The sequence below is a fragment of the Fervidicoccaceae archaeon genome (assembly GCA_038734945.1).
GTDB lineage: Archaea > Thermoproteota > Thermoprotei_A > Sulfolobales > Fervidicoccaceae > ARK-14.
Genome location: JAVYOA010000001.1, coordinates 57,672 through 115,342, shown reverse-complemented (window position 1 = coordinate 115,342; position 57,671 = coordinate 57,672). Strand labels below are relative to the sequence as shown.

General features: G+C 44.2%; 63 protein-coding genes and 2 tRNA genes (2 of these 65 cut by a window edge). 30 read left to right on the top strand and 35 right to left on the bottom strand.

Going from position 1 to position 57,671, the window contains the following annotated elements; all coding sequences use genetic code 11:
- Both QXR92_00605 and QXR92_00600 read right to left on the bottom strand, forming a co-directional pair.
- A protein-coding gene (locus tag QXR92_00605; protein ID MEM0318512.1) for a four-carbon acid sugar kinase family protein crosses the window boundary here: on the bottom strand, nt 1-685 show its 5' portion. It extends 575 nt beyond the left edge of the window; only the first 685 of its 1,260 coding nucleotides appear in the window; it begins with the start codon at nt 683-685; the stop codon falls past the left edge of the window.
- Entirely contained in the window at nt 685-1,647 is a 963-nt protein-coding gene (locus QXR92_00600; GenBank protein ID MEM0318511.1) for a 2-keto-3-deoxygluconate permease, read from the bottom strand. The genes QXR92_00605 and QXR92_00600 overlap by 1 nt, the downstream gene beginning before the upstream one ends.
- Nucleotides 1,648-1,909: 262 nt before the next feature.
- Here QXR92_00600 and QXR92_00595 point away from each other — a divergent pair, with 262 nt between their 5' ends.
- The 3 genes from QXR92_00595 to QXR92_00585 are packed head-to-tail and all read left to right on the top strand — an operon-like array spanning nt 1,910 to nt 6,588.
- On the top strand, nt 1,910-2,614 hold the full coding sequence (locus QXR92_00595) for an ABC transporter ATP-binding protein (protein MEM0318510.1): 705 nt from the start codon (nt 1,910-1,912) through the stop codon (nt 2,612-2,614).
- Nucleotides 2,611-5,340: a CARDB domain-containing protein gene (locus tag QXR92_00590; protein ID MEM0318509.1), complete on the top strand. Its 2,730-nt coding sequence runs from the start codon at nt 2,611-2,613 to the stop codon at nt 5,338-5,340. The genes QXR92_00595 and QXR92_00590 overlap by 4 nt, the downstream gene beginning before the upstream one ends.
- On the top strand, nt 5,341-6,588 hold the full coding sequence (locus tag QXR92_00585; GenBank protein MEM0318508.1) for an FtsX-like permease family protein: 1,248 nt from the start codon (nt 5,341-5,343) through the stop codon (nt 6,586-6,588).
- Between the two features lie 10 nt (nt 6,589-6,598).
- Here the strand turns inward: QXR92_00585 and QXR92_00580 are convergent, their stop codons facing one another.
- Genes QXR92_00580 through QXR92_00565 form a run of 4 tightly spaced genes read right to left on the bottom strand, consistent with a single transcriptional unit; the run spans nt 6,599 to nt 10,524 of the window.
- Entirely contained in the window at nt 6,599-7,867 is a 1,269-nt protein-coding gene (locus QXR92_00580; GenBank protein ID MEM0318507.1) for a nickel-dependent hydrogenase large subunit, read from the bottom strand.
- Nucleotides 7,864-8,655, bottom strand: coding sequence for a hypothetical protein (locus QXR92_00575; GenBank protein ID MEM0318506.1), 792 nt, complete (start codon nt 8,653-8,655; stop codon nt 7,864-7,866). The genes QXR92_00580 and QXR92_00575 overlap by 4 nt, the downstream gene beginning before the upstream one ends.
- Entirely contained in the window at nt 8,652-9,491 is an 840-nt protein-coding gene (locus QXR92_00570) for an FAD/NAD(P)-binding protein (GenBank protein ID MEM0318505.1), read from the bottom strand. Before QXR92_00570 ends, QXR92_00575 begins: the two co-directional genes overlap by 4 nt.
- Nucleotides 9,478-10,524, bottom strand: a complete 1,047-nt coding sequence (locus QXR92_00565; GenBank protein ID MEM0318504.1) for a 4Fe-4S dicluster domain-containing protein — start codon at nt 10,522-10,524, stop codon at nt 9,478-9,480. The genes QXR92_00570 and QXR92_00565 overlap by 14 nt, the downstream gene beginning before the upstream one ends.
- A 162-nt stretch (nt 10,525-10,686) precedes the next feature.
- Here QXR92_00565 and QXR92_00560 point away from each other — a divergent pair, with 162 nt between their 5' ends.
- The 6 genes from QXR92_00560 to QXR92_00535 all read left to right on the top strand — a co-directional run bounded on the left by QXR92_00560 (nt 10,687) and on the right by QXR92_00535 (nt 15,987).
- On the top strand, nt 10,687-10,827 hold the full coding sequence (locus QXR92_00560; protein ID MEM0318503.1) for a hypothetical protein: 141 nt from the start codon (nt 10,687-10,689) through the stop codon (nt 10,825-10,827).
- 442 nt (nt 10,828-11,269) lie between these two features.
- Entirely contained in the window at nt 11,270-11,824 is a 555-nt protein-coding gene (locus QXR92_00555; protein ID MEM0318502.1) for a hypothetical protein, read from the top strand.
- Nucleotides 11,825-11,841: 17 nt separating this feature from the next.
- Entirely contained in the window at nt 11,842-13,335 is a 1,494-nt protein-coding gene (locus tag QXR92_00550; GenBank protein ID MEM0318501.1) for an SdrD B-like domain-containing protein, read from the top strand.
- A 40-nt stretch (nt 13,336-13,375) separates the two neighbouring features.
- Nucleotides 13,376-14,581, top strand: coding sequence for a signal peptidase I (locus QXR92_00545; protein MEM0318500.1), 1,206 nt, complete (start codon nt 13,376-13,378; stop codon nt 14,579-14,581).
- Entirely contained in the window at nt 14,578-15,561 is a 984-nt protein-coding gene (locus QXR92_00540) for a DUF5305 family protein (protein ID MEM0318499.1), read from the top strand. The genes QXR92_00545 and QXR92_00540 overlap by 4 nt, the downstream gene beginning before the upstream one ends.
- Nucleotides 15,562-15,672: 111 nt before the next feature.
- Nucleotides 15,673-15,987 (top strand): winged helix-turn-helix domain-containing protein, encoded by a 315-nt coding sequence (locus QXR92_00535; protein ID MEM0318498.1) that lies wholly within the window; start codon nt 15,673-15,675, stop codon nt 15,985-15,987.
- A gap of 100 nt (nt 15,988-16,087) precedes the next feature.
- Here QXR92_00535 and QXR92_00530 read toward each other — a convergent pair whose 3' ends face one another.
- Complete coding sequence (locus tag QXR92_00530; GenBank protein MEM0318497.1) at nt 16,088-17,038, bottom strand: electron transfer flavoprotein subunit alpha/FixB family protein; 951 nt, start codon at nt 17,036-17,038, stop codon at nt 16,088-16,090.
- Nucleotides 17,035-17,739 (bottom strand): hypothetical protein, encoded by a 705-nt coding sequence (locus tag QXR92_00525; GenBank protein MEM0318496.1) that lies wholly within the window; start codon nt 17,737-17,739, stop codon nt 17,035-17,037. The genes QXR92_00530 and QXR92_00525 overlap by 4 nt, the downstream gene beginning before the upstream one ends.
- A gap of 88 nt (nt 17,740-17,827) precedes the next feature.
- On the opposite strand from QXR92_00525, the gene preA reads away from it, so the two are divergent.
- A complete protein-coding gene (gene preA / locus QXR92_00520; protein MEM0318495.1) occupies nt 17,828-19,147 on the top strand; it encodes an NAD-dependent dihydropyrimidine dehydrogenase subunit PreA in 1,320 nt (439 codons plus the stop codon).
- Between the two features lie 11 nt (nt 19,148-19,158).
- Here preA and QXR92_00515 read toward each other — a convergent pair whose 3' ends face one another.
- Nucleotides 19,159-19,776: a nitroreductase family protein gene (locus QXR92_00515; protein ID MEM0318494.1), complete on the bottom strand. Its 618-nt coding sequence runs from the start codon at nt 19,774-19,776 to the stop codon at nt 19,159-19,161.
- Between the two features lie 106 nt (nt 19,777-19,882).
- Entirely contained in the window at nt 19,883-20,137 is a 255-nt protein-coding gene (locus QXR92_00510) for a hypothetical protein (GenBank protein MEM0318493.1), read from the bottom strand.
- A gap of 81 nt (nt 20,138-20,218) precedes the next feature.
- On the opposite strand from QXR92_00510, the gene QXR92_00505 reads away from it, so the two are divergent.
- The 9 genes from QXR92_00505 (at nt 20,219) to QXR92_00465 (ending at nt 30,095) form a co-directional block, all read left to right on the top strand.
- The gene (locus QXR92_00505; protein ID MEM0318492.1) at nt 20,219-20,401 is read left to right on the top strand and encodes a chromatin protein Cren7; all 183 of its coding nucleotides are present in this window, start codon (nt 20,219-20,221) and stop codon (nt 20,399-20,401) included.
- 113 nt (nt 20,402-20,514) lie between these two features.
- A complete protein-coding gene (locus QXR92_00500) occupies nt 20,515-21,786 on the top strand; it encodes a metallophosphoesterase (protein MEM0318491.1) in 1,272 nt (423 codons plus the stop codon).
- 5 nt (nt 21,787-21,791) lie between these two features.
- Nucleotides 21,792-24,590 carry an AAA family ATPase gene (locus QXR92_00495; GenBank protein ID MEM0318490.1) on the top strand — a complete coding sequence of 933 codons (2,799 nt, stop codon included), beginning with the start codon at nt 21,792-21,794 and terminating at the stop codon, nt 24,588-24,590.
- Entirely contained in the window at nt 24,577-25,731 is a 1,155-nt protein-coding gene (locus tag QXR92_00490; protein ID MEM0318489.1) for a DNA double-strand break repair nuclease NurA, read from the top strand. Before QXR92_00495 ends, QXR92_00490 begins: the two co-directional genes overlap by 14 nt.
- A 21-nt stretch (nt 25,732-25,752) precedes the next feature.
- A complete protein-coding gene (locus QXR92_00485; GenBank protein ID MEM0318488.1) occupies nt 25,753-27,519 on the top strand; it encodes an ATP-binding protein in 1,767 nt (588 codons plus the stop codon).
- Nucleotides 27,520-27,524: 5 nt separating this feature from the next.
- Nucleotides 27,525-27,959 (top strand): metal-dependent hydrolase, encoded by a 435-nt coding sequence (locus tag QXR92_00480; protein ID MEM0318487.1) that lies wholly within the window; start codon nt 27,525-27,527, stop codon nt 27,957-27,959.
- Nucleotides 27,960-28,252: 293 nt separating this feature from the next.
- A complete protein-coding gene (locus QXR92_00475; GenBank protein MEM0318486.1) occupies nt 28,253-29,053 on the top strand; it encodes an ABC transporter ATP-binding protein in 801 nt (266 codons plus the stop codon).
- Nucleotides 29,054-29,794 (top strand): ABC transporter ATP-binding protein, encoded by a 741-nt coding sequence (locus QXR92_00470; protein MEM0318485.1) that lies wholly within the window; start codon nt 29,054-29,056, stop codon nt 29,792-29,794. It abuts the gene before it with no gap.
- A gap of 61 nt (nt 29,795-29,855) precedes the next feature.
- A complete protein-coding gene (locus tag QXR92_00465) occupies nt 29,856-30,095 on the top strand; it encodes a ferredoxin (GenBank protein MEM0318484.1) in 240 nt (79 codons plus the stop codon).
- A 108-nt stretch (nt 30,096-30,203) separates the two neighbouring features.
- On the opposite strand, the gene QXR92_00460 is transcribed toward QXR92_00465, so the two are convergent.
- The 9 genes from QXR92_00460 to QXR92_00420 all read right to left on the bottom strand — a co-directional run bounded on the left by QXR92_00460 (nt 30,204) and on the right by QXR92_00420 (nt 36,684).
- Nucleotides 30,204-30,917 (bottom strand): hypothetical protein, encoded by a 714-nt coding sequence (locus QXR92_00460; GenBank protein ID MEM0318483.1) that lies wholly within the window; start codon nt 30,915-30,917, stop codon nt 30,204-30,206.
- Between the two features lie 205 nt (nt 30,918-31,122).
- Complete coding sequence (locus QXR92_00455; GenBank protein ID MEM0318482.1) at nt 31,123-31,863, bottom strand: HesA/MoeB/ThiF family protein; 741 nt, start codon at nt 31,861-31,863, stop codon at nt 31,123-31,125.
- Entirely contained in the window at nt 31,860-32,300 is a 441-nt protein-coding gene (locus tag QXR92_00450; GenBank protein MEM0318481.1) for a hypothetical protein, read from the bottom strand. The genes QXR92_00455 and QXR92_00450 overlap by 4 nt, the downstream gene beginning before the upstream one ends.
- 50 nt (nt 32,301-32,350) lie before the next feature.
- Complete coding sequence (gene endA / locus QXR92_00445) at nt 32,351-32,932, bottom strand: tRNA-intron lyase (GenBank protein MEM0318480.1); 582 nt, start codon at nt 32,930-32,932, stop codon at nt 32,351-32,353.
- Nucleotides 32,898-33,584, bottom strand: coding sequence for a DUF47 family protein (locus QXR92_00440; protein ID MEM0318479.1), 687 nt, complete (start codon nt 33,582-33,584; stop codon nt 32,898-32,900). Before QXR92_00440 ends, endA begins: the two co-directional genes overlap by 35 nt.
- Nucleotides 33,585-33,712: 128 nt before the next feature.
- Nucleotides 33,713-34,102 carry a hypothetical protein gene (locus QXR92_00435; protein MEM0318478.1) on the bottom strand — a complete coding sequence of 130 codons (390 nt, stop codon included), beginning with the start codon at nt 34,100-34,102 and terminating at the stop codon, nt 33,713-33,715.
- 22 nt (nt 34,103-34,124) lie between these two features.
- Nucleotides 34,125-34,466 (bottom strand): hypothetical protein, encoded by a 342-nt coding sequence (locus tag QXR92_00430; GenBank protein ID MEM0318477.1) that lies wholly within the window; start codon nt 34,464-34,466, stop codon nt 34,125-34,127.
- 81 nt (nt 34,467-34,547) lie between these two features.
- Nucleotides 34,548-36,260 carry a glycine--tRNA ligase gene (gene glyS, locus QXR92_00425; protein MEM0318476.1) on the bottom strand — a complete coding sequence of 571 codons (1,713 nt, stop codon included), beginning with the start codon at nt 36,258-36,260 and terminating at the stop codon, nt 34,548-34,550.
- A 49-nt stretch (nt 36,261-36,309) separates the two neighbouring features.
- The gene (locus QXR92_00420) at nt 36,310-36,684 is read right to left on the bottom strand and encodes a hypothetical protein (protein MEM0318475.1); all 375 of its coding nucleotides are present in this window, start codon (nt 36,682-36,684) and stop codon (nt 36,310-36,312) included.
- A gap of 155 nt (nt 36,685-36,839) precedes the next feature.
- Between QXR92_00420 and QXR92_00415 the strand changes: the two genes are divergently transcribed.
- From QXR92_00415 to QXR92_00390, 6 genes are all read left to right on the top strand, one after another.
- The gene (locus tag QXR92_00415; protein MEM0318474.1) at nt 36,840-37,091 is read left to right on the top strand and encodes a ubiquitin-like small modifier protein 1; all 252 of its coding nucleotides are present in this window, start codon (nt 36,840-36,842) and stop codon (nt 37,089-37,091) included.
- Nucleotides 37,092-37,243: 152 nt separating this feature from the next.
- Nucleotides 37,244-38,191 carry a GTP 3',8-cyclase MoaA gene (gene moaA, locus QXR92_00410; GenBank protein MEM0318473.1) on the top strand — a complete coding sequence of 316 codons (948 nt, stop codon included), beginning with the start codon at nt 37,244-37,246 and terminating at the stop codon, nt 38,189-38,191.
- On the top strand, nt 38,172-38,615 hold the full coding sequence (moaC, locus tag QXR92_00405; GenBank protein MEM0318472.1) for a cyclic pyranopterin monophosphate synthase MoaC: 444 nt from the start codon (nt 38,172-38,174) through the stop codon (nt 38,613-38,615). The genes moaA and moaC overlap by 20 nt, the downstream gene beginning before the upstream one ends.
- On the top strand, nt 38,612-38,845 hold the full coding sequence (locus QXR92_00400) for a MoaD/ThiS family protein (GenBank protein ID MEM0318471.1): 234 nt from the start codon (nt 38,612-38,614) through the stop codon (nt 38,843-38,845). The genes moaC and QXR92_00400 overlap by 4 nt, the downstream gene beginning before the upstream one ends.
- Before the next feature lie 4 nt (nt 38,846-38,849).
- Nucleotides 38,850-39,332 (top strand): molybdenum cofactor biosynthesis protein MoaE, encoded by a 483-nt coding sequence (locus QXR92_00395; GenBank protein ID MEM0318470.1) that lies wholly within the window; start codon nt 38,850-38,852, stop codon nt 39,330-39,332.
- Entirely contained in the window at nt 39,307-39,783 is a 477-nt protein-coding gene (locus tag QXR92_00390) for a molybdopterin-binding protein (GenBank protein ID MEM0318469.1), read from the top strand. The genes QXR92_00395 and QXR92_00390 overlap by 26 nt, the downstream gene beginning before the upstream one ends.
- Nucleotides 39,784-39,796: 13 nt before the next feature.
- Here QXR92_00390 and QXR92_00385 read toward each other — a convergent pair whose 3' ends face one another.
- From QXR92_00385 to QXR92_00325, 13 genes are all read right to left on the bottom strand, one after another.
- On the bottom strand, nt 39,797-41,767 hold the full coding sequence (locus tag QXR92_00385) for a molybdopterin biosynthesis protein (GenBank protein ID MEM0318468.1): 1,971 nt from the start codon (nt 41,765-41,767) through the stop codon (nt 39,797-39,799).
- A gap of 64 nt (nt 41,768-41,831) precedes the next feature.
- The gene (locus QXR92_00380; GenBank protein MEM0318467.1) at nt 41,832-43,025 is read right to left on the bottom strand and encodes a molybdopterin molybdotransferase MoeA; all 1,194 of its coding nucleotides are present in this window, start codon (nt 43,023-43,025) and stop codon (nt 41,832-41,834) included.
- 117 nt (nt 43,026-43,142) lie between these two features.
- Entirely contained in the window at nt 43,143-43,520 is a 378-nt protein-coding gene (locus QXR92_00375; protein ID MEM0318466.1) for a hypothetical protein, read from the bottom strand.
- Nucleotides 43,521-43,896: 376 nt separating this feature from the next.
- Nucleotides 43,897-44,370, bottom strand: coding sequence for a hypothetical protein (locus tag QXR92_00370; protein MEM0318465.1), 474 nt, complete (start codon nt 44,368-44,370; stop codon nt 43,897-43,899).
- Nucleotides 44,367-44,993 carry a phosphoribosyltransferase gene (locus QXR92_00365; GenBank protein ID MEM0318464.1) on the bottom strand — a complete coding sequence of 209 codons (627 nt, stop codon included), beginning with the start codon at nt 44,991-44,993 and terminating at the stop codon, nt 44,367-44,369. The genes QXR92_00370 and QXR92_00365 overlap by 4 nt, the downstream gene beginning before the upstream one ends.
- A gap of 11 nt (nt 44,994-45,004) precedes the next feature.
- Complete coding sequence (locus tag QXR92_00360) at nt 45,005-45,259, bottom strand: MoaD/ThiS family protein (protein ID MEM0318463.1); 255 nt, start codon at nt 45,257-45,259, stop codon at nt 45,005-45,007.
- 19 nt (nt 45,260-45,278) lie between these two features.
- Nucleotides 45,279-45,485, bottom strand: a complete 207-nt coding sequence (locus QXR92_00355; GenBank protein ID MEM0318462.1) for a 30S ribosomal protein S17e — start codon at nt 45,483-45,485, stop codon at nt 45,279-45,281.
- Between the two features lie 50 nt (nt 45,486-45,535).
- Nucleotides 45,536-46,876: a DUF1743 domain-containing protein gene (locus tag QXR92_00350; protein MEM0318461.1), complete on the bottom strand. Its 1,341-nt coding sequence runs from the start codon at nt 46,874-46,876 to the stop codon at nt 45,536-45,538.
- On the bottom strand, nt 46,873-47,124 hold the full coding sequence (locus tag QXR92_00345; GenBank protein MEM0318460.1) for an Lrp/AsnC ligand binding domain-containing protein: 252 nt from the start codon (nt 47,122-47,124) through the stop codon (nt 46,873-46,875). Before QXR92_00345 ends, QXR92_00350 begins: the two co-directional genes overlap by 4 nt.
- An 82-nt stretch (nt 47,125-47,206) precedes the next feature.
- Entirely contained in the window at nt 47,207-48,145 is a 939-nt protein-coding gene (locus QXR92_00340; GenBank protein ID MEM0318459.1) for a hypothetical protein, read from the bottom strand.
- Nucleotides 48,129-48,695, bottom strand: a complete 567-nt coding sequence (locus QXR92_00335) for a DUF367 family protein (protein MEM0318458.1) — start codon at nt 48,693-48,695, stop codon at nt 48,129-48,131. Before QXR92_00335 ends, QXR92_00340 begins: the two co-directional genes overlap by 17 nt.
- Before the next feature lie 37 nt (nt 48,696-48,732).
- Nucleotides 48,733-49,392 carry a SagB/ThcOx family dehydrogenase gene (locus QXR92_00330; GenBank protein ID MEM0318457.1) on the bottom strand — a complete coding sequence of 220 codons (660 nt, stop codon included), beginning with the start codon at nt 49,390-49,392 and terminating at the stop codon, nt 48,733-48,735.
- A gap of 47 nt (nt 49,393-49,439) precedes the next feature.
- A tRNA-Ala gene (locus QXR92_00325) sits at nt 49,440-49,512 on the bottom strand.
- Between the two features lie 218 nt (nt 49,513-49,730).
- On the opposite strand from QXR92_00325, the gene QXR92_00320 reads away from it, so the two are divergent.
- The 4 genes from QXR92_00320 to QXR92_00305 all read left to right on the top strand — a co-directional run bounded on the left by QXR92_00320 (nt 49,731) and on the right by QXR92_00305 (nt 54,766).
- The gene (locus QXR92_00320; GenBank protein ID MEM0318456.1) at nt 49,731-51,152 is read left to right on the top strand and encodes an MFS transporter; all 1,422 of its coding nucleotides are present in this window, start codon (nt 49,731-49,733) and stop codon (nt 51,150-51,152) included.
- 132 nt (nt 51,153-51,284) lie between these two features.
- Entirely contained in the window at nt 51,285-52,568 is a 1,284-nt protein-coding gene (locus tag QXR92_00315) for an ABC transporter substrate-binding protein (protein ID MEM0318455.1), read from the top strand.
- A gap of 74 nt (nt 52,569-52,642) precedes the next feature.
- The gene (locus QXR92_00310) at nt 52,643-53,689 is read left to right on the top strand and encodes a branched-chain amino acid ABC transporter permease (GenBank protein MEM0318454.1); all 1,047 of its coding nucleotides are present in this window, start codon (nt 52,643-52,645) and stop codon (nt 53,687-53,689) included.
- 48 nt (nt 53,690-53,737) lie between these two features.
- Nucleotides 53,738-54,766, top strand: a complete 1,029-nt coding sequence (locus QXR92_00305; GenBank protein ID MEM0318453.1) for a branched-chain amino acid ABC transporter permease — start codon at nt 53,738-53,740, stop codon at nt 54,764-54,766.
- 18 nt (nt 54,767-54,784) lie between these two features.
- Here the strand turns inward: QXR92_00305 and QXR92_00300 are convergent.
- The 3 genes from QXR92_00300 to QXR92_00290 all read right to left on the bottom strand — a co-directional run bounded on the left by QXR92_00300 (nt 54,785) and on the right by QXR92_00290 (nt 57,444).
- Nucleotides 54,785-54,891, bottom strand: a tRNA-Met gene (locus QXR92_00300).
- A gap of 70 nt (nt 54,892-54,961) precedes the next feature.
- Nucleotides 54,962-55,594, bottom strand: a complete 633-nt coding sequence (locus QXR92_00295) for a mechanosensitive ion channel (GenBank protein MEM0318452.1) — start codon at nt 55,592-55,594, stop codon at nt 54,962-54,964.
- Between the two features lie 461 nt (nt 55,595-56,055).
- Entirely contained in the window at nt 56,056-57,444 is a 1,389-nt protein-coding gene (locus QXR92_00290; GenBank protein ID MEM0318451.1) for an MFS transporter, read from the bottom strand.
- Nucleotides 57,445-57,602: 158 nt separating this feature from the next.
- Here QXR92_00290 and QXR92_00285 point away from each other — a divergent pair, with 158 nt between their 5' ends.
- Nucleotides 57,603-57,671, top strand: the 5' end (the start) of a protein-coding gene (locus QXR92_00285) for an MBL fold metallo-hydrolase (protein MEM0318450.1). It continues 813 nt past the right edge of the window; the window shows 69 of its 882 coding nt (coding positions 1-69); the start codon lies at nt 57,603-57,605; its stop codon lies beyond the right edge, outside the window.

Below are 57,671 nucleotides of genomic sequence, written 5' to 3'. Positions count from 1 at the left end.
CAGACCCTACCCAGAGAATTATCTTATTTCTGGCGCATTTTCCTACAGTTTTTACAAATATATCAAGATCTTCATCTGTTTCTATATCTGAAGAGATTGCCTTGTAAGAGCAAAGATCCTTTTCCCCTCCTATTCTTAGATCTTCAAGAGTAAAATGTATTCTTTCTTCTTCTTTTACCCAACTTAAATACCAACTAATCCTTGAGCTCTTAGTTGGAGATCTAGGATCTTTTCCAAAATATGTTTCTGAAACTGGTAAACCACTAACTAAATGAACTCCATTAATTGTAGTTCTTCCCTGTTTAGGTAAGGCAGGAGAAAAAACAACAATGTCAGCTCCTAGTTTCTCTGTAGCTTCGGCTACTTCTTCTAGTATATTCCCTCTTAACGTGGAGTCAATTTTTTTGTAGAATAAAACTTCATTGAATCGGATTCCAATACTCTTTAACTCTTCGCGAATTATCTCTATAGCTTCTTCAATTTTTTTCTTAGCGTCCCGAGGGGGTATGTTCCTACTTTCAGTACTATATGCGACAACGTCACTTTCTCTCAAGAGGATTCCCAGATCCTTCAAATCTGAAGTAAGCGATACTTTATATCCAGCCTTAGAAAATTGAACAGCAGTATCGCTTCCTCCCGTGTAATCATCAGCAAGTATTAAAGCTTTTTTAAATATTCCAAACATCAAGCATTCCTCTGCATTCTATATCTAGTAGCGACTATATGTGTGACTACTGGAGTTAAGATAGCAGTTATTAGTACAGCTGTAGCACATGCAGCACTGGCTGAAGCAACAAGTGAAGCATATCTAGGATCAACCTGTGCAACTATGGATGGAACAACAACGGAATTTCCAGCCGTTGTTCCTATAGCAAATCCTACACCGGGATTAGCGTCCTTGAAAAATGCTTTATACGATAAAAAGCCAAACGCTCCTGTTAAAAAAGTCGAAAGAAGTCCTATTATTGTACCACCAATAGCACCCATGCCCAGAGATCTTATATCAATTCCTGCTCCAAGGGCAAACGCAAAAAATGGAATAACTATCGATGCAGTTGGCTTATAAATTTCCCCAATTTTTTGATCTAAATTCCCCAAGATAAATCCCAGAATGTAAGGAAGAACTGCGGCTAGAAGAGCAAGCCCTGGTATTTGAGCAAGCCCAGCAACCCCAAGAAAAAGCATTGTGAAAAAAGGACCATCGTTGAGTGCGCTTGCGATATATGCTCCCACATCAGTAGCATCGCCATACTGGGAAGCAAGAGCAATCCACAGTCCGCCATTTGAATTTGATAAAGCAGCAAGAAGAGATAGAACACTGATTCCTGGTAATACTTCTCCTCTCCCAAGTAAATATATTCCTAGAGCTGCTATTATTGCTCCTGGAACCAGAGTCTTAGCAAGGAGTAAAGCACCCGCTTTTGCTAATACCTTTGGCGCAACTCTAACAGTAGTTTGTGCTCCTGTTGCAAAGATTAACAGCGCTATTAGAGGTAAGGCAGACTGCTTAAAGAGAGCCGTAACAAAACTCCCCATATCCAGAAAAGAAGGGAAAAAGGTCTTTACGAGACTTCCAAGAATAAGAGGAATTATCATGAGTCCTCCGGGTACCCTATTTATCGAATCCCATATCCTAATAAGAATCACCTAGTTAAGGAACTATTAGGATTGTAACTGAGAAATAAATTTAACATCTATTTTCTCTTAAATAGAAAACAAATTTTTACAATAACGACAAAAGTTCGCGCAAAAGCTAAAGTCCATGATTCTTTTCGCAATTTTTTGCATTTGAAACATTCGGGATTCATATTAACAACAGAGCAGATTATTCCCCTGTTTGCTAGTCCCGCACATTTCCCGCAGAAGTATATATAAGGACTTGAGTGAAGCTCAAAACTAGGCGAGATAATTGAGCAATAGGGCTCTCATGACTCTTAATGATGTTTGGAAGATCTACAGAATTGGCAAAGTGGAATACCCTGCCCTCAGGGGGGTCTCTCTCGAGATAAACAGAGGGGAATTCATAAGCATTGTTGGACCATCAGGGCACGGAAAGACAACTCTGCTCAACATATGTGGCACCATCGACAGGCCTACAAAAGGAAAGGTCATTCTTGACAACACAGATCTTAATTCACTCACAGACAATCAGCTCGCTGAGCTCAGGAACAAAAAGATGGGCTTCGTCTTCCAATCTTTCAATTTGATACCTCACCTCACAGCCATTGAAAACGTGGAGCTTCCCATGATCGCTCTGGGGATACCCCCTAGAGAGAGAAGGAGGAGGGCCCTGGAGATTCTTAGCAACTTTCTCCCAGAATCTGCCTTCAATAAGAAGCCTCTTGAGCTAAGCGGGGGGGAGCAGCAGAGGGTTGCTATAGCGAGGGCTCTAGTGAATAATCCTGAGATAATAATAGCGGATGAGCCGACAGGGAATCTGGACTCGGTAAACTCTACAAACATAGCCAGGATATTCAGAGAGCTGAGGGATCAGGGAAAGACAATAGTCATGGCAACCCACAACTTGGAGCTCACAAGCTTTGCAGACAGGATAGTCAGGATAAGAGATGGTAAAATTGTAGAAATAAAGGAGAGCAGGGGGATCTCATCATGAAGAACAAAGCCATCTTCCTATCATTGTTGATACTTTTCTCGTTTCTCTATATAACCTCCCCTTCTCAGGCACAGCAAGAAGGGGGATTATTCACCGTATTGAGCGCTTACTGGGGCTCGCAGCAGTCTCCAGCATGCGTTGGAGCAGGAATGCAGATGCAGCAACTCAATGTCGTTCTCAAATACAACGGAAACTCAACATATGGTGGAGTGAAGGGTCTCCTCTACCTGCCAAGCTATCTGAGCGATTCACTGAGCGGAGGTTCCATAGCTACTGCCACGAGCATGTCCCCTCTGGTTCCTGGGCAAACACTAACGCTCTCCTATTGGATAGATGTAAGCAATGGCGCCCCTGCTGGGTACTACCAGGCATTTATATCCATGTACGTCTACGACAGCGGGGCATGGAAGAACGTTGAAATAGATCCATTTACTATAACTCTAAGCAGCACCCCTTCCATTGCCCTAGCAGTTCCAACTATAATTTCCACACCTCCCGGATATGTGAATCTCAGCATACCAATTCAGAATGGTGGTAGCGGATATGCATATGGAGCACTTCTCACAGCATCATCTTCACAGCAGCAAGTTCTGGTTCTTAACCAAAGTATAAAAATTGGAACAATAGGTCCCATGGAAACATATCAGGCTGAGGTACCTCTTTATATTTCACCCTCAGCTGCTGGCTCTCTAATACCAATTTCCTTTAAGCTCTCTTTCTTGGACAGCTGTGGAATTGCTGAGAGCTATAGCACAAGCATATATCTGAGCATTCAACAGCCATCATCTCCTCAGCTATCCGTTCAGCTCGCACCCACGGTTCTCACTGCAGGCACAAACAGCACACTGAGCGTTCTTGTGATCAATTCCGGGAACCAGACAGCAAAAAGCCTGACAGTATCTCTCGAGCTTCCGCAGCAGCTCCTCTCTTCAGGAGGAAGCTCCAGCCTCTATCTCGGTGATCTTCAATCGAACCAATCAGCTACGGCTAACTTCAGCGTTCTGCCTCTTGGAATTTCAGGAAGCAAGACAGTGCTCCAGCTCTACGTCGATCTCAGCTATACTGACAGCTACGGAATTTCCAGAATGCAGAGGATCCCATTTCTCCTAACAATCGTGCAGCCAAAGAGCGTGCTATCCATTGATTTGGAGCCTCATAGCTTGATGGCAGGAGGAAAAGGCAACATAACAGTGACAATAACCAACAGTGGAAATACCTCGATAAGCGGCCTAGATGTAACAATATCTCCATCACAATCAATGAGCTTCCTTGGTTTCGATGGTAGATGGTATGTAGGAGACCTGCTTCCAGGAGAGAGCAGAAGCATAGCAATCCAGGTAATTGTTCAACCTACAGCCAGCGGTATGGCTACTTTGACCCTCAGCATGTCATACACGGATTCAACATTCACTGCTAGAACGGAGAGCAGAACCGAAAGCATACTCATAATGGGCTCCCCCACAGTTTCGAACTTCCTGGTGACTCCCTCGCCCCAAAGCGTTGTTGGAGGTCTCTGCTGCTCTCAGATCAATTTGACCATAACAAGCACAGCAGCAAAGAGGCTTGATAATGTTTCGCTCACCATATCTCCTGGGAACCTCATCATTGTGGGATCCAGCGGAAGATTCTACTTGGGAAGCATAAATCCTGGAGAGAGCAGGAGCGTGAGCTTCAGCGTCTATGCCAACGCTGTTCAGTCCATACAGTACGCGACCCTTGCTGCTGCAATCACCTATACAGATCCCACAACTGGAAGCATCATCTCTGAAAACGATCCCTTTACTCTGATGATAGTTCCAGCAACCTCGAAGCTACCTCTCCAGATAAGCACTGAAACCTGGATAGTGACTGCAGGACAGACAAACTATCTGAACCTCTCCCTCATCAACCCAAACAGCTTTGCATTAGGGCAGATCAGCATAACTTTAACACCACCAAGCGGAACTATACTGCCTGGAACGGGGAATTACTACATAGATTCACTGGGTCCGGGAGAAACAACACAGATCTCCATACCCCTATATATACCATCCACAATGAGCTCATCAACAGTGGCTCTCACAGCCTCAATAAGCTACTTCGATGGTTCCACAATAACAAGCACATCAAAGACCTTAACCTTCCTCTTGGCACTGCCCCCATCTCTGAAGATCACAAACTACGCTGTTCTCCCCCAAACAATATCTCCAGGGCAGACCTTCTCAGCATCCCTGACAATAGCTAACACTGGCATAGGTCCCGCCTACAATGTAACTATAGCTGTCCTCCCGAGCCCTCTGTACTCCACACTCCTTGGCTCGCAGAGCTTCATTAACCAGCTCAACAGCGGGTCCTCAACAACGGTGACATTCAGCTTCAGGCTCTCGAGCAATGTAAATGCAACAACATTCCCTGGAAATGAAACAATAACAAGAACTTTCACGAGAACATTTACCCAAACACAGCCAGTGGGCAACATAACCAGAACCTATCCCATCGGTGAATCAAGGCAGCCAATCGAAAGCGTAAACTTCGTCATAACATATTCAGACAACGTTGGAAAGCAGTACAGCACGGAGCTCTCAATCCCACTCACAATATCCCCTAGCAGCAACAACACATCCACAACAGCAATAAATACATCGAGCACATCTCTCCACTCCTACGTGCTTCCCACAGCTATAGCTGTTGTAGCAATTCTCACAATATACATATCACTGAGAGCAGTCATGAGAGGTAAGAAGTGAATGAGAATAAACGATATATTTTTTCTAGCATTCAGGGCTCTCTCTAGGCACAAAGTCAGAACTATACTGCTGATACTCAGCGTGACAATCGGCATAGCTGCTATAATAGCTCTTACTTCCCAGACGGAAGGAATAGGAAGAAGCATATCCTCACAGCTCCAGAAGCTTGGACCAGACACCATCTTGGTGAACGTCATGGGAAGGAGACTGACGGATCCCGACGTATATGTAATAAGTACCCTTGATGGAGTCAACCAGGTGATTCCAATAGTTAGACTCACAGGCACGGTTACCATAGGAGACTCAACGTCATCAGCAACCATATACGGCATCTCCTCTCAATATATTACATCAATCCTGGGAGAGGTGAATTTGGCAGCAGGAGCGCTCTATCAGGATTCAGCCGTTCCCATGGCTGTTATAGGCCACGATCTGGCTTTCTCCAATACAACCAACCAGCTTCTTATATCCCCCGGGCAGGTGATCACAGTCACTCTAAACAGAGGTGGCTTCTCACAGTCTGCTTCTCAAGCCATATTGATTGTATCAGGCGTTCTCAATAGCTATGGAGCAATGAGCTTCATATCCCCAGATACTAGCATATTCATCCCAATCCAGGCAGCAATGCAGCTAAGCGGAGCTGGAGGATATGACATGCTTCTAATAAAGGTGAGCAGCGTCAGCTACATAGACACAGTAGAGCAGGATCTCAGGAACATATATGGAAGCTCTGTAAATGCTCTTTCACCAACACAGATAGCCCAGACCATGCAGAGCGTGATAGGGCAAATGTCAATACTGCTAGGAGGAATAGCAGCAATATCGCTGCTAGCAGCAGCTCTGGGCATAATAAACATGATGCTTGTAACAGTGACTGAGAGAACGAGAGAGATAGGAACAATGAAGGCCATCGGCTTCAAGAGCAGACAGGTTATGGCCCAAATTCTCGTTGAAGGCATTCTTATAGGAGCTCTTGGTTCTTTCATAGGAATAATAGTCGGCACACTTCTATCATATATGATTCCAGGAATTCTCACAGGCAGTTTTTCTCCATTTCCAACATCTACCTCGAGAATAGGAATGAGAGGAGCGAGTGCTACAATAGCACTCAGCTATCAACCTTACATAAATCCAACAATAGTAGCTATATCAGTAGCCCTAGGAATAGGAGTCAGCCTAGTATCTAGCATATATCCAGCGAGAAAGGCTGCCAGCATGGATCCCGTAAAAGCCCTCCGCTATGAATGAGCCTACAAAATCAATGAACAGAGCACGATATGCATGGATCGAACTGCCTTATGACTTTCTGAACTTCCTGGATCAACTTTTCCCTACTTTCCCTTTTTTCTACGAGCTCCATTCTGTATAGATGCTCCATAGAGAAATTCTCCATCGCCAGTAAGTTCTGAGATGTTGGAGGGATTATGTTGGCTTCCTCAACGACCCCTCTACTACCTACTCTGTACCTATGATACAATATGCCTCTTGGAGCCTCAACTGCACCCCAATATGTCCCCGGATCTATGCGCGGCTCTCTGAGCTCTATCTGCTCAGGTCTATAGGAATCTATGAACTCTGCGAGTCTCAGGATGAACTCATAGAGCTCTGCAGCTCTCGCTATTATACTATGATGAATGTTCCTAAGAGGAGGAGCAAAGCCGAAGGATTTCAGCATTCTCCTGACCTCAGACCTCAACGAATAGAAAGAATTGTTGAATCTTGAAATTGGACCAACAACATACACTACTCCCTCTCTAGTTCTGTACCTGAGAGAGTTCGAGTATGGAACCTGCTCGGGCCTTACAAAGTCCTCAAATTTGCTCACATCGAATCTCCTTTCCTCGAAGCAAATTTCTCTCGATATCACTGGATAATCGATGGAGCTGCACAGAGACATCATTCTAATCTGCTGCTGATAATTCGGAAGCCTCTCGACGCTTTCCAGAACAAATTCGGATAGCTTCCTCGCATTAGTTATAGCTCTTTCAGCATCTATGGATAGGGAGGCAACCTCACCTATCTCAGGCATCCTGTAGACCCCACCTATCCTTATGTTTACAACGTTGTGATACCTTCCGCCGAGAACCTTCATTACCTTTCTGGACCACATGAACAGGTCAACTGCCATTTTGTGGAGCGAGGGATCCTTCTTGAAGACCTCCAGAGAGGAAGGAGCTCCTAGCAGGTCGGGAAGCTGAAGATAGAGTATATGAAGGACATTGCTCTTCACGTGCTCTGCATAGAAAATCGCTTCCCTCAGCCTATCCTGCTCTGCAGGAACCTCAATCCCCATTCCCCTCTCGAAGGCCGTAGCAGCGGCCATCTGATATGAGACGCTGCATATACCACATATTCTGCTTGCAATCTCGGGAACTTCAGCAGGTCTCCTGCCTCTCATTATGTACTCGATGAACCTGGGTGCTTCAAAAATATGGATTTCAACTTTCTCAACTCTCCCGTTCACAAATACTAGCCTTGCCTTCCCCTCCCCCTCAACCCTTGTCAGCAAGGCTTCTTCCGCACTCATTTTCCTCCACCTCCAACTATTCTGCTGAAATATTCCTTATCCTTCGCATAGCTGAATCTCATAAGGAAGGAAATAATGTCCTCCCTTTTCCCCAGCCCTAGTTTTTCCATCCTTGCAGCCAGCTTTTCAGCATCCTTGGCAGCCAAGTCCCCCCTTATTCCAAAGCAGCCTATGCACCCCCTTCCAAAGCTTGGGCATATTGCCCCGCAGCCTGCCGGGACCACAGGACCCAGGCACAGCATCTTCCCTTTAGTGAGGACACACTCATTTCCTCTTCTCTTGCACTCGGCGCAGAGAGACTCGAGAATGAGAACTTCCCCGCCTCCAAGGACGAGCTTTCTCATGAGCCTGAGGAAACTATCTCCATTTATCGGGCATCCTGGCACTGCTAAATCAGTCTTTATTATCTCAGGTATTGAATAGACTTCCTCCTCCACTTCTATAAGCTCCGGCCTCAGGTACACATTTCTCTTAACATCGTTGATATCTATCCTGTCTCTCAGAGATTGCACTCCACCATATGTAGAACAGGTTCCCACTGCGATCACAATCTTGCTTTTCTCTCTAATCTCCTTGACCCTATCCATCTGCTCTCTATTCACAACTGAGCCCTCTATCAAGAATATATCGAAGCCCCCCTCTGATACATTTGTGTCCTGAAGCTCTGGAAAATATGATATTTCTATCAACTCGGAAAGCAAAGGATCGCTGAGCAGGGCGTATATGATCTCGTTAATGCATCCAGAGCACGATGAGAGCTTATCAACCCCCAACCTCAGCCTGCTCATATCCCCTCAACCTCCATATAGCGGGAGACCTCCTCATAGGAAAAAACTGGCCCATCCTTGCACACATAGTAATGTCCGAGCTGGCATGTTCCACAAACACCAAACCCGCACCTCATCCTCCTCTCCAGCGAAACGAAAATCCTTCTTGGTTCAGCTCCCATTTCAACGAGCCTCTTTGAGGCAATCTTCATCATGATCTCCGGTCCACATATGAAGCTCATCTCGTTTCCTTCCAACCTAATCTTCTTCAGAATGTCCGGCACCAAGCCAACCTCACCTTCCCATCCTTCAGCAGGTCTATCTACAGTTAACACAAACTCCGTTCCAGGAAATGCCCTGTAGGAATCGAGCTCGTATTTATATAGAAACTCGGCAGGTCCTCTGGAACCGTAGATTACTATTAGCCTCCCATATTCCTCCCTTTTTCTCTGAATAAATTTCAGCACCGGCCTTAGGGGAGCAAAGCCTATTCCGCCCCCAGCAATTATAACGTTCTTCCCCTTTGCCTCCTCAACAGGCCATCCCCTGCCATAGGGGCCTCTAATCCCAATCTTATCCCCTTCCTTGATGCTCGACAGCATGTATCTAGATACAACTCCAACCCCTCTCACGGTAATTGTTACCATGGTCCCTTCATCTGTGTCCTCAGCCAGGTCGGAGAGGGAGATAGGTATCTCACCGAAGCCCTTCAAGTAGACCATTATGAATTGCCCTGGCCTGAACTCATCGCTCCTCCTATCAGGAACAAGTATTCTGAATGTCTTTGTGTCCCTGGTCTCATTTTTCACTTCAACTACCTCAGCAACCTTCGGAACAGCAATGCTACTTGCGGCCATAGGAGCTAAGCACCTCCTCAAGCGATTTTCTGAGATCGATTCCCATGGGACAAAAGGCGATGCATCTTCCGCAGCCTACACATGCATTCCTCTTAATTCTCCATGAGGAGAATAGGAACTTATGCAGGACAAAGTGTCTGTACCTCATGTATTGCTCCTTTCTGAAATGCATCCCCGCAATTTGCCCATATACTGGAGAAAGACATCCAACCCAGAGCCTGCTTCTCTTGGCACTTCCATCCATTTTCAGATCATCGATGAACTCAGTGCAGGAGCATGTAGGGCAAACCATGTTACAGTTTGAGCATCCAAGACAGCTCTCACTCAACTTCCTCCAGAGCTGAGCATCATGCATTGATCTATCCAGGGCATCCCCAAATCCATTCCTCACAGCCAGAGTTTCACTCACAGCCTTTTTCCTTCCCTCCTCCACCTTCTTCTCATAAAACCGAAGCTCACTGCTTTCTCCATCAATTTCCCTAACAGGAATTCTCGATAGAAGCTCGTCCCCCCTCTCAGTCCCGCTCCTGAAAAGGACGCAGTCTCTCCCTATGAAAGCATAGGATATGTCGAATCCCTCTGTAGCAGAGGGACCTGTTTCCAGGGATCCACAGAAGCAATAGGGGCCAACCTCCAAGCACTCTTCAGCAACTATCCAGAGCAACCTCTCTCTTCTCTGCCTGTAGATGGGATCATCCGAGAGAAGGGCATCGAGAATCTTGATCGAACTAACATCGCATGGTCTAACACCAAAGAGTGCCCAACTGCTTACCCCCACAGAAGCTAAATATGAAGTATAATTTCCCTCTGTGACTATGTAGTCCTGAACAGGTGGATGAGCTACTTCCTTGACTGAGTGGTGCGTCAGAGAGCTGATGCCACCAACTCCCAATGGGAGTTCGTTAATTGAATTCAGCTCTCCATAAACAATACTTCCATTTTTCACTTTTGGTCCATAAACAACCATAACAGAAGCCTTCAGCTCCTCAAATAGCTTTTCCACGGCATCTCTGTTTCCAATGTAGTACTTCATGGTACCACACAGCGGAGACAAGTTTTTTTCCTTTATTTCAAAAATTAAATTAGTATTCTTAATTATATTAAGCTTTTCTTTTTATAAAAGATAAAAAATAAAATAATTATACATTTTTCCCATTATTTTAAAAATATTAAGCAAGAAAAAAGAGGACCTCTGATGATTTTAGCAGAAGCTATGGTTAGCAAAAAGATCGCGTTCGTCGGCCTTTCCAGGAATGTGCAGAGCTATAGCCCTCCAAGCATCAGAGAGAAGAGCAATAGTGCAGTTTCAGAAATCGAGGGCATTAGCAGTGCTTAATCCTTATATTGAACTTAGCATGGAGCAGCGCATGCTTCACTCATTTGCTTAACTAACCCTTTTAAAGTATTGTGTGGTGGGATGTTGGAAGCACTTGCAATGTCTTTCAACAAGCTTCATGAAAAACATAGCTAGAAGCACTCTGACAGCTCGAATATATAAAAATATGTGTTGCTGAGAGGAACCTCCTGAAAGGAGGCATGGGACTAGGAGAAGTAACGAACATAGCGGAATTCCCCGCTGCCAGAGAAATCATTATTCATGAGAGGGTTCATAGCTGGTTGTGGAAGAGGCAACAACATTTTTGATATATAATAAGTGCTTACTGCTGAACAATAAATAAAATACAGGCTTTTCGAGTTAATTGCTTAAAAACAACTGTTCTACTTGCTGATGCAGAGAAAAGAACTCATTTTTTTAATTATTTTTTGGTGAAATTAAAATGGAAGGGAAAAATATTATACCTATTTTAGCAATAGCAGTGACCCTCGCTCTAATAACCTCAGCAGTAGCAATGTGGAGTGAAACACTGAGGCTAAACGTCACAGTAAACACAGGAGAGGTCAAGGTAGCATTTAGCGGATGGAAATGCAGCGATGAGGGAAGCGATCCCCAGGCACAGGGCTTCGACAACAGCGAAGGAAAGGATGTTGCATGGTGCAGCGTAGCATCTGAAGTTCTAGACAGCAATGGAAATGTTATAAAGCTAAATGTAACCATAGGAAATGCGTATCCAGGCTATTCTCCCGTAATATCCTTCAATGTAACCAATATTGGAACAATACCTGTTAAGCTGTATTCAAGCAGCATAACAGGCCTCAACAGTACGGCCCTTAATGCATCTCTCTCTATACCTCAGAGCACCCAGCTTCATCCAGGCGATGTTGGACAATATGCACTCAGCATAACAGTTCTTCAGAGCGCCGATGAGAACGCCCAATATACATTTGAGGTAACACTGGTATTTGCTCAGTGGAATGAAGTAACTACTCCATAAGAGTGATGAAATTGACAATGAACAACAGCAAGATATGGTTTTTTCTTCTTCTCTTCATAGGCAGCATTTTAACAGCAGCTATGGCCATGTGGGGGGAAAGCCTCAAAGTTAACACCTCTGTAAATACGGGAGAGCTAGATATAAGATTCGTTCCAGGTAGCGTGATCACATCCGATCCCTGCGGCTCTTTCCCAGGCTACGATTGGAATGCAACATATTATCCAAATGCAGGTGCAACGCAACTTGACAAGAATGTTGGATGCACAGCAATACAGCTCATAGACAGCGATGGAGATGGAGACCATGATACACTGAACATGGTAATCTACAACGCCTATCCCTGGTACTATGCTCACACAGCCTTCAAGGTGGAAAACGATGGCACTATACCTCTGAAGATATGGAGAGTTGGCATAAACGGAAACTATTACTATGCTATAGATGGCAGCGAGCTCCTGGATCTGAACAATGATGGACTGCCAGATGTATCCATTTGGTGGGGAGATAACTTTGGAGTGCAGCTGCATCCTGGCAATAGCGCAGACTTGAGCTTTGATGTCGTTGTTCTGCAGAGTGCTCCGATGGGCTCAACACTGATAATAAACATAACAATAGAGGCAGTGCAGTGGAACGAATATCAGGTACCCCCCTCAGTTCAAGGGGGCTCTCTGAGCGGCTACGTTTATCATGATGCTAACGAGAACCAAATATATGATCCTATTGAAGATCCCCTGCAAGGGATAGCACTTCAGCTACTGAACAGCGCAAATGCGTTAATAGCAACGACTGTGACAAACAGCTTGGGCTTCTACTCGTTCGGCAATCTGCCTTCAGGTAATTACATAATTAAAGTTATGCCTCCTGCTGGATATACAAACACAACCTATACAGAGATAGTGGTTAGCCTCTCATCTGGAGAGAATAAAATCAATTTGAACTTCGGCATGAAGCCATTTCCTTCCCTCTCAATCTCCAAGGACTTCAGGCACACAGATGTAAATTGGAAAACCACAGGCTGGTACCTTGGAACTCCTCTGGATATGAAGGATGGAAACTACATAGTGAACGTTACGCTTGATAAGAACGGCAAAATAAAGAGCTCAGTTCCAGGAGTGTTCTATGGACTCCTGAACATAACTGGAAGCGGAATTTTCAGCATAAACGTTACTGATGTATTCGAGGATCATTTCGATGTTAAAGTTAGCCATGGAAATGCAGACATTCATGTATTTGTATTGAAAGGCTCGAATCTCAATGAGATAACAAATTCATCAATTATTTATCTCAATAATAACAACAACACTGCCAAAATCTCTCTTATCCTGGGAACACCACTAAGTTCTGGAGACTCTGTGCTAATCTATTTGAAATTTGAGATGAGTGATTGGTTAGATGGGCAGGAATACAGCTCAGTGGATAAGTACTTCACTAACAATGCAACTCTGATAACGAATATCGGAAGCGCTAGCGCTTCAGCAACCATATATCTTCAACAGCATCAAGAGAAATAGAGCGAGGTGAAAAGGCTTTTTTACAATAGAGAAGAAAAGCATGATGGCTGGCATTTCAGCCAGCCTCCTCATCCTTGCTCCTAACATAGCCCTACTTTTGAGGAATTTCTCAGGCTTTCTGATTTCCTATAACCTATGGATCCTCTCAGTTCTTCCTGCGGTAGGATTACTCCACAGAAGAGGAAAAGGAATCTTGAAGCTATCCGATTCTCTAATAGCATCAACTTCTCTCCTCCTTATATACACGATGATGGGCCTAGCTATCGGTTTTGACTTCAAACAAGCTCTATCTCCGGTCTTTCTTTTATCCTATATTCCCCTCATAGCAATACAGGACCTTGGAGCTGAAACACTAAGAGCAGCATCAATATCATTCATGAAAAGGGAAAGCATGAAGTACGCAGTTGGTACTATGGCTGGCTTTCTATACCAGGGAAGCGTGCTATCTACCTTATCTCTGCTGCAATCCTCTTACAATCTTCCTGCTAGAGCTCTCGACCTCATCATTTACAGCGCCCTTCTAACTACAATCCTAATACTCTCAGGACCAATTTCAACATTTCTATTCAGATTCGTCCAGGATTTATATTGGGGGATCTTTCCCCTAACTGCTTCTCGCGCTTCTCTGGGACCTGCTTGGTATGGCTTCGATTCCCTCATTCTGTTCTTCTTTCTCATTTATTTCTCATCTCTCAACTGCACTCTGAGGGGATCAAGACTAACTCTGTTCAGCAGCAGATTGAAAAGAATTGTGAAGCAGCTGATTCCCATCAGCAGCTTCCTCATTATAGCTATCCTCTTCCTTTCAATGATATCTCTTAGATTGCAGCCATTTGTCATAGTGAGCGAGAGCATGAAGCCTCAGTTCGAAGTAGGGGATATAGTAATAGTTTCCCTCTCTCATAGGTCTCCAGAGCTTGGGGAAATAGTGCTCTACAGAGGAAGCAATGGCGAGCTGATTGCCCACAGAGTTGTTGCTATAAGCAAAGAAGGATTAGTTACAAGGGGAGACGCCCTTCCAACAGCAGATCCAGATCCAGTAAAAATAGAGCAAATAATTGGGACAGTTAGATGGAAAATACCTTGGATAGGATGGATAACAATTATCTTGAGAAATGGAGCAAGCTATATATATAATGTAGCAGGAAGCTTAGAGGGGAGGAGCATATTTATGCTATTGATAGCATCAGCAGCAATTCTCATTCTGAAGAAAGGCTTAAACGGAAGAGGTGCCATCAGAAAGTGAGCAGAGGCTCAAAGAAGCACACACTCCTTCTAATCATCTCAGCTCTCCTGATAATTGCGGGCCTCGCACTCTCAATTGCATCTTACTCAAAACCAGAGCAGCTGACGAAAACCACCCTCCTGTACAATGAATTCAGAGAGTCCGACTTTCAGATCTACCTTCACTTTCTTCCCAACGAGATATATCCCTCTGACTATATAACATTCAGTACAGGTGTTCCCATCTATGCTTCTCTAGTCAATGAAATCGTGGTAAATCAAACAGAGAAGCTGAGCGGTGGGAGCTTCAGCGGAAATGCCACGTATACCATAGCACTAGTTCATCCAGACGGATGGACAAAGAACTACTACCTAAGTAGCATGAATGTCACTGGCATGAGTTCATTCTCAAAAACCTTTGTGCTAAACTTGAGCGAAGTTACATCCTACATGGACTATTTATCGAGACAGGCAGGTCTGAGGCTAACTTCGTATAATATAAGCATAAGCTCCAGCGGTCCTGCAGAAGTTCTCATTGGAGGATATAGAGCAACGAGCGTCTTCTCTCACGAACTAGTTATCAAGGTTGATCTTTCGAGAAACAGGATAGAAATAGGCACCCCACTCCACTACTCAGCAAATATATCGAAAACAAATTCCACTATAATACAGAACAGCATCTCTGGAATGAGTGTTTCCACTGCTAGAACGCTTTCTATTCTAATTTCCATTGCTGGAACTGCTTCCCTTTTCCTATATGTAGCTGTGAGGGAGAGCAGAGCATCGAGTGAGCAGGAGAAGTTCGAGAAAAAATATGGCAGCATAATAATTAAAGGAAGCACTCAGAACCCTCTATGCACTTCCACGAGGATTGAGCTCAAGGATCCTGAAGAGCTGGTAAAGGCGTCAAAAATACTGGAGAGGCCAATTGTTGCAGGCAGTGAAGGAGAGTATATTGTAAATGATAGAGATATTTGTTACGTATATAAATTTTTGGACTAAATGAAATAACAATATAACACACTATTACGAAAAAATTATATATTTGAAAAGCAATATTTTTATATGATACTTTTATGTATGTAGAAACCGAAGGGAAAGGTAGCATGGAATATGGAAGAAATCGACGTGAAAGCAAGGGATGCGAACAATCAAGTAGCAAAACTGATAGTAAAGGCCATAGATGATGATCTGAGAATAGCCATATTGAGGCTAATCATAAGAGAGGGACCTCTCAGCTTCAGAGCAATCTCCAGAAAGCTTGGAACTAACTATAAGAGGCTAGAGAAAGCAATAAACAACCTGAAAAAGGCTGGACTTTTGACCTATATTGAGGCAAGGCCATCAAAGGATAAATGCTTCAAGCTATACTACATTCCAGATCACATATTGCAGCCCATAAAGATTGCTCTGAGCGAAGAAGATTAGCATGTAGCCTCAGTCAAGCACAAAAAGACAGCCTCTCATTTTTATATCAACTTATCAAGCTTCGCTGCTTTGCTTTTCTACAACCTGAAGGCCTCGTCCTCTAGGGTGGAGAGGAGGGCATCTGTCTGAAGAGCTCAATCAATCTTGGTAGAACCGTCCTAAGATCTCCAACATAATAATAGTCAGAGTTCTTGTTCATGGAAGAATTTCTGTCCAGATTTATTGACAATATAATTTCCGAGGACATTACCCCTGCAAGGTGGTAAGCAGATCCGGAGATCCCAAGGGCCATATATAGCTTGGGAGATATTCTCTTCCCACTCATACCAACAATTCTCTCCCTTTCCATAATTCCACTCTCCACGACAGGCTTAGTGCAGCAGTATTCGGCTCCCAGGATCTTTGCCAACTCAAGAGCTTCCTTCAAAGTATTACTCTGCCTCACTCCATCTCCGATTCCAATTACAATTGGAGCATCTTCCAGCTTGCTTCCATCAGTTTCGCTCCAACTTATTGCTTCAGTTTTTCCACCGATCTTCTCTATCTTCATCTCTTCCAAAAACATTTTTTTCAACTCTGAAGGCTTTGGAAATAGGCTTCCCCTTCTAATAATCAGAACAAACCTATCAGAGAGGATCTCATATTCTCCCCATACTGACTCCTGATTGAGTGGCCTAATCACGATGATTTTATTTTCCTCCTTCCTTGCTCCTATAACTTCAGTTATTATGGGAAGACGGAGCTCTCCAGCTAGGAGAGGCGCAACCCAGAAGGAAAGAGGAGAATCATTGAAGATAACTGCAGAGAAATCACCCATTTCAAGAACTTTTCTTAAGCAGTTCTTTATTTCCTCCGGCAAGACAGGATGCTCTCCGATAGCAAGCCATCCCTCATCAAAAACTGCGGGCACGCTCAGAGATGCCTCATTTTTACTCAGCTCGGGGTCATATACAAAAAGGGAGGCGCTCTCCCCAATGAGAGCAGAAGCTGAAAGCACATGCGCGGATAACTTGGCAGAGGATCTTCCCAACATCGCAGCGAGAACTCTCAACTAATATCACCTACCACCTTGGCAAAAACTCTCAAAATTTCCTCGGCGCTCTTCAGCTCAAACGAGCTTCTCTTCCTGTACTCAGGCTTACGCACGGACAAAAGCCTAGTCAGAGAATTAACTTCCTCATTGAAAGACACAAGAGAGGGACTTTTTCTCTTGGCCTCCAGCCTATCTCTTATTAGAACTGGTCTAGGAGAAAAGAGCTCCCCAGCAGGTATAAGAACAGCTGGAAGCTCAGCTCTAATCAAAATTTCACCATTCAGAACAGATGAAGCTACTATTTTTTTCTCTTGAATTTCCACTACTTCTTTTACAAACATCAAAAGACTCATTCCGCTCAATCCAGCAACATACGCACCCAGACTTCCTGATGAAGTATCCGAGCTCCTTTCCCCGAACACGACTAGCTTGCACTTAGAATAATCTATGAAGCGCTTCATAATGAATGCAGAGGAGAGCACATCGCTGTCTTTCCTTCCTTTCCATATATGCGCAAGAACTTCATCTGCCCCCCTGCTGAACACTTCCCTCGACAATATCAAGGCATCGCTTTCCTCCCCTACCACTGTTGCCCCTATAAGCTTCCAATTTATTTTTTCCCTCAACCTCCTAGAGAACTCTAGAGTGGAGAGATCTTGCTCGTCAATCTTTCCCTCGTTCTCCAGGAACTTCACAAAAGTAAGTATGCAGCTCTCCATTTTTCTTCATCTATTCGTGATATTTCTTAATTTTCAAAAATAAAAACATAAATATTAATAAATTCATTAGTTTTCTGGGAATAAAATCATGTCCCAGTTTGAAAAGTTGAAAACACAGGTTGCGTCTGTGGAGTTTTCAAATCCTTTTATCTTGGGCAGTGGCCCCCCAACAAGAGATGCTGAAAGAATAATAAGGGCAGCAAAAATGGGATGGGGCGGGGCAGTGCACAAGACCGTCGTAATTCCCCCAACTAAGGATCCTACTCCGCACATTATACTCAGGAGCATAGATGGATTCTACTTCATTAATCAAAACATAGAGCTGCTCACAACCTACCCTGTAGAGCAGTGGGAGAAGTGGATAAAGGAGATAAAGGCAAAGGCTCCAAGCGATTTCATTCTCATCTCGAGTATAATGGGAGGGATTGATCCCAAGAGCTGGATAGAACCTCTTCAGAGAGTGCAGGATGCTGGAACAGACTTCATAGAACTCAACGTTTCCTGCCCTCACGGGAGCCCTGAAAAATATATGGGAGCTTACATAGGACAGGATGCTGGGCTCGTTGGAAGCATAGTTAGGGAGGTTAAAAAGTACGCCAAGGTCCCAGTAAGCGTCAAACTAACTCCAATAGTTACAGACATCAAACCAATAGCACTCAGTGCTCATAGTGGAGGAGCTGATGCTTTTACCATAGCCAATACGCACGGAACTGGAATAATTGGCATAGACGTATATAAGGATGAACCCCTTCCAAATGTAAGGGGTTTCTCGACTCCAGGGGGACTAAGTGGTCCAGCAGTAAAGCCAGCAGTTCTGAGGCTGATATATGAAGTTTCTACTGCAATACCAAGCGCACATATCTTTGGACTTGGGGGCATAGTGAGCTGGTACGATGCAGTAGAGCACATGATGGTCGGAGCCAGAGCGGTTCAGCTTGTTACCGCGGTTCTCTGGTACGGCTATGGGATAATAAACAACCTGATTGAAGGCCTTCAAAAGTATATGGAGGAAAGGAAGTTTCACAGCATCGATGATATTGTGGGGAGAGTGAGGAACAAGATAGTTCCCCATTCTTCGTTGAGCTTTGAGGAATGGGGAGCAACCTTTGTAGATCCTGCCCTCTGCATCTCTTGCGGAAGATGTTTAGATCCCTGCAGAGATGCAGGAGGTGGTGCCCTCTACTACGACTCTGATGCAAAGGTGGTTCGCAGCAATCCAAAGGACTGCATAGGATGTGGGCTATGCATAAATCTATGTCCTACAGGAGCAATTAGGCTATTGCCAAAGGATGAGGCCGAGAGAAAATACAACGAGAGTCTTCTCAAAACAGCTCCCAGCCTCTCCACCAGGCTTCATAGAGAATATGAAAAGAAGCATATCGAATCAATTGTTAAGTATGAGAGCTGATTTTTTTAAAATCAAAGTAAAACAACAGACTCCTCCAGAGGAATTCTTGGCCTGAGTTCAGGTTGCTCCGCCGGCTTTCCAATGGCAAGAGTTCCCACGTATGATGCATTTTCTGGCAGTCCTAGAGTAGCTTTCAGCTCCTCCTCAAGCAGCTGAGGAACGGCGATCCAAACACTTCCATATCCCATGGCCCAAGCAGTGAGAATCATGTTCCCCAGAGCAAGTGTCACGCTCTCTATTCCCCACAAGTACTCATAGAGATGATACTCATCCGTTAGCCTCCTTCTGTTGTAATTCAACAAACCCATCACATATATGGGAGCTAGATAAATTCCTCTTTCAAACATACTCTCCCATTCCTCAAGCTCCTCCTGCTTCGCTCTTCTTTTCAGCATCCTTGTTAGGTAAATCATCTGCCCTCTTTTTATGAAATCGTGAAGAGCTCTCCTTTTTCCCTCATCCTTAACAACAACAAATAGCCACTGCTCCGCACCGCTCGCAGTTGGAGCCCTTATCCCGGCCTCAAGAATTCTCCTCAGATCCTCATCTGGAATGGGATCCTGTTTGAACCATCTTATGCTTCTTCTCGTTCCTATTATCTTCTCAATGATCTTGGAGGATTCCTCCATTTTCTATACCCAAGAAAATTGGAGCAAATCGAGAAATAAGCTTGACTGTTGAGGATGCAAGAGCAATGGAAGGTAATTAATAGAAAAAAGACCTATAGGCAAAACGCTATTCTCGAGCCGCTTTGGATGTGAAGACGTATCTAACATACTCCCCTTCTGAACTCACATCCAGAGAAACATCATATCTCCTCGCATACTCCATAAGGAGATTCAGGGGAACACTTCCATGTGGAACCCTAACCGAATATCTTTTCCCACTTTCTCGGGCACACTTCATCAGTTCCACTATGAGAGTCAGAGGGTGCTCCGTGCACTTGGTGATGTCTTCAATCACGATATCTGTTTCATCGCATATTGCCAAGTAAAGCACCATTTTTAAAATGAGAGAGCGAAACAGTAATAAATTTGATGTAAGGTCATTTATAAAATGGTGAAACTTCTCATGGAAAAGAAACCAGTTAAAGTAAAGGATAAGACAACGGGGAAGGAGGTTGAGCTAGTACCCATAAAAGTTTGGAGGCTGAGTCCTAGCGGTAGAAAGGGAATAAAGATGGGGCTTTTTCAGAGCCCAATAACGAAGCAATACTTCAGGGCAAGAGTTCCTGATGATTATCAGGAATTTTGAGAACTTTCGGGCTCCTATCTTTTTATATCTTCTCTTTCAAATCTTCTCTTTAGAGCACTTCCTCACATATGGTTCAAGCAAATTGTGATAGCGGTGAATCACACTTGGTGCTTATGGCCCATGCAGCGGACATTCATCTTGGAAAGAACTTCATGAAATTTGAAGGAGAGGAGAGAAACAGGGATATAGAGCTGGCATTCAGACAGATGATGGACCTCCTCGTGCAGGAGCATGTAGATCTCCTTGCAATATCTGGAGATCTGTTTGAGAGGCCAAGGCCCAACAATTACACATTAGCCCTCTTCAAAGAGGCAGTTCTAGAGTTCCTACAGAAAGGAGGGAAGATCCTTCTGGTTAATGGAGAGCACGACACTTCTACGGAGAGAGACTTAACAGCAACAGATCTAGTGTCCAGATACCTCGATGGAGTATATCACTTAAGGCACTTCTACTCAAAGAGCGAGATGCTCTCAATTGAAAAGGAAGGCATGAGGCTCAACTTCTATGGTCTTGGTGCAATAAGAGGACCTAGAGCAATAGAAAATGGAAAGAACATAATGAGATTTATTGAGAAAACAGCTCTGGAGGAAAATGGAAAGAACATAATGATATCTCACATTTCAACGAAGGACTACTTCCCCCTAGCCGACGGCTATGAGCTTGCATCCTTTCCAGATGGAATATCATATTATGCTTTGGGACATCTGCACTTCAGAATAATCGACAACTTAAAAAGAGGCATAGTTGCATATCCGGGAAGCCTGGAGATACTCTCCCTGAAGGAGATAGAGGAGTGGAAGAAGAAGGGCAAGGGCTTCTACATCGTTGACCTAAGCTCAGATGAAGCGATAGTGCACCAGGTCGACTTGGACATAAGACCTCAGGAAATATTCGAGATCTCGTCTGCACGAGAGATCGGTGAGCTGCAGGGAAAAATAGATAGATATCTCAGCACATTGGTGAGCGACAGGTCTCCTATAATAAACATATTGCTGGAAGGAGATGAAGTGGAAATACTGAGGAAAGAGATCCAGTCTCGCCTGAATGCTCTGCGGAGCAGGAACGTTCTCATCTCTATAACCTCTAGGCCCAGCGAGTCAGATCGCCTATTCGAAAAAGTTGAGGGGTTTCGAGGAGCAGGAGGATCCAATGAACTGAAAATTATGAGCAAAATAGTTGCAGACGAGCAGATAGCTAAGCTCATAATAGATCTGAAGAACTGCCTTTCCGAAGAGGAGAAAGACTGCAGAGAGATTGCTGAAGCAATAACGGAGAGAAGGGATTACTGGAACAAGGCAATTGAAAAGTGGCCTGGAATAGGCGATGCAATCAATAAGGAAAGGCCTCATGGAAGTGAGCAGGGACTGATGAAGTTCAAGAGATGATCCCCATGAGCCTCCAACCTCTTAAGCTGGAGAAGCTCATCTTGGAGAACTTCTACAGCTATGGTTCTCCCACCGAGATTTCCTTCTCAGATGGAATAACCATTATTGTTGGGGAGAACGGAGCTGGAAAATCGAGCATTGTTAAAGGAATTTACTTCGCAATTCTCGGAGCACTTCCCGACGTCACAATAGAAAATGCAATTCACAGAGGGAGAAACGAAATGCGCGTCACGCTTGTTCTAACCGACGGTAGCGTAAAGTATGTGGTCACAAGGAAGAGGGGAAGGAGAGGAGGAGCAAGAGAGGATACTCTTCGAATGATAAAGGATGGTAAAGAAAGAATTATCGCTACAGGAGCAGAAGATGTGACAAGAAAACTTGGTAGCCTTGTCTTTTTATCGGACTTCGAGTCACTGGAGAAAGAGAGCCTGAAGAAGCTGCTCATCGATCTTGTCATTCTCAACCAAGGAAAGATGGAGGAAATAGGCGCAGTTCTATCCTCCAACGGTAGGGACAAAATAGAGTTCCTCCAGCGCATTCTCGGTTTGAGTGCATACGCAAAAGCATGGGAAAGCATGAAGGATCTAGCGGTAGACGTTAAACTTGATTTCAAGCAACCTGAAGAAATAAGCATCCCCTTCAGAAGAAGCTACAAAATCACGGAAAAAGATCTGGAAGAAGCCACCTCAACTTTGAAACAAATCGATGATGGCCTGGAGAGAATTCAAAAAGAAAAGGAAAGAGCTCAGCAGATGCTTCAGGACAGCATAGCAAAGGAGAGAAGCCTTTTGGAGAGCAAAAAAGCATTGGAGAAAGAGAAAGCATCAATATTGGGAGAGATTGGTAGCCTGGAACCTCTGGTCTCCGAAGCCAATAAGGCCAGTGAGAAGCTCCAGGAGATGAGGAGAGAGCTCTCAACATTCAGGGAAAAGGAGAAGAAGCTCTCAGAAGAGCTGGAAAAGGCAGAGAGCATAAAAAAGCAGCTGGAGGATTACAAGCAGTTTGTTAAAATGAGACTATATGAGGAAATAGAAAAAGCTCTAAAGAGCTATTCAGATAATCTAATTTCCCTGCATAAGCTGGCTGAAGAGCTGAAGATTTCCGGAACACTGGAGGAGCTAAGAGTAATATCTGATAGGCAGCTCAAAGAAATGGATGAGAGGATAAGGGAGCTCGAGAGGAGGAAAGGTGTTCTCAGGCAGTACATTCAGGATCAGGAGTATCTTTCCAAAAACCTTGAGTCTGGAGAAAAAGAACTTCTCTCCCTCCTTCATAATGTTGCTTGTGCAGGAAGCATTGAGATAAACACTAGGGATCTCAATGATGCTGTAGAAACAATGGATAGCAGCCTCTCAGCTAAGCTCAGTGAGAAGAAGGCGAGAATAGCACTGCTTGAAAGCAGCATTGATCAGCTGAAGAGGGCAATAGAGGAGCTGAAAACAGCAAAAGGAAGATGTCCTGTATGCGGAAGAGAGCTGGATGAAGCTCATAGGAACGAGCTGCTTAAAAAATATGCGAGCGAGCTCGATAGCAGTATAGCAGAGCTGGAAGCTCTCAAAAAAGCTGAGATGGAGCTGGAGAACTGTAAGAAGGAGATGAATAGAATTCGAGTTAAGCTGGGCGAACTAAACACATTAAGAAACAAGCTTTCTATGATGAAAATAGAGGAATACCAGAACCAACTGAAAAACGTGGAGCTCGAGCTCGAAGCGTATTCGCGGCAAAAGGATAATTTAAGCAGGATGCTGGAGCTGCATCACTCAATGCAGTCAGCAAGGGAGGCCATTCTGAGCAAATTGAGGGAGATAGAAGATCAGGCTCTGAGCTTGGAAAATGTGGATATGGAAAGCCTGGAAGCATTGCAGATTATCCAGGAGAGGATCTCCAAGCAGAAAGAACAGCTCGTTTCTCCTTCATCTCATGCTGAGCTCATGACCTTTGCTGAGCTAAAGGGAAATATAGCTAAGCTGGAAAGAAAGCTGAAAGAAATTCAGCCAGAAGCCAAGCAATCAGAGCTCGCTTCTATCAGAGAGAGAATCAGAAGCATGGAGGAAAAAATAGCAGAGCTCGAGGAAAAAGCCTCACAGCTGCCAGGCCTTCTGGAAAGGAGGCAGCAGCTCGCGCTCCAGCTCAGCAACCTCAACGAAAGCCTGGAGATCAATGAGAGGGAACTGGCTAGAGTGAGGAACGAGAAAGGCTCGCTAACAGAGAAGCTTGGCAGACTAGAAGAGCAGGAGAAATTCCTCAGAGCTTTGAAAGGCTCCATGGTTGAGACCGTATATAAGCTCAAAGTTCTCCTGAGAGTTAGGTCTCTCTTCGATAGAGAGAAGGGGATTCCCCCGCTTCTTATGCAATATGCTATCAGAGCACTGAAGACCAGGTTGGTGGAATCGTATAGAAGATTCGATCTCTCCTATGATGACATAAGAATAGATGATTATTTCAATATTTCACTCATAAACTCCGCTCAAGATATGGAAGTTATTCTAGATGGGTCAAGTGGAGGAGAGAAGGTAGCAGTTTATCTTTCTTTTATATTTGCAGCGCAGGAAGTTGTCAGTGAGCTCTATGGTGGGGGAAGAAGATCGGGCTTCATTGTGCTCGACGAGCCAACAGTTAACTTGGATGAGACAAGAGTAAGATATTTGGCGGATGTGCTTAGAGAGGCTATTACTGTTGGAAAAGGAGCGCAGATCATTGTGGTAACCCATGATGAGGGGCTGAAGGAAGCAGGTGACACCGTTCTACGAGTTGTGAAGAGGGGGAGGATTTCATATGTGGAGGAGGAGAATGAAGGGTTCTGATATGAGCTACATAGATGATATACTCGAGGTAGCTTCAAAAAAGCAGGATGAAATAAAGAGAAAGATATTCCTATTGGGAATAAATGAGAAAGAAGCACTTGAGAAGATAAGCAGTGGGCTGGTCGAAATTCCAAGCGAAATTCCTGCACATCTCCAACCTGAGAAAGTCGCAGCAGTTGATGGGGGATCCTATCCAATTTCCATGCTCGGCTTCGAAATGTACTTCATAAAGTCATACTCCGTCAGGCTTGTATATAATTCATCCAGCAAAATATACACTGAGAAAGAGGAGAGCAGAATCGTTGATGTGGATATACTTATTCCCCCATCAATGTCCCAGGACAGGATTACAGTTTACAGACAAATCAGCGAGATAAGATCAATGTATGATTCACTAAAAATGGAATTCTTCACACTGGCAGATGGCAGTCTAGAATCCCTTATTGCTAGGCCAGCACATATGAAGCTAAAGGAGCTCGATAGGGAGGACAGCTCCCTCTGCGACATCGTGTCCGAGCTTATTGAGAAAGAGGAGAGGGATGATGTCGCAATAGCCTCCAAGGGCTATATAGAGAGGGAAATGAGCAGCAACACCGAGAGGGCAAAGGTCATAGAGCTCGTTGAGAAAGCAGTGAGGCTCTCAAGGCTCTTCGATATGGTAGCAAAGGGGCAATACCTTGCCTTCGTTACGAAAACCGGAAGGAGCAACAATCTCTTCAAGCTTCCTCTGCCTGATCAGTATGTTCTAACCAAGCTGGTAGCAGGAACAGGATACATAATAGAGACTGTTAGCGAAAGCCTAGATGCAGTTATTGGTCAGGAACTTAGCTCTCTTTGCAACACAAGGGAGAGTGCCAGATCAGTTTCCTTCATAAGTGGATATGCTAGGCTATCTCCAGGAGCCCCCTTCCTCAAAATACAGCTTCTCTCTCCATTTGCTTCGGAAAAGGGATCACTTGTGAAGGCATATGAGGAGCTCATTCTGAAGCTTGCATCAATTTCAATAGCTGATGGATACCCATTTCCCCTGCTACTGGCTCACCAGAGAGCTCATATAAGGAAAAGCACTGCTGAGATGATTATAGATGCTTTTGGATTTAGAGAAGAGCTGAGTGGGAGAGAGGAAGTGGATGTTCTCTGAGAAATTCGGGGTGAAATTCAAATGAACATGGAACCCATAGAAAATGAAGGAAATGAAGAAGAGGAGATAAATGAGGAGGAATTGGAGGAGATAGGATACATAATAGGGGAGAGCACCCCATTCAAGGTGCTCGTCCTATCCAGAACTCCCCCAAATATAGGAGAATATGTTCTAATAAAGCATCAGGAAGGGCATCTTCTTGGAATGGTGGAGGATTCAATTGCTGGGAATCCATTTATTCCTGAGAACCTAACAAACATTGTATCATTCGAGAACTGGAGGAACATTGTCGATGGAAGGAACTATACCAGAGGGGTTATAAGAATACTTACCAAGATACAACCACTGCTCCGGGGAAGGAGATTTGAGCCTCCGAGAAATCCACCAGCTCCTTCAAGCCCAGTGTTCAAAGCTAATGATGAGATACTTAAAAGGATCTTCCTTCCCTCGGACCTTCAGGATGACAGCGCTCTCTATCATTACAGCAGGAGTGAGAAGAAGGGCTATGTTAGAATAGGCGTTCTGGCAAACCATCCAAATGTTCCAGTTTTCATCAATGTTGACTCCCTCGTCTCTAGGCACTCAGCAATTCTTGCAGTAACTGGAGCCGGTAAATCGAATACTGTGAGCATATTGGCAGAGAGAATGGTTGAAGGCCTGGGGGCAACAATTCTCCTTTTTGATATGCATAGTGAGTACACAGAATCGAGAATAGCCGATAGGAGGACCAACATAATAAAGCCAAGAATAAATCCATCGTCACTGACAATATGGGAACTATACAAGCTTGCTAGAATAAGAGAAGATGCTGTGAAGCAGCAAAGCGTCCTCAGGTATGCCTATAAGAAAGCGAGGGAACACATGAGCGAACTACTTCAGAGCGACCCAGCTGAGCTAAGCAAATTCGACATCATAGATTATATGATGGATGTTCTAGAGTGCTTGGAGTCCTTCAGCGAGGGCGCTGGAAGAAGATCAGGAAGCAAATCAATGGAAGAATCGAGAGAAAGGGAGGAGAAGAGAAGTGGAGATAAGGACCCGTGCTCGAAACTCTCCAATATTCCCAAAAAACTGGACAGAGATGTTGTGTTGAGTGTGGAGGGAAAATTAGAGGATCTCAAGGATGTATATAAGGACATCATCTCAATTCATGGGCCAAAATCCATCAAAGAAATAGTGAAGCAAGGCTATCTGAACATTGTTGATCTTGGAGAGGTAGATGATGTAGGGAGCGACGTTGTTGCATCTTATCTTCTCAGAAGAATTCTTGAGGAGAGAAAGGCATATGTCAGAAACAGGGAGCCAGGCTATCCAGTGCCTGTTTATATTTTCATAGAGGAAGCTCACATACTTGTGCCGAGGGACTATGATACATTAACGAAGGAAATAGTTAGCAAGATAGCTAGGGAGGGAAGGAAGTTTGGGGTTGGAATAAGCTTGGTGAGCCAGCGTCCAAAGAGCATAGATGAGAATTCGCTGAGCCAGACCAACAACAAGATCATTCTAAAGATCGTTGAACCAAACGACCTAAAATATGTTCAGAACTCCAGCGAGCTCTTGAGCGATGAGCTTCTGAGCATGCTACCTAGCCTGAGAACTGGTGAAGCCATACTTCTGGGAGAATTCACAAAGCTTCCAGCTCTAGTGAAAATAGACGAGCATCTGGGTAAGAGAGCCGGAAGAGATCTCAACATTGCAGAGCTCTGGCAGAAGAATGCCAATATAACTTTAGACCAGACCAAGGAAGAAATTGAAGATATGCTCTATCCTTCTGAGGGACCCGATTGAAGAGAATGACGCATGTCCTAGTGGGAATTGGGATTTCCATATTTGTCATGACCAGGCTGAGAGAGTTCGATCAACTGATGATAGCATATGCACTTCTTTTCTCGGCACTTCCAGATCTGGATTTTTCCCTTAAGCATAGGGCAATGCTTCACAATATATTTGCCGCTTTTCTATTGACTCTCCCCCTCACATACTTCTCTGAGGGATATCTCATAAGCATGGGTCTGACAACGCTTTCCTGGACGGCCTTTTTCGCTTCATCACTAATAGCATACTTAAGCCATCTGCTCCTCGACATGCTAACTAAGGCGGGGGTATCACTCTTCTGGCCTCTATCTGGAAAATATTACAGGCTGGCATCCCTTAGGTACGATGATCCCATTGCTAACTCCTCTCTCTCTGCACTGGGGGTCATATTAATACTCATTGCACTTATCTGATCAGCCTCAGTTGTTCTCAAATATCCAAAAAAACTCCTTAAAATATCATGAGGAAATTACAACAATTCATGGATAGCTCAAGATAAAAATTGGTCCTCCCATCACTGCAACTGAAATTTTTGCTCTATGGGAAAAAAGACCAGAGAGATAAAGGCAAGAGAGGATAAAAATCCTTAGAAATTTCACTCTCGTGGCGCGAAATAGACTAGTTCTTTTTGTAAACTAAAAAATTAATAGGGTAAAACTTTAAAAGCTCAACAAAAACTGCAAATTACTAATTTCAGGTGCTCATTTTGAGAGAGGAGCAAATATCTCAGCATACTTCGATAGCGAACGGAGAAGAAATTCTCAAAGTAGTTAACATTAGGAAATCGTTTGGCGGTCTCGTTGCCCTAGACGGAGTTTCCCTCTCTGTGAAAAAGGGAACTGTGACTATGATTATTGGCCCCAACGGTTCTGGCAAGACGACGCTGCTCAACGTGATCAGCGGATTTCTGAAGAGCGACTCTGGAAAGGTCTTCTATAAGGGGGTGGACATAACAAACATGCCTCCCCACAAAATAAACAAATTGGGATTGGTGAGAACTTTTCAGATACCGCAGCCATTCTACAGTCTGACCGTTCTGGAAAACCTGTTGGTCGCGTCTAGAGAGAACAGAGGGGAGAAAGCATTAAATGCTATGAGAAGATCTACCTGGATTAAGGACGAGGAAAAGGATCTGGAGAGAGCCAGAGAAATTTTAAGAGTAATTAATCTCGAGAGAGTGGCAGATCAACAGTCATCTAAGCTTAGTGGTGGGCAGCTCAAGTTGCTGGAAATAGGAAGAGCACTAATGAATGGAGCAGAGACTGTTCTCATGGATGAGCCAGCTGCGGGAGTTGCCCCTAGTTTAGCACATGAGATCTTCTCGCTTCTCAGAAGGCTGGCTAGAGAAAGAGGAATGACCTTCCTCATAATAGAGCATGTATTGGAAATAGCGCTTGGATATGTTGATATTGCATATGCAATGGCGAAGGGAAGAGTCGTGGCTGAAGGAAAGCCCGAGGAAGTAGTGAGCAATCCAATCGTAATTGAGACCTATCTCGGGGGTTAAGTGAAATTGGAAGGCATAATATTGAAAACTGAGAAACTAAATGCTGGATATGGGAAAATGCACATTCTCTTTGATGTAGACCTAGAGTTTCCAGAAAAGAAAATAACGGGCATAGTTGGACCAAATGGAAGCGGAAAGAGCACGCTCTTGAAGACCATTTTTGGACTAACAAGGGTGATGTCTGGAAGAATACTGCTGAAAGAAAAGGACATAACATCGAAGCCCCCCCACGAGATAGCAAAACTGGGGATAGCATATCTTCCGCAGACACAGAATGTCTTCGACAATCTCACTGTTCAGGAAAATCTTATAATGGCTTCATATACTCTCAGCAAGGAAGAAGCTAAATCGAAGATGGAGGAAGTACTGGAAATATTTCCTATTCTCAGGGCATACATGAAACAGAAGGCAGGGAGACTGAGTGGGGGAGAAAGGCAGATGCTTGCAACAGCAATGGCACTCATGAGGACTCCAGATGTGCTGATGTTCGATGAGCCGACCGCTGCTCTCTCTCCCAAAGTTGCCCACCAAATAATAAACATCATCAGGGAGCTTAACGCAAAGAGAGGGAAGACAGTGATCCTCGTTGAGCAGAATGCCAGGCTTGCACTGGAAATATCTCATGAGGCAATCGTTATGAGCAGCGGGAAAGTCGCGTACAGAGGAGAAGGGAGAAAGCTACTGGAGGATCCTGAGCTGGGTCTTCTTTATCTTGGTGTGAAAACCCAGAGTAGACGTTAGAAGAAAGAAAAAATATTAATAGGAAGACATAAAAGTTTCAAGATAAACCCAGGTGATGCGTATGGCAAAAATTAAGGTAACAATTGATAGAGATGGATGCATAGGAGATATGGTCTGCGTAAATCTTTGTCCAGACGTTTTTGAAATGAACCAGGATGATGGAAAGAGCCAGATTGTGGCTAAATGGAGAACGAATGCAAGCGATCCATCAACCGGACTCGTTGATGAAAGCCTAGAGGAGTGCGTCAAATCGGCAGCAGAGAGCTGCCCTGTCTCAGTTATACATTGGGAAAAGGTATAAGCGGGAAACCACAAGTTTTTTTGAACTACTTCACCGCGGTAATGCTTCTGTTCCAACTGGAACAATCTTATACAATGTTACTTCCCCTCCTCTCATTATGGCACATTCTCATACATTGTCACTTTTAATTCCCCTCTCTATTACTCTCTGCTGCTCAATGACATCCTGCAGAAGCTTGAGTGCTCTGACAGAATCTGCTTTACTAATTATAAGTATCGTGTCTGTATAGCAGCTCATTATCTGTGTTATATTTATGCTGTTCAGGTACATGAGTCTGGTTAGAAAATTTACAACTCCTGGAGTAAACATGATATCATATGGACTTATCATTATAAGTGCGCTCTGCCCATTCACCTTATCCATGATATCTTCTTTTTCCAGGATTTTCTCTATACTATCAACGTCTTCCTCGCTTATAACGAGAGTGTATGATTTCTTCCCCTGAGTGAAATTGAAGAATCTCGATTTTGAGGCAACCTCCAGGATTTCCTTGAGCTTTCTCTCCACTGTATATTTCTTTACAGTGAGAACCGAGATGTCATTCTGAAGCTCCAATGTGCTTCTAGCCAAAACACTTCCAACAGACTTCATCAGAGCCGCCTTTTCTTTCTTTAGCTCTTCTTCATACCTTATCAGAGCTGCTTTAATGGCATCTAGGTTTACTCTCTTTCTTCCTGCAGCCTTGGCAACTTCATCTGCTATTTTCTCAGCCAACCAAGTATAATTGACGAGCCCCTCACTGAGGCACTCCATCATGCTCTGATTCTTGGACACAATAAATCTGACCGCTTCAGCCACACTCATCTTCTGCTCTTCAGGCATCACCCATCTCTCCACAGAACAGTATTTTAAAAAATCATAGTGAAACTAATTTAAAAATATGATTACCAAACCAAAAGCCTTGTCCTTTAGGGCGGGAAGGAGGTCAGATTCTGAAAGCCACACTCTTTAGAGCGGAAAGAATGTCAGAGCTAAATTCTCTATAATGAACTTTCAATTTTTCCCATCTCATGGTTTTCCAAAAGCTTCAAGTCCCCAGCTTTCCGCACACAGGACATTTTGGATCTCTTACTACCCTTATCTCTCTGAACTCCATTCTGAGAAAATCCACATGAATTATCTTGTTGTAGCTTGCTTCTCCTTTTCCTGTTAAAATCTTTATGGCTTCGGCCGCTTCGAGAACCCCCATTACTCCCGGAGAAGGAGGGAAAATGGAAGGCGGCTTTTCCGGAGAGGCGGCATTTCTGAATAGACAATGGAGGCACGGCCCCCTTCCCGGAATAACAACTAGCAATTGCCCATACCATTCTCCTACCGCAGCATGAATAAAAGGCTTCCTGTACTTTACTGCAAGCTCATTTATTCTCATCCTACCCTTCCAATTATCCATGCCATCTACTATTACATCGCTTTTCTGTACAAGGCCCTCGAACTCATCATCAAATATGTCTATGACAAAAGGGACGATTTCTGCATCCCCCCTCAACTGCTTGAGCCTGATTGCTGCTAGCTCCGCCTTTGGTTTTCCAATGTCGCCTTCAGAGTAGAGAATCTGTCTGTTCAAATTAGAGATCTCAAGAACATCTCTGTCAACCAATAAGAGCCTTCCAACTCCCGATGATGCAAGGTACAGACTAGCAGCGCTTCCAAGTCCCCCCAATCCGGCAACCAAGACAGTCGATTCAGCTAGTTTCCTCTGACCATCAGCTCCCAGCAAGTTCAGCTGCCTTATATATCTCTCCAGAGCTTTGTTTCCTGGCAAGCTCATATTAGGTCATCTAGCCTCTTCTTTCCAAGCTTTTTGCTTATGATATCTTTCATCTTTCTGTCCATATCCTCTTTCATCAGGTCCTCATATATTTCCTTGTCCTCTGAGACCTGTTGAGATTTCTGCTTCACATAGCTGCAGCTTCCGTCTGGGAGAAGATAGTTGGACTTGCATGTTGCGTACTGACATGAAGCCCCTATACATTCATCTCCTATCCAGCTGCAGAAAACATACTTTTTTCCGCTTCTGGGATCCCTCCTTATCTGGTAAGCTCTCTTAGTGCACCAGAAAAGGGGGCACAAGTTGTTGCACTTTCCATCTATTGGAGCGGGAGTTTGCTCTTCCTCTCTATATCTTCCTCTCCTCTCCTCTCTTTCTCTTCCCTCAAACTTTCTTGGAAACCTCTCTTCCCTGCCTCCTCTTTCAAACCTACTCAATGCATAACACCTTCCGGACTAAATGCAAGGAACAAGGAATCCACGCCCCTTCAGGGCTTGAACCACTTGAAAAGAACATATTCTATTCCACTTTTCTCATCATCTATAGCTAGCATGAATTTCTTTCTTACACTGTGGCTCAATCTTCCCATTCTCACAATTTCAATCGGATCTATTTCCTGCTCTCCTTTATATACATGCACGAGGTATGGGGCATGCTCTATTCCTGGACCAACTCTGTAAATCGCATAGTCGGAGCCGAATTTGAGGCCGCTTCTCACAACGAACCCCTTCTTCCTCAGATCCTCATATATTCTATAGAGAGAGTCGAAGTTTTCTATTCTCTTCCTAGCCTCCCCTCTCAGTTCATCCGCACTTAGCTTGACATTATCAAAGGTGTATACTTCTATCATTCCTCTCTCAAGGAGATAGAGGGCCTCAACCAGTGATAGCTCTATAGCCTCATTATATTGCTTTCGCTCTGGCTTTTTGATTCCGAAGGGCTTTCCGTAAAATCCCTGGGCATATATGTGGGAGGAGCTCTCACCGCTGAATAGAACTACCCTTAGGCCCAGTAGAATGCCTGAAGCTCTGGGATTAGAGCTTGTGGAGTGCGAGGTATTTGAAGTCATGACTTGCTTCCCTTATTATATCAGCGAGATCCTCAACAAGATCTATTATCTCTTTCAGAATCATGAGGGAGAATAGATCCCTGGAGTACTTCTTGATTATCTCCAGCACAAGACTTCTATAGATCTGATCCACTTCTTCTTCCTTAGCATTTATGCTTTCGTGTATATCTATTATCCCCCTCATGTTGGTGCTAAGGAGCTTGGCTTCCTGAAACAGATCCCCCACCATTCCCAACGACTTGCTCGAGATCAGCATTAGCTTCTCTCTCACATCTCCATCCAACCCCACTCCAGATTGAGCTATAATTGTAACTCTGTATGCTATAGAATCCATTATCTGAATTAGCCTGTCAAGATGAGATAGTGAGAACATGTAGAGCTCCTTTGTCAGCAGAGCAGGCGAGGCCCTCACCACATACTCCATGGTGCTCTCTCTTATTCTTTGAGCCTCATCCTTGAGCTGTTTCACATACTCATATCCCTTCTTGGCTAGCTCAAGCTTGCCCTCATTCATCATGCTCAATATCTCTTCTAACCTTTTTCCCTCTGCATCAACAACACTGAGGATTTTCTGGAGCTGCTCAAACAAATTCATTTCCGCTATACTGCTCTGGACAGCCTCATCATTCGGGTTTATTATGCCTTCAGGCATTATGAGTGAACACCTTTCGATTTTTTTGCCAAATTTCGGTGGGTCCCATATTAATTTCTATCATTGAGCTTATAGAGAATCTCATTTCGAATCCTTATAAGCTTTCTTTTCATAAAAATCTCAGTCCTTCACTGAACGGCGTACAACCTTCCTAGCTTCCTGCTCTCCTCAAGCTGTTCCATTAGCCAATCCCTTTTCTCTTTCAAGATACCGTCGCTTTTTAGAGAGAGATCGATGACTCTCTCTATGAGCTCAGATTCCCTTTCCGAGTCAACTAATCTGAGAAAGTCCATGATTGTTCTCACATACTCCATTTCCTCCTCGTTGTTTGCCTGTGAGGAGTACTGCTCTATGAATAGAATCATTTCCGCCCTGATTCTTCTGCTCCTCTCCAAGAGCGCAATAACCTTCCTTTCCTCTTCATCCCCCAGTCTGGACTCAAGCATTTCTTCAAGCTTCCTGTAGACCTTCTCCCTCTCTGTCATTATGGTTTGAAAGTCCCTTGGTCTAGATCTCAAAACCACCACGCTCTGTTCTCAATCATGCGGACCTGAGAGTGGCTATGCTATTGTCCGCAACACCGTTTTCCTTCATGAATTCCGTATTTGCATATACAATGTTCGGGGGAACCGAGTCATCAATAACTACTGAGAAAACAAATTTCTTTTTTCCTGCTATCACAATTTCTGCTTTCTCTCCTATTCCAAGCTCCTTTGCCAACGATGAATTTATGAGGATCTGTCCTGCCTTGGCAGAGCTGTATCTTACCCTTATTCTTTTCTCCCTCACAGTTTTGGGCTTTTCCTGCGAACTGGCAGGCGGTATAACGGCAAGGAGAGACTTCAGGTCCTTCTTCTCTGGTAGCTTTTCCTCCTCAGCCATGCTACTTACCTCATATCAACTGTCAGCTTCATGAAATATTAGAAAAAGTGAAAGAATATATAGTTAACCTAGCCTTTGAACTCAAAAGGAAATCTTCTTTCTAATAAGATCTATGACCTCCGATATCTTGATTCTCTCCTGCTTCCAGCTATCTCTATCTCTAACTGTTACAGTACCATCTTGTGTGCTCTGAAAGTCCACGGTTATGGCAAAGGGAACTCCAATTTCATCAGCTCTTGCATATCTTCTTCCAATGCTCCCAGAATTATCGTACACTGCTGTTATGCCTGTTTGCTTGATCCTCTCATATAAATCCATGGCAATTTTCTCCAGCGCTTCGTCATTAACGAGGGGGAAGACCGCTACTTTGATGGGAGAGAGCCTTGCAGGTATGGAGAGAATGATCCTATCCTCCTTCTCTTTCAGCCCATACTCCATTACGACATATAGCAACCTTTCCACACCGAAGGATGGCTCAACGACATGGGGAATGATCCTCCTGCCAGCCTCTTTTTCCTCTATTTCCTCAATGGATATAGCTTCTGCACTGATCCTCTCTCCATTTATTTCAATCCAACCTCTCTCCTCCAGAAGCTTCTCGATAGCAGAAGGATCCATGGAGAGAATTGCTCTCTCTATTTCAACGGCTCTCTCTCTGAATAGTCTTCCTAGTATAGCTCTATTCACCTTTACAACTTTCTTCCTTTTTATTGCAGGAGATTTGAACTGCCTGAAAACAGAGAGGTCCTGCTTGCTGTAAATAGAATGTCTCGATAAATCATAATCCCCCCTATATGCATGTCCAGAGACCTCAATCCACCCCCATCTCTCTGTCTTTACAAGCTGATCGAATGTTTGCCTTGAATAGTGGGCTCTCTCCTCTGGAAGCTTCTCCTCGAAATATATGTTCTCCTCTGGAATTCCTAGAGCCTTCAGAAAGTCCAGAGAGACAACCATCCAGTAGCCGAGCCAGGGAGTCTTTATTGTTCCGCTTTCCAGTGCTTCCCTGAGAGTCATTGTTCTAGGCTCCTCTCTTCCAGAAATCCTATCGTTAGCGGTGAGAATCCTCAGACTTCTTCCGAGCAGCGGCTCAATATATCCCTCATGGCCAGGATTATCGGGATCGAAGAAGAACTCGAGCTCCATTATAGTGAACTCTCTGAGCCTAAGCATGCCCTGCCTTGGAGATATCTCATTCCTCCCCACTCTGCCTACCTGTGCTATCCCAATCGGTAGCTTCTCCCTCATTACATTGTACACACGCTTAAAGTTGAGAAACATTCCCTGGGCAAGCTCAGGCCTCACATATCCAATGCTCCCCTCATAGGGTCCCACTTGGGTCTTGAAGAGGAGATTGAAGGCCTTCACCTCGCTTAGCTCTCCACCACAAACTGGACATTTTATTCCTCTTTCCTTTATAATTGCAGTTAGCTCCTCATTTGGCTTGCCTTCCACCTTAACTCCAGCAGCTTCCTCTATTAACTGATCTGCCCTGAACTTCCTCCCACAGCTTAGACAGGTAACTATTGGGTCTGTGAAGCTCTCTAGATGTCCTGAGGCTGCATATACGATTTCTGGTCCGATTATCGGAGTCTCTAATTCAGCCATTATCTCCTGGTGCCTTCTTATGAAGTGGTACTTCCACTCATTGATTATGTTCTCCTTCAGCATGATGCCATATGGTCCTAGGTCATACATTCCACTGAGACCGCCATATATTTCATAGGACTGCCAAAAGAACCCCCTCCTCTTTCCAACCTCGAAGACTCTATCAGCTGCACTTCCTGTCTCCATGCTGGATCACTTTTCCTTTTGCTTTAAAGTAGAGAGAAAATAACCTTTCCTATCTCGTTAAGAAGGCTTTAAGAGCTTTTATCATTCTATGCGCTTCCTTTACAAAGTGCTTGGGCCCCAGGGACAAAGCGCACTCCTCAGGCAGTTCGACTGCCAGAGCTAGAAATCCCTCACTATCCTTCATAACCTTTATCCCATACAATGCAAAATTGTGCTCCAGGACAGACCCCTCAATCTCTTCAGCTGAATAGTCTGTGAGAAGAGAGAATCTGAGATAGCCCTCTACATCCCGCTCCAGCACCATGACAGCTTCTCCTTCTTCAAACCTGCACTTAATGAGGAGGGCATTATCTTTGATGCCCGTGAAACACCCTTCCGATCTGAAGGCAGATTCCACTGCATGCAGGAATTGCCTAAAGCCCATTTTCAGCACGAACTCCACTTTTATTGTTTGGTATATCTTTCTCTATCTGACTTCTTAAAGGGTGTGGTTTTCCATGATATAGAGAAGAAAAATATAATGGAGAAATAGCAATTATCTTAATAGAGAACAATTCCCAAAATTCAAAGGGAGAACTCATGGTTCACGTGAAGGTTTTTGCGACGCTCATAGACATTGTGGGATCTAGGACCATCGAGATCAATGGTCCAAGAACAGTGAGGGAACTAATAGATGCCCTTGATTCCAAATATCCCGGCTTCAAAAAGGAGCTGGAGAGAGGCTTCCTCATTTTAGTCAATGGCAGCAACATAACCGAGAAGCAAGGGCTGAACACAGAAATAGAGGAAGATGATACTGTGAGCATATTTCCTCCTGTTGGTGGAGGATAACTGCGATAAAACTGCACTTCCAAACAGCTCTATCGTCATAACCTGTACATATTCAATTTATACAGAAAGTTTTTCTTATATGAGAAACAATTTTTAGAGAGAAAGGAGGAAGATAAAGTTCAATTCAAATCAGTACATGGTGATCCTTGCACTTGGAATGCTATCTCAGAGATAGATTTGGCCGATGTGTTGATAGTTACAGGCTGGTCGTTACAACAAGGTGCAATTATGCATGTATCTTCTGCCACAGGGAAGGCATAACAGGAGCAGGAAGAAACGAGCTCTTGACTCCTCAGGACTATGGCTTTCTCACAAAGGTCTCAATTGGTTTGGGCATTAAAAGCTACAAAATAACAGGGGGAGAGCCCCTCATACGGGATGACATAGCAGAAATAGTTAAAGAGATAAGCAGTGAAGGCGGAGACGTTACGATGACCTCGAATGGATCCCTCCTCAGCGTGAAAGCAAAGGATCTGGCAGACGGAGGGCTCAAGAGAATAAATGTTAGTGTTCACTCTCTAAGAAAGGAGACATATGCTTATTTGACAGGAGGATCGAGGAGCCTTGACATAGTCCTGCGTGGAATCAGGTTGGCTATTGATTACGGAATTAAGGTGAAACTGAACTTCATACTCATGAGATCAAACAGAGAGGAGCTGCCTCAACTGATTAACTTTGCTGCTGGCATTGGAGCCGATATGAACATAATAGAATTAATACCACTTGGAACCCCCCTTCCCGTCTATAATAGAGAGCACGAGAAATTTGACGGCCTGGAGAGAATTCTTGTTGAGCTTGGAGGAACTTCGAAGCTGAAGAAATTTCAGAATCGTCCAAGCTACGTTCTTCCGAACGGGACAGAGGTAACTCTCATAAGAGGGTATGGGAACCCGAATCTCTGTGAAGGGTGCACCAGGCTCAGAATAACTCCTGAAGGGAGAATAAAGACCTGCCTCTTTGTTGAGGAACCATACATAGATTTTTTGAGGCCTATTAAGGAAAGAGATTCTCGTGGAGTTATAGAAGCTATTCACAGGGCGGTGGAGCTCAGAAAGCCCTACTTCACAAAAGGTGGTAAAAATGGGAATCAAGATGGTTGATATAAGTGGAAAGAGCGAAGTACAAAGGGAAGCAGTAGCCTCTGGAAAGATCAAACTGAAAAGGGAAACAATTCAGCTCATAAAGGAGGGAAAAGTAGAGAAAGGAGATGTTCTCTCTGCCTCTACACTTGCAGCCGTTCTAGCAGTCAAGAAAACTCCGGAACTTCTTCCTCTAACTCATAACATCCCAATAACAGGAGTGGATGTGAAGTTCAACTTCGAGGAAGACGGAATCAGGGTCCATGTCACGGTTAGGGCACAGGCCAAAACTGGCGTTGAAATGGAAGCTCTCGCTGGGGTCTCAGCAGCCCTCCTCAATATCTGGGATATGGTTAAGAAATATGAAAAGGACGAGGAAGGTCAATATCCCACCACAGCTATAGAGGAGATAAAAGTTGTTAGAAAGGTGAAGGAGAAAGCATGAAAGTCATCATAAGTGGTATATCAATTTACTCAGAGATAATAGGGAAGAAGAAAGAGGTCGATGTCAACGAAGGGGTAACTGTAGGGGAGCTTATTTCACTCCTCCTCCCTAAGGATGCCCCATCTATCTATGGACTCGCTGCTTTTGTTAACGGCTCACCCTCCTCAATGGACCGCAGGCTGAAAGAGGGGGATCTTTTGGAAATTGCCCCGAATTTCTCTGGAGGGTGATCGAATGATAATAGCAAAGATAGCAGAGAAAGAAGAGGATATGAACGTCGAAGCAATATTGAAAGAAATGAGGAGCACACGGGATTTCCCCGACATTGGAGGAATAGCTGTTTTCCTGGGTGTTGTTAAGGGAGAAGTGGAAGATGGAGGAAAAGTGAATCAGCTCGAATATGATTGCATTAGAGCAGCAGCTGAGGATGCTCTGAGGAAAATTGCTGAAGAGCAGAAAGAAAAATGGAACTTGAGAAGCATAGTGCTTATTCATAGGATAGGAATTCTAAATCCAGGAGAGCCCACACTCTTTGTAGCTGTTGCCGGGAGAAGCAGGAAGGAACTCTTTCCAGCTCTCGAGGAAACAGTTGAGAGGATAAAGAGAGAGGTCCCAATATTCAAGCTTGAAAAAAGGGATGATGGAGAGTACTGGATAATTGGGGAAAAAAGGGTTAGGAGGCTGCTCGGAGATGATAGAGATAATCGTGGTGAGTGATAGAGTAGCTTCGGGAGAGGCGAAGGATGAGAGCGGCCTGCTGGCAAAGAACATTCTGGAATCATCAGGCTATACAGTGAGCACCATCAAGTACATAAGCAATAGCTTCAGGGAAATTCTGAGAGCAACGAGAGAAGCAAGGGATAAAGTTCTCATATATATAGGAGGGACAGGTCCGAGCCCAAGAGATATAACAGTAGATGTGCTGGAGAGCTTAGCATGGAGGAAGCTTCCTGGCTTCGGAGAGTTTTTCAGAATGAGATCCCTGGAATCAGCGGGATATAGTGCTTTGATCTCCAGAAGCGAGCTCTTCATACTGCCTGACGGCAAGATTGCTGTAGTTCTGCCTGGTTCAAGCAATGCAGTGGAAACAGGTCTCGATATTCTGAAGAGGATCCTTGATCATTTACTGGAAGAAGTAGAAAGGTTCGAGGGGCCTCATAAAAAATGATGAACTTAGATGCCTAACAACACACCACAGTTCCAGCACTACCATCTACAATATACCCAATGTATTTTTCAGCTATTTTACCAATAGACCCATCTTTCAAGCCATCCACGAATCTAGAAACTGCTTCTTTGTTCAGGCTCTTTCTGAGTATGGCAAAATCGTATTGCTCCTCAGCTACAGCTCTGTAGTTCAGTCCATAGAGTGCAGCTGCATGCTCTATGCATATGCCTACATCAGCCCTCCCTTGGGATATGGCAGCAGCAACCGCGTTGTGATTCGGTGCCTCATGCTCATATCCCTTTAGCTTCTTCTTCACCTCCTCCAGGGTCGCATTTCTCTTTGCAGCAATTTGCTTCAAAGTAAGATCTATGAAGGTCCTCGTACCGGAACCTATGTTCCTGTTCACAAATCTCAGGCCTTTCTCCATCGCGTCCTCTAGACTCTCCACCTCGTTCTCGCCTCTGAAGGCAAGCACCAACCTCCTTTTGTAACCTCTTATCAAGAAAGCCATTTTGGAAAGCAAATCATCGCTTTTTATGAACGGAGCATTGTACGTGTTGCTTTTTTCATCCAGGAGGTGGATGGGTGCAATATCTATGACTCCCCTTTTCAGCAGGTTCAGTCCCCTGAACGAGCCAGTGAAAGCTGCCCCTATTCTTTCATTCAAACTCAAAGCTCTCAGATAATCCTGGAGGAGGAGGTCATGGCTCCCTACTAGGAGCGCTTCTCTCCATGGAGGAAATTCCTGCCTTATTGGAATTACCTTGACAAGTTCTCCATCCTCTATGATTTCACTTTCTTCAGGGAGGATAGCTATTGCATCAGTTCTCATGAGGCTCGAGACGCTTCCAGACTGAGAGGGGATGGGAACTGCATGGATGATCCCTTCCAAGTTGTTGAGCATAACTGGAACAATCCAGGTTCTCCCGAGTCCTTTTCTCAGTCTTCCGGTAAAGGCTGCCGTCAGGGGAGCTTGCCTTGATGAGGAGCCCATTATTTCCATTAGGATGGGCTTAACCAGCAAAATCAGATTTGTCAAAGCCGAAAGAGGAAAGCCAGGAAGCCCTATCATCAGCTTTCTTCCACTTACTGCTATTACCGTGGGTTTGCCCGGCTTCATTCTGAGGCCATGCACTACGATTTTTCCAATATCTTGAAATACCCTATATACAACGTCCTCCTCTCCAGCCGAGGTCCCGCCGCTTGTTATCACTATATCACTTTTCCTGATCAGTTCCTCCAACCTCTCCTTCATTCTCTCATAGCTGTCCTCCACAACTCCTGCAAAATTAGCTCCTATGCCTAGGGATGCTAGAAAAGATAATATCATCCTACCGTTTGATTCATATATTTTCCCTACAGGAAGATTATCGCCTGGGCTTACTATTTCGTTCCCTGTTGACAGAACCGAGATTTTCGGTATCTTGTAAACCTCGATTTCCTTTATTCCTAGAGAGCTCAAAACGGCTATCTTCTCTGGAGTAAGCATTGTTCCCCTCGGCACTATGAGCTCTCCTCTAGCTATGTCGGAGCCAGCAAAAGCTATGTTCTCTCCAGGGGATACAGACTTCCTTACTTCTATTGTGCTGTTTCCAACTTTAACTGTGTGTTCCTCCATGACAACTCCAGTTGCCCCTCTTGGGATAACTGCACCAGTATCAATTCCAATAGCTTCTCCAAGACCAACCTCTCCAACAGGGGATTCTCCTATTTTCTGATATCCCTTGATCTTCAATCTGATTGGGTGGAGCTCATCAGCACCTTCTACAGATCTTATGCTGACAGCATATCCATCAACTTCGCTTCTATCAAAGGGAGGATAGTCAATAGGAGAATAAATATCTGTGGCAATTACTCTGTGGAGAGATTCCTCTATGTTTACTTTTTCTGTTCCCAGTGGAGAGAGAACACCCTCTCTCCTGAGGGCCTCCAGTGCTTCCCCTGGTGACATTAGCACATGGAATAACTTCCTTTCTGTGCTCAAGCCAAAGCACCAAATCCTACTTTTTGAATGGCATAAATATAGCTATTGTATAGAAAAATTTTTATTAAGCAAGTTCGATTCTGACAATTTCTCCTTCCTCAAATCCCTCAACATTTGCCGGCACTCTTAAGAAGCCTCCTGACTTGAGCAGAGAGCTCAGTATCCCAGACCCCCTCAAAAGGATGGGTTCTGCGCATAGCTCGTTTCCACAGCTGTTTAGCTTCACTCTTATGAAGCTCTCTAGTCCACCCTCTCCCGCAACTCTGCTCTTCAGCCTAGCAAAAACAAATTTCAACCTATCATCCTTAATACCAATCTTCTCCTCTATGAATGGCAAAATTATGAATCTTGCCCCAACAAATGCTGCTACGGGATACCCTGAGAGGAGAAATACGGGCTTCCCCTCCAGCTCTCCATAGCTTGTTGGCCTCCCTGGGCGCATTGCGATTCCCCTCACGAGCAGCTTTCCCCCTGCCCTAAGGAGAGCATTTATTGATAGATCCCTAGAGCCAGGCCCCGTCCCGCCTGTTGTTATTATGACATCGCTCTCTTTTGCAGCCCTCATCAAAAAAGAAGCTATCATTTCAATATCATCTTTCACAATGCCATATCTCTTTACATCGAAGAACCCCTGCTCAGAAAAATATGAAGCAATCAACCTCGAAGTTGAGTCAAATATGAACCCCTCTCCTCCAGGCTCTGTCACTTCAGAGCCGGTGGCTATTATTCCCACTCTGATTTTTCTATAAGCAATTATCCCCCTCATACCAACTGTCGAAATAGAAGCTAAATGCCATGGCCTTATAACGGTCCCCCTCTCTATTACGATTTTTCCCTTCTCGAAGTCCTCCCCTTTTCTTGAGACATTATCATACTTTGCTGCGCTCCTCATAACTAGAAGAGTGCCTCCTTCTCTCTCTGTGTCCTCGAGCATCACAACAGCATCTGCTCCTTCTGGAAGGGGGTCTCCCGTTGAAATTGGAACCGTCTCTCCACATGAGATGCTTCCCTTATCTGAACTTGCAACTACAAGAGGAATTGGATTGTTTGGAGAAGCAGATGAAACGCTTTCACTGCAGACGGCAAAACCGTCAACAGCACTTCTATCTGTCGGAGGAATATCAATAGGCGATCTCAATTCTTCTGCAGAAATTCTTCCGAGGAGTGAATCTAGGCCAACAAACTCCTTTTCCAGCTCGATGTTTAATAGTTTTTTAGCATTGATAATTGCAGTATCAACTGAAGCATATCTAAGCACTTCTGTTCCCCAGGGAAAGAGAGAGCCATGAGTTAGAATAAATATTTTTCCTCACGATCTGTTTGAGAATAGGAATGCTGCTTTTTATAAACATAAGTATGACGAAATGATGCAGCTTTATTTGTGCAACCATCCTATTATCAATCCAATAACAAATCCTGCCAATACTGGACCTACTAGGAGAACTCCCAAGAACTTGGCGAAATCAATGAAGTACTGCAAGTATTCCTTGCTTCCAGTTAACCTCTCCATTAGGTTTCCAGAGCTTGATATGCTCCAAACATTGAGAATGACACCAGCAATTAGCACAAGGATAAAAGCTATGATATACTTGAAGGCCTTCGCTAGTATATACCCCAAAAGTATTCCTAATAGTAACTGTATCCCTATTGAAATGAGCAGCTTTGGATTGGAGGATAGGAACTCTATTGAGGAGAAGTTTCCAACAGTTGTAACTGTTTGAAAGACTGCATGTATAGGGAGCATGCCTTCCACACATCTATAATCAAAAACTCATTAAATAAGCCTTTGCCTTCCTGAAAAAGAGAGCTTATTTTTCAAAAATCGCTTGATAATTTTTCGGAAGCGTCACTGCAGTCTTTTTCCCTACCACTCTTCCTCTTCCCACTCTTCCTCCTCTTCCTCTTCCCACCACTCCTCTTCCTCTTCTTCCCCTTCCTCTTCTTCCTCCCACCACTCTTCCTCTTCTTCGAACATTGTTTTACACCTCTGCTCATTAGAGTGAGTTGACCTTCACTTAGACTCTCTTAATTTCTTATAAAAAGGTTTTCGAATCACAAATAAAAACCGTTTGCACAGAAAAATCAATTTTCCTCAAAATTCTAGAAACATTGGAGAGAGGTATAAATATTCAGGTAGGCCACCTTCCCAGAGAAGTCAGAGCAATTGCGGATAGAACCCCCTCCTCTCCCAGCCATTCTATTTGTGGCACAATCTCAAAAATTTTCCTCAAAGCATCCTCACTGCAATAGCATGGAGGAAAGGCCCCCTGCAGTGGAGCTCTGGTAACATAGACATAACAAGGCTCTCCCCTGGCACTATTAATTATATTTTCTAGATCCCTCACCTGTCTGGTTAGAGTGAGCCTTCTGAGGATCTCGAGCCTCGTGTTTCTGAGAGACTCTCCCTGCTCAATGGCCCTCAGAGCCTCCTCCGCTGCTTTTGCTGCATGGAAACAGGTAAAAATGAGCGAGGAAGGAATTTCGGCCTCAAGAACAATGCTATCTGGCGCTATATTGAGCTTCTGCGATGTCAGTGTGAAGTAGAACTCTCTCTTCAGGTTTGGATAAATTGGCACGTTTATGCAGAGATCTCTGTCACTCACGGTGACCTCTTCTCCCTTAATAGAAGCTCTAAAATTCTTCTAATTTCATCCTGTTGCAGTTTGAGCTTTTGAGCCAGATCCCTCGAGACTTTTTCGCTATCTATTGAAGTTCTGCTAATTATCCTGTACTCAGCTTCCACTAGGGTCTGGAGAGTTTCGCGCTTCTCCCACGGAAAAACTATCCATTTATCTGTCTGAGCAAAGTAGAAGTCCGGAACGATAACGCTCCATGGTTTAGTATATAGAGAAACACTCTTGATTTGCTTTGGTCCATATAGGCTCACAGCTCCAAGCGCTACCTGTAGGCTCTTTCCTGTATCAGCGACATCATCAACTATGAGAACGTTTTTGTCCTTCACATCACAAACGAGCGGTTGTGTTATAACAGGTCTCTCACTTCTCTCCTCAATTCCTCTGTAGAATTTTATCTCCAGCGCTCCCACTTCTTTTACATCAAGGAGATCGCTGAGGATTCTTGCTGGAATCCAACCTCCTCTGAGTATCCCCACAATTACTTGTGGGGTAAAACCAGAAGAACTAATTTTTTCCGCTATTACCATAGATGCTTCTTCTATATCTTTCCAGCTGAGGGTAAGGAATCTATCTCCAGCATTTTCCTCCATTGACAAGAAGCTCATCCTCCGTGGCTTATTGGTATTATAGTTATAGTATCTTCTTCCTTGATTTCTGGATCATCACCGTAGACAAATGAATCCACCCCATTCAGTAGGAAAATATACTTTCCACTGGGCTTCCCATCAATATCGAGAACATCTTGAACAGCAGGTGAAAGCTTTCTGAGTATTTCGCTTAGCCTGTTTCCATTTAGCTCCAGAAACTCCTTTCCAAGAATTTCCTTGAGCTGCCCAACGAGAACAATCTTAGTCAATTTAAGCACCCGGCATTGCTCATACCGAGGTGCTCTTTCTCTTGTTTATTTTAACAAGCCTCGTCAGATAACCAGCAATTCTGTTCTGCACTCTCTTGCTCGGTATATCAACGAGCTTTCTCACAATTTGCTTGTTGCTCTCAAAGCTCTCAGTGAACAGAGTAGGGTACATCGAGAGCAGCTTTCTCGCGGTTCTCTTCACCATAGCAGTTCTTACTTTGCCCATTTAAGCTCCCTCTATGATGTTTTAGGTTTGAGATCAATAGGTTTATATCTCTAACGGAAAGCTTGATAGCTGCAATGAATCTCCTTTCCTTCCTTGCCCATTGTTATTCTAGGAAGTGCAATGTGCTCCAGCTCCGACGGCTTCACCAGGTGCCTAATTCTTCCTTCCAAAGGAGAAACGGATCCTATTTGCAAATCTCTTTTCACAACGATCTTCTCCTTAGCCAAAACCCCTCTTGCTCTGTAGCCGCATTTGGGGCATCTATAGCCCTTCTCCCTTCCAGCGCTCTCCATTCTTGCCCCACAAACCGGACACCTAGGGTTTCTCTCCAATATTATATTTGAAACATCCTTTATCCATAGCTTCTCCGCCTCAAATATCAGCCCATCGCTTCCTCTTTTCTCCACAGCTCCTCCCAGAACTGCTATTCTGTCCCCCCTTCTCAATTTGGCAGCAGCAACATTCATAGGATAGGTTTCGCTGTAGAAAATTACTGGAATACTCATCCCTCTCTCATCATCGAGATATACAATAACATGCCCCCCCATTTTGATATCGGGCTTCTCCGAGATTACTCCCTCAATAACGCCCATTCTATAGACCCTCAGATCCTCTATTTTTCTTGGGATGGCATGGGGATCCGTATGCTGATTGCTCTTGAAGAGACACCATGCTGAAGGTCTCTCCATGAATGGAACAAGTTCTTTTAAAGCCTCCATTAGTTCTCCTTCGTTGTAGCCCCTTATGCCGATCAAAACAGGATCTGGACCTCTGGGAATTGCTACAACCTTTCCTCTCTTTCTGCTGACATTGTTGAAGAGTGAGGGAAAAGAGAGGAGGATCTCCTTAGCCTTTTTTTCATCGATTGTTCTATTATCCTCCTCTGCTTCCCCTCTGTAAACGAGAAGCTCATAAGTGAACTCACTTTCGGATAGAGCATAGCCCACGGACGCCAGAGCTCCAACCAAGCTGTTTCTTCCTATGCTTATTCCTCCAACATCCTCAAGCAGCTCCTCAGCAACTTTCCTTGGAACCAAATCGGAAACACTCCTATGATAGAACCTAACCAAATCCACAAATCTATTCCATTTATCCAGATCTATTATCACAGATGTTCCCTTTTTCTCGAATTCATAAGCTTCAGCAACCTCTTCTATTGATCTCTCAATGAATTGCTCATCGATTTCCCCCTCAATTGAAAAAGAAACTGCAGCATTTCCTCTTGTCTTGAAAGGGACATTTGGATTCAACCTAACTAAAAAAGGCCCACCTAGTAGCTTGAATTCCCTTCCACTTTTCCTTAGAATGTTAAGCAAAAAAACTGTGAAGTGAGTGGTACATCCTGAGAAATTTGAGTCGTAGCCGTCCAGCCCAACGGCCAGCCTCTTCACTTTTTCTTTAGCTCCTTCCCTTCAACAATTATCATTGTGAGGGTTGACCTCACTTTTGGTAGCTTTCTTATCTGTGATGCTACCACCTCCTTAAGTTTATCCATTGTATCTGCTTCAACTTTCACTATTACATCGTAAACGCCATATACTACATACGCTTCTGTTACTTCCTTTACCTTTGATATCTCGTTGAATACTTCTTCTTCGCTCCCTATTTCAGCATTTATTAGTACAATGGCTGAGGGCATTTAGTTTTCCACCAATATAATGGTTTGAAACAAATCATATATAAAAATGCCGATTATAACATATGATGCGGAAGCTAGATGATTAGACAACAACTGAAACGGAAGCCCCCCTGTTTCTTGCCTTTGTGAATAGAATCTGGGCATCCACCCCTTCTTTTCTGAGATAATCACGCAGGTTCTCCTCAACTCTGCTCTTGCTCTCCTCGAGTATGAAGCCATAGGCTAGAGGACCCCAACTGCTTTGCCCCACTCCCTTAGCACCAGAGAAGCGAAGAGCTTCTACAGATGCCATGGTTTGATTGCTTGAGTATTTCCCTCCCTGATACTCCTCAAAGTAATCTCCCATCATTCTTTGAATAGTCTCAACTCCATTCGAGAAAGTTAGAAGATCCTTGTTCAGAATTCCATTCGTTAGCTGCATTAGACCTCTTAGCAACAAGACCTGATCGAAGTGTGGTGGCGCTGGAGAAAGCATGAAGCTCTCCTCCTCTTCACTAACCTTTCTGCCAGAGCTCGGAATCACCAAAACTACAACCCAATCTCTTGGAAAAGAAAGCCTCTGGAGAAGAGGAGGAAGATCGGATTCGCTTGACGGAGGAAGAAGCACACCAGTATTTCTCCTTCCACCATCAACTATCAGTCCTCCATATCTGAAGGCATGTATTCCTATTCCTGAGACCGCTCCTCTTCCAGTAATAAGGGCGAGATCCTTATAGGATAGCTTTCTCCTGCAGAGCGTTCTCAATGCCATTGCTGCGCTCATAGATATCTGTGTAGTACTTCCAAGTCCGACATGCTTTGGAGGAGATGATGCTATCCTGACATTAACAGAGGATCCTATCTCGCATATGGATTCTGAAATAGCTCTCCATTCTTCCGATGGATCCCCCTCACTGGAAGCAGAAACCACTACTTTTGGAGCTTCTAGATAGAGCCCAACGCTTCCATATATCCTTGATTCATTTACTATGTTGTAAAAGCCAAGGTGAATTCTACTGCCACCTTCAACTAGAACCTTCACCTCTCATATCACCTCCAAGAAACTTTTCAGTTTCCTCCTCCTCTGCCCTCAGCAAATCATGCAAATTCAAGGAATTTCTGTACCTCTCTAGCAATCTTCCATTGAGAGAAAAGAAATTTTGTCCCCATTTGAACTTTGACATCAGCTCTTTCGCTCTCTCCTCACATCCCAGAATGAATAAAGCAGCGGCAAGTGCCTCGACGCTGCTGAGCTTGTAGGCCTTAGCATAGTTTATTGGGTTCGATGCTATGAGGAAAGGCAGCCGCCTCCTAGTACCCTTCCCCGTCCTCAGAGGCATCCTCCTCTCCCTCTCCAAGACATTCCAAGATCTGTCAACAACTATTATGCTTCTCGCATAGGATAGATCTTCTCTGGAGATTGGAATTGAAGAAAAAGGATCCAGAAATATTCCCCTGATCTTTGATGCCCTCTCCAGACCTATTCTCCTTGCAAGTCCCAACCTATACAGCTTCACTCCGGTGCTGGCAGATGGAGAGTCCTCAGAAAATCGCAGAACAAAGAGCTCTATCTCATTGCACTCAACTGACAAGAAATCTCCCCCCACCTATTCTCCAGCTTCTAATCATCTATCTCTGCATCAACATTTCATCAGCCTCCAAAGTTCTCCTTTCATTCAATCTAGGCCTTCCAATGGGAAATATATACAGAGGCAGCTCCTTAATGCCCGTTATCCTCATAACCTCCTCATCATCAAAAGCGCCAACAGCCACAGTTCCCAGGTTGAGAGCTGTGGCCATTAAATAGATATTCTCACCAACATGCCCAGCTTCCATGTGAACATATCTGTAGCCGCGTTCCCCATAATATCTAGTCGTTTTCGAATAATCTGCAAATATGGCAATTGAAATCGGGGCTTCATATATGAACCTTTGGCCAAGAGCTGCTCTAGCGAGCTCCTTCCTGCGATCCCCCTCAATAATCATTTCCAGTGAATGATCCTTCCATTCATACCTATAGACTCCAGCGTCAATCCTCTGACCTCCAACAATAGAGTTCGGTCCGACGAAGCAGAGGATCAGCAATGGATATGTTGCCCCGGCGCTTGGAGCAGTTCTCCTATTTTCTTCTTTCCCTACACGACCCCCAGCAGCCCAGAGCAGGAGAGAAAGCTCATCTAGAGTAAGCGGATCATCCAGGAAAGACCTAACACTTCTTCTAAGAAGAAGAGCCTCCTCAACACTCATTGCTGTTAATTTTCTTGGAAGAGGAAGCCTTATCTTGGTCAAGGCGCATCACATCCAAGCCATGATATTGCTCATAGCAGAAAAAATAGTGGACCGGCCGGGACTTGAACCCGGGACCTCTGCCGTGCGAGGGCAGCGCTCTTCCAGCTGAGCTACCGGCCCTCATATATAAGCTCTTTAATCAAGGTTAAAAAGCTGTTCTGACCCCTATGATGAGTGTATTCCTAGATAAAGGGTCTTCAAGCTTTGGGGAAGAGTCCTTTTCAAGAATGCAGCTATCAATTAGTTATTAATAGAAAATAGATGCAGAACGAATATTAGGTCTAAGACTTCATTCAAATTCGCACTATTATCTTGATGAATGGAAGGCGAAGCTCATAATGGAGAGAGCAACAAGCAGAGAGCTAGCCCTTCTCGTGGTTTTTCTAGGAGTTATGATGTCTGCCATAGATAGCACCATAGTTATCCTTGCAATTCCAACCATCGTAGATGAGCTTCATACAAACCTTGAAATGGCAGGCTGGCTCATAATGATATACATAATTGTTATTTCCTCTCTAAGTGCCCAGCTTGGAAGGCTAGGAGACAATGTAGGTAGGTCCAAGGTATACAACTTGGGCTTTCTAATTTTCACAGTTGGCTCAGCCCTATGTGGTGCATCTCCCAACATGAACTTCCTTCTGGCATTCAGGTCTATTCAGGCTATTGGAGGAGCCATGATGCAATCTACTTCTGGAGCAGTAATAGCAGATCACTATCCTCCTAATCTCAGAGGAAGAGCATTTGGATACACATCCATAGGATGGAACATAGGATCCACTCTTGGAATAGTCCTCGGAGGCTTCATTACAACAGCGCTCGGATGGCGATATATATTTTACATAAATGTTCCTCTGGGCATAATTGCCCTTTTTCTGGGAACACGGTATCTAAAGGCTGGAGAGAGGATAAGGAGAAAATTTGACATTCCTGGAACAATAACAATGATACTTTCCCTCATTCTCATATCCCTTGGAAGCTCTGAAATAGCTGGAGTTGGAGTCACGATGCAGAGCGCAGTTCTCATTCTGCTCGGCATCATCATCTTCGCGCTAATGATATTCATTATTGAACCTAGGCAGGAAATGCCCATCATAGATACTAAGGCATTTAGAAACAGGCTTCTAACTGCCGCAATTCTTGCTTCATTCTTTCAGAGCATGGGCTACATCTCCATATCGTTCATATTAACTATGTACCTCCAGGGCATAAGAGGGCTAACACCCTTTCAGACATCTCTCCTTCTCGTTCCAGGCTATCTCGTTGCCAGCGCAATAGCACCGTTTTCAGGCAGGCTCTCCGATAGAATAGGATCGAGGATTCCGGCAACACTTGGTATAGGAATGATGATGATCAGCATTCTCTTCTATCTGACAGCACTTTCCCCTTCTACCCCCTTCTCCACAATTGTTCTGGCATCAATCATAGGAGGAGTGGGATCGGCTCTCTTCTATCCAGCAAACAACAGTGCAATAATGGCAAATGCATCAAAAGGGTATTACGGAGGTGCCAGTGGAATACAGAGAACTCTTGCTAACGTTGGAATGCTGCTTAGCTACGTTCTAGCAATAAGTGTTTCTTCCCTCTCCATTCCCAGGCAGCTCGCCTTCCAAATCTTCATGGGAACTAGCAGCATCATAGGCGGACTTGCTACCGGATTCATGATGGGAATGAAGGCCGCATTCGGCGTCTCAATGGCTGTTCTAGCAGCATCCATGATTCTCTCTGCTCTCAGAGGTAAGGAGATGAGGGGAAGCGAATAACAATTTTTAATGATAATTGATTTATTAAAATAATGAAACAAAGCAGATCTGTAGGTTCCCACTAGAATAAAAGGGAATTAATTTATATTTGAAAGAAATTTCCATTTTACTATCATTCTGTGGTGTATAGCTATGAATGCAAAAGTTCAGATTGCAGTCATCGCCATCGTTTTTCTAGTTATCGGAATTGCTGTAGGATTTGGGCTGAAGACCCAAACAACATCCACAACTCCTAGCACAAATACAACTGCACAGCAGAGCACATCGGCGAAAACCTTAACCACAATAGCTCTGGGAGGCCTCTTCCCCCTCAGCGGAGATCTTCAGACCTTTGGACAGCAGAACAGTCTGGCTCTTCAGCTGGCTGCCTCAGACATAAATGCATTCCTCAACTCCTCCGGGCTTCCATACCAAGTGAAGGTCTTCATTGAGGATACACAGACTAATCCAAACGTGGCGCTTCAAAAGCTGCAGAGCCTCTATGCACAAGGAGTGAAATTCATAGTTGGTCCAATGGCAAGCTCTGAAGTTAAGAACATCATGGGCTTCGCTAATTCGAACCATATAATAATATTCAGCCCTTCTAGTACATCTCCAGCTCTAGCTATTCCTAACGACTTCATTTTCAGGCTAGTTGTCGATGATAGAATGCAGGGGGAGGCTCTGGCACAATTGGCAAAGTACTACGGTCTCAAACATGTTGTTATTGTTTGGAGAGGAGATGACTGGGGAGACAACCTGGCTAATTCCACAATTGCTAACATGGCATTGCTCGGAATCGATGCGATCACTGGACCTCGATATTCCGTGCAGGCAAGCGACTACACTTCTGAAGTGAACCAGCTTGCTAATACTGTGAGCTCTCTGATAGGAAAATACGGGGAATCAAGCGTTGGAGTTGTCCTCATATCCTTTGAGGAAGGAGTCCAATTCATCGATCAGGCAAGTCAGTACCAATCACTCTCCAGCGTAAGATGGATAGGAACAGATGGAATAGCTAAATCTGGCAAGCTAATTAGCGATCCAGTTGCAGCTTCCTTCGCAGTAAAGACGAACTTCACTGCCACTATAGCTGGAACACTGCCCAATCCAAAGTACGAGAACCTCACAGCGAGGTTTATCCAGAGTCTGGGAACAGAGCCCATTTCATATGCCTACAACACATACGATATAGCATGGATCCTGACCTTATCTATAATAACAGCAGGAGACTATTCTCCGGACAAAGTTATCAAGATCCTCCCAACAATAGCTTCTAACTACTATGGAGTAACAGGCTGGACTCAGCTCAATGCCAATGGAGATAGGGCATATGCTAATTACTTTATATATGCAGTGGACAGCCAGCAGGGCCAGTATGTATGGAGCTACAAAGGAATGTACGACACAGCTACAAAATCATTCACATTCAGCTAATTTTTTTAATAGTGAGAAAGGAATATAATCCACTTATAATTGAAATCCTTTAAAATCCAAAGAAGGGTTAGCCCGTGCTGCCTCCTCAGCTTGTAAATGCTATAATATACTGCTCCATTCTATCCCTTCTCAGCTTAGGGCTCTCCCTCACATATTCGATAACAAAGGTTCCAAACTTTGCTCAGGCCAGCTTCGCCATCCTCGGTGCATATACCACATGGACCTTAGTCAGCTTGAGCAGAATAGGAGCCGTGAAAAATGCCCTCCTCTCTGGAGCCAATCCCCTGGAGATAAACGCCTCCGTCTACAACTACTCGATCCCCCTATCTGTATATCTGGAATTCATTCTAGTTTCATTCATTATTGTAGGGCTGGTTGCAGTTGCTCAATACCTAGCAGTGCTGAGACCCCTCAAGAGAAGAGGAGGATCTCCAACTGTGCTAATGATAGCTACAATAGCAACTGACATGTTCATTTTTTCCGTTCTCAATATCTACGTTGATGCTGCTAGTTCCAGCTTTCTCTCAGCAATTTCAACTTTGTCCAACCAAGCTGGATACAAAGTTCCGCTGAGCATAGATGCGAGGGACTTCACCTATTATAGTTATGACCTAATGGGAAAAGCTGGCGTGCAGAGAGCTCTCTTTATAGCACCAATTCTATTAGCAGCAATACTCTCATCCCTCGAACTCCTTCTCAAAAAGACCAAATTTGGAATAGCTCTGAGAGCAGTCGTCGAGAATCCAAATCTCTCGGGTGTCATAGGCATCAATGTGGAGCTCGCTAGCGTTGCTGCATGGTTCATATCAGGAGGAGTTTCTGGAATAGCAGGCTCTCTCATACCACTGAAATTCTACACAAACACATCAACTGGAATGACGCTTATAATAAGCATATTCGCTTCAAGCATATTGGGAGGCATTGGTTCGCTGTACGGCTCAGTGCTTGGTGCGATCATTATTGGGCTAAGCGAAACAGTCCTTCTTGGCTACATAACAGCGCTCACCGGAATAAGCAGTGCCTACAGGCCAATAATTCCCCTCCTCATAATGACAGCAACCCTCATGCTCTTCCCAAAGGGATTGGCAGGAATAGGCCCATTCAAGATAAAGAGGAGGTGAGGAGAACTGTCATCAGAGATTATTCAGCTTTCCCTGGCAGTCATTTCAATGGCCTCAATATATCTCATTGTCGTAATTAGCCTCAACCTTGAAGCTGGATTCACAGGGATTCCAAATTTTGGGAAAATGCTTGCGGTAATTTCTGGCGCTCTATTTACTGCTTGGTTCTCTCCAAGGATAGGAGTATTTCTCTACAATGCTCTTCAAGGCAACAATCCCATTTCAGTGAGCAACTACGTGACTCAGAACAACATTATAGTATCCACAGTCAATCCATGGCTATCCTCCAATGCTTGGGCAGCAGCTCTTCTATTCATCTCAACAGTAGCTCTCTCCAGCTTGGTAGGAGGGATTATAGGTCTTTTGAGCGTTATCCCATCAGTCAGGCTCAGAGAGGACTACCTGGGTATCACTCTCCTGGCGATGGCTGAAACCATCAGGGTTGTTGGCTACAATTATGAGCCAATAGCTGGAGGAACCTCTGGAGTTCAAGTGCCAGATCCCTTCTATTCCCTTGGTGGAAATAGATACTTGTACTACACGGCTCTGCTCTCCGCCATTGCTATCATCGTGTTTCTCATATACTGGAAAATGCTTACAACTCCCTTTGGAAGAGCTCTCAAAGCCATAAGAGAAAATGAAGATGCTGCAGGTGCCCTGGGTAAAGACATAGCTGCAAAAAGAGCTACAGTAATTTTCATAGGCTCTGCCACAGCAGCTCTTGCTGGAAGCCTATATGCTTACTACACCCTAGGTGTCATAGCAACTGCATTCGACAGATTTTCCTGGACATTTTGGCCTTGGGTAATGATGATGTTGGGAGGAATGGGCACAAACTTGGGGCCAGTTGTTGGAACATTTGTCTTCGTTACAGCAAGAACACTGATCTACACATATAAGCAGCAGCTGGCATCTTTCCTAGCATTCAATGTAGCTTGGCTTGACTATCTTCTTCTCAGTATTTCAATCATAGCTATATTGTTAATTAATCCAAATGGAATATTTAAGGAGAAGCCCCTCATTTTTGGCTCAATCAAGAGCTCAGAAGCAGAGAAAAAAAGAACACAGAGTGGATGAGTGTGCTTTAAGGAAGAGTGCCGCGGCCGGGATTCGAACCCGGGACCTCCGGATATCTCAGGAGCGACCTATTGCTTCATACTCCGTATGAGTCCGGCGCTCCAACCAGGCTGAGCTACCGCGGCGCACACTTCTAAAAGGGTATTGGATTAAACCTTAAAAAAATTAATCACTGAAGCATATTTTTCGAGTTCCTTATCCTTCTTTTCTAGCATTTATAACTATCTTTTGTCCTATCAGAGCATTGTTTGGTATGAGTACAACATTGCCATCCTTTCTCCTAGCAATTGTGAAAAGGGTAGCTACTTCAGTAACTTCAACTCCACTTTCTCCAGCAGCATCGATAAGATCGCCTATCTTGAATGGTCTCGAAATTAGCACAAAGATTCCAGCGACAGCCTGTCCCAGAACTTGCTGTGTGGCATATCCGACTATCATTCCAATGAACCCACCTAGGGCCACGCCAGAAGCTCCTCCTGCAGCACTTCCAGCAACCCCAGCTATTAAGGCAGCAATTCCAAGGATCCTCACAAGACTTCTGACCGCTCCTGCTGCTGAAACCCCGTATTTTGGTTTCAGCATAGCATAGAAAGCATTTGCCGTTGAAACTATGATTAGCCATCCAAGGATGAGGATCAATATAGCATTTACATATGGATAATAGTCCTTGAGGATACTTAAGCTTTTTAGGCTTGGATAGCTTTCTCCGATCTGAGGTATAAAGACATTGAAGAAGTAATTAACTATCCCGAGAAAAATTGCAACAATAACTATGTATAAAATCAGCTTTCCCAGAGCCCTTCCTACGCTATCAGCTTTCTCTGCCATGACTATCACCGAAGAAAAATTTAAATATATTATATATAAATTTTTCAAATTAGCAGAATTATCAAAGGTTCTGAACTAAATATCGATAACCTTTTCTTCAGCTCATAGTTTCAGTGATCGTGTAAATTTCCTTCGGGGGTTCGGGTTTCATGTTAGTTGATGCAGTCTGATGTAACTCTTGGCTTCACAGACCTCGGAGCACCTTTTATCGGTACTCACATTATCGGTTTCCGCCCATTCAGGGTAACCCCAACCCATAGCTCCCCTTCATCCAGCTCCGGCTCACAGCTGCAGGAAAAACCCAACATACTGGTGTACTTGAGGTAGATGTGAGAGATGCCAGCTTCTGCCTATCTAGCTTGAAACCGCATTTTATGCATTTGAATGCCCTGCTCACTCGTCTCTTCACTACATACCCACATCGTGGGCAGGTTCGAGAAGTGTTGTGAGGGGAAGATCTCTCAAATCTCATGAGATACAACTTCGAGAGGGAGACCTGCTGGCTCCTTCAGACCAAGAGAAATTATGGCTCCGATAACTGAAACAATGGAAAGGATCACCAGAACTCCTCTCACTCCAATACTTTCAAGGGCAAACGGCATGAGATAAGTTCCAATTACAGCTCCTGCCTTTCCGGAGGCAGATGCAATGCCGTGAGCAGTGGATCTGAACTTGGTTGGGAAAAGCTCTGATGGGAGAACGAATGTAGTCTCGTTTGGACCGAAATTTATGAAGAAAAACGATAGACTGTAGATCAGAAACGCTAATTCTCTCGGAAATAAGAATCCTATTATCCTGCTCCCTTCAGCAACTATAGAAGCCGCTACTAGGATATATATCACTGACATCGCCAAGAATCCCTGCAGTTGTATCCTCTTCCTACCCATTTTATCCATTAGAAAAGCTGCAAGGAAGTATCCAAAGCCTCCAATGAAATAGGGTATCCCCGCTGCTAGAATTCTTCCTTGAAATGAGTGCAGCATGACGATCTGAGAAACTATGAAACCAGAATATATTCCAGTTCCATAGAATGCTATATCCATGAGAAACCATGAAAGTGAAGTTATAATCAATGGCTTTCGATATTCTCTGAGAAACTCATTGAAGCTAAATGCCGAACCTCTTCCCCTAACACCTTCAATCTGCTTGCTGACCTTCTCTCCCAAAACAATTCTCAGGGCCTCTGATGCTTCTTTCTCGTTACCTGCTACAAAGAGAGAGAATCTCGGAGTTTCCCTAATTTTCCTTCTCAGAAAAACAACACAGCTCGGAGGAATTGCTCCAATTCCAAGCAGAGCTCTCCACGCAATCTCAGCAGGCAATTTCGATGCAAGAAAATAAGCAGCAAGAACAGCAGAAATAGCGCCCAACCCCTGCATGGAAAAGACAAGTCCAACAAGCTTTCCCCTGTCCCTCGCATTGGAATATTCGCTCATAATTGTGGCACTCACTGGATAGTCTCCTCCTATTCCTATTCCGAGAATGATCCTGGAAATCAGCAGGGAAGAGAAATTCCATGAAAGAGCACTCATGATTGCTCCAGCTATCAATATAGCTAGTTCTGTTCCATAGACCTTCTTTCTCCCATAGACATCAGCTATTTTTCCAAATAGCAGCTGTCCTAGAATAGCTGATGCTAGGGAAGAGGCACCTATGAGACCCACTTCATTTCCAGCAAGGTGAAATGATGTAGAGGCATCGCTTGAGAGAATTAAAAGCACAACGCCTATTACAAACAGGTCGTATGCATCTGTGAAGAACCCAAATCCTGAGACTATCAATAGCTTTAAATGTCCACGAGTGAGCCCAGTTCTGTTCAGCTCATCGAATGGATTTCTCAATTTTGTCACTAATCTACAAATTTAGTGGAAAGTTTATATATCTTTCTATAAATTGTTCTAAATTATATATATTAACATATATTTTTCAAATAATAAATAACTAGATAAAGAAGCAAAGCAACGGATTAATAGGAAACCCCCTACATATTAAAAATAGGGAGTTGACAATGATGAAGGATAAATTTGTAGATAGAATAAGAATAAGAGTCCTGGCGGACAATCAGGTAGGATTCAGA

Excerpts from the sequence above, each read along its gene's own strand:
- QXR92_00590 (MEM0318509.1), top strand. The coding sequence starts at position 2,611 with ATGAAGAACAAAGCCATCTTCCTATCATTGTTGATACTTTTCTCGTTT.
- QXR92_00585 (MEM0318508.1), top strand. The coding sequence starts at position 5,341 with ATGAGAATAAACGATATATTTTTTCTAGCATTCAGGGCTCTCTCTAGG.
- QXR92_00580 (MEM0318507.1), bottom strand. The coding sequence starts at position 7,867 with ATGAGTGCGGAAGAAGCCTTGCTGACAAGGGTTGAGGGGGAGGGGAAG.
- QXR92_00575 (MEM0318506.1), bottom strand. The coding sequence starts at position 8,655 with ATGAGCAGGCTGAGGTTGGGGGTTGATAAGCTCTCATCGTGCTCTGGA.
- QXR92_00570 (MEM0318505.1), bottom strand. The coding sequence starts at position 9,491 with ATGGCCGCAAGTAGCATTGCTGTTCCGAAGGTTGCTGAGGTAGTTGAA.
- QXR92_00565 (MEM0318504.1), bottom strand. The coding sequence starts at position 10,524 with ATGAAGTACTACATTGGAAACAGAGATGCCGTGGAAAAGCTATTTGAG.
- QXR92_00560 (MEM0318503.1), top strand. The coding sequence starts at position 10,687 with ATGATTTTAGCAGAAGCTATGGTTAGCAAAAAGATCGCGTTCGTCGGC.
- QXR92_00555 (MEM0318502.1), top strand. The coding sequence starts at position 11,270 with ATGGAAGGGAAAAATATTATACCTATTTTAGCAATAGCAGTGACCCTC.
- QXR92_00550 (MEM0318501.1), top strand. The coding sequence starts at position 11,842 with ATGAACAACAGCAAGATATGGTTTTTTCTTCTTCTCTTCATAGGCAGC.
- QXR92_00545 (MEM0318500.1), top strand. The coding sequence starts at position 13,376 with ATGATGGCTGGCATTTCAGCCAGCCTCCTCATCCTTGCTCCTAACATA.
- QXR92_00535 (MEM0318498.1), top strand. The coding sequence starts at position 15,673 with ATGGAAGAAATCGACGTGAAAGCAAGGGATGCGAACAATCAAGTAGCA.
- QXR92_00525 (MEM0318496.1), bottom strand. The coding sequence starts at position 17,739 with ATGGAGAGCTGCATACTTACTTTTGTGAAGTTCCTGGAGAACGAGGGA.
- preA (MEM0318495.1), top strand. The coding sequence starts at position 17,828 with ATGTCCCAGTTTGAAAAGTTGAAAACACAGGTTGCGTCTGTGGAGTTT.
- QXR92_00515 (MEM0318494.1), bottom strand. The coding sequence starts at position 19,776 with ATGGAGGAATCCTCCAAGATCATTGAGAAGATAATAGGAACGAGAAGA.
- QXR92_00505 (MEM0318492.1), top strand. The coding sequence starts at position 20,219 with ATGGAAAAGAAACCAGTTAAAGTAAAGGATAAGACAACGGGGAAGGAG.
- QXR92_00500 (MEM0318491.1), top strand. The coding sequence starts at position 20,515 with ATGGCCCATGCAGCGGACATTCATCTTGGAAAGAACTTCATGAAATTT.
- QXR92_00495 (MEM0318490.1), top strand. The coding sequence starts at position 21,792 with ATGAGCCTCCAACCTCTTAAGCTGGAGAAGCTCATCTTGGAGAACTTC.
- QXR92_00490 (MEM0318489.1), top strand. The coding sequence starts at position 24,577 with ATGAAGGGTTCTGATATGAGCTACATAGATGATATACTCGAGGTAGCT.
- QXR92_00485 (MEM0318488.1), top strand. The coding sequence starts at position 25,753 with ATGAACATGGAACCCATAGAAAATGAAGGAAATGAAGAAGAGGAGATA.
- QXR92_00480 (MEM0318487.1), top strand. The coding sequence starts at position 27,525 with ATGACGCATGTCCTAGTGGGAATTGGGATTTCCATATTTGTCATGACC.
- QXR92_00465 (MEM0318484.1), top strand. The coding sequence starts at position 29,856 with ATGGCAAAAATTAAGGTAACAATTGATAGAGATGGATGCATAGGAGAT.
- QXR92_00460 (MEM0318483.1), bottom strand. The coding sequence starts at position 30,917 with ATGCCTGAAGAGCAGAAGATGAGTGTGGCTGAAGCGGTCAGATTTATT.
- QXR92_00455 (MEM0318482.1), bottom strand. The coding sequence starts at position 31,863 with ATGAGCTTGCCAGGAAACAAAGCTCTGGAGAGATATATAAGGCAGCTG.
- endA (MEM0318480.1), bottom strand. The coding sequence starts at position 32,932 with ATGACTTCAAATACCTCGCACTCCACAAGCTCTAATCCCAGAGCTTCA.
- QXR92_00440 (MEM0318479.1), bottom strand. The coding sequence starts at position 33,584 with ATGCCTGAAGGCATAATAAACCCGAATGATGAGGCTGTCCAGAGCAGT.
- QXR92_00430 (MEM0318477.1), bottom strand. The coding sequence starts at position 34,466 with ATGGCTGAGGAGGAAAAGCTACCAGAGAAGAAGGACCTGAAGTCTCTC.
- glyS (MEM0318476.1), bottom strand. The coding sequence starts at position 36,260 with ATGGAGACAGGAAGTGCAGCTGATAGAGTCTTCGAGGTTGGAAAGAGG.
- QXR92_00420 (MEM0318475.1), bottom strand. The coding sequence starts at position 36,684 with ATGGGCTTTAGGCAATTCCTGCATGCAGTGGAATCTGCCTTCAGATCG.
- QXR92_00415 (MEM0318474.1), top strand. The coding sequence starts at position 36,840 with ATGGTTCACGTGAAGGTTTTTGCGACGCTCATAGACATTGTGGGATCT.
- moaC (MEM0318472.1), top strand. The coding sequence starts at position 38,172 with ATGGGAATCAAGATGGTTGATATAAGTGGAAAGAGCGAAGTACAAAGG.
- QXR92_00400 (MEM0318471.1), top strand. The coding sequence starts at position 38,612 with ATGAAAGTCATCATAAGTGGTATATCAATTTACTCAGAGATAATAGGG.
- QXR92_00395 (MEM0318470.1), top strand. The coding sequence starts at position 38,850 with ATGATAATAGCAAAGATAGCAGAGAAAGAAGAGGATATGAACGTCGAA.
- QXR92_00390 (MEM0318469.1), top strand. The coding sequence starts at position 39,307 with ATGATAGAGATAATCGTGGTGAGTGATAGAGTAGCTTCGGGAGAGGCG.
- QXR92_00365 (MEM0318464.1), bottom strand. The coding sequence starts at position 44,993 with ATGGAGGAAAATGCTGGAGATAGATTCCTTACCCTCAGCTGGAAAGAT.
- QXR92_00355 (MEM0318462.1), bottom strand. The coding sequence starts at position 45,485 with ATGGGCAAAGTAAGAACTGCTATGGTGAAGAGAACCGCGAGAAAGCTG.
- QXR92_00345 (MEM0318460.1), bottom strand. The coding sequence starts at position 47,124 with ATGCCCTCAGCCATTGTACTAATAAATGCTGAAATAGGGAGCGAAGAA.
- QXR92_00320 (MEM0318456.1), top strand. The coding sequence starts at position 49,731 with ATGGAGAGAGCAACAAGCAGAGAGCTAGCCCTTCTCGTGGTTTTTCTA.
- QXR92_00315 (MEM0318455.1), top strand. The coding sequence starts at position 51,285 with ATGAATGCAAAAGTTCAGATTGCAGTCATCGCCATCGTTTTTCTAGTT.
- QXR92_00305 (MEM0318453.1), top strand. The coding sequence starts at position 53,738 with ATGGCCTCAATATATCTCATTGTCGTAATTAGCCTCAACCTTGAAGCT.
- QXR92_00295 (MEM0318452.1), bottom strand. The coding sequence starts at position 55,594 with ATGGCAGAGAAAGCTGATAGCGTAGGAAGGGCTCTGGGAAAGCTGATT.